This is a genomic window from Photobacterium sagamiensis, assembly GCF_050337085.1.
In the GTDB taxonomy this organism is placed as follows: domain Bacteria; phylum Pseudomonadota; class Gammaproteobacteria; order Enterobacterales; family Vibrionaceae; genus Photobacterium; species Photobacterium sagamiensis.
Window position 1 is genome coordinate 115,344 of the sequence record NZ_JAKJSP010000017.1, and the last position, 51,827, is coordinate 167,170.

Here is a 51,827-nt window from a genome sequence, read left to right on the forward strand (position 1 = left end):
CGTGAAAAATGTCGTGCCTATGCGGCAGGCCAGGTTGAAGGCCAGAAAGAAAGCTTTATCCGCCTGGGTGTACTGGGTCAGTGGGATAAGCCATACCGCACCATGGATTTTTCAACAGAAGCGAACATCATTCGCTCTCTGGGTAAAATTGCAGATAACAACCACCTGTTGAAAGGTTTCAAACCTGTTCACTGGTGTACCGATTGTGGTTCTGCATTGGCTGAAGCTGAAGTGGAATACCAAGATAAAGTCTCACCTTCTATCGACGTGAAATTCAAAGCCGCAGATGAAGCAGCAACCGTTGCTAAATTTAACTGTGCCGAAGGTCATGAAGGTCAGGGTGATGTGTCTGTCGTTATCTGGACAACAACACCGTGGACACTGCCGGCAAACCGCGCGGTAGCGGTACGTGATGATCTTGAATATGTACTTGTTCAAGTTGAAGGTGATGAACCTCAACGTCTGATCGTTGCAGCAGAGCTGGCAAAAGATGTGATGGATCGTGCGGGTATCGAGCATTTCCACAACCTTGGCTTCTGTAAAGGTGCGGATCTGGAGCTAGTGTGCTTTAACCACCCATTCTACAGCTTTGATGTGCCAGTCGTTCTTGGTGATCACGTTACAACTGAATCAGGTACAGGTTGTGTGCATACAGCACCAGGCCACGGTCAGGAAGATTTCGTAGTTGGCCAAAAATACGGCCTTGAAATAGCAAACCCAGTCGGTAGTAACGGTGTTTACCTGCCTGATACTGAATTGTTTGCCGGTCAGCACGTATTCAAAGCAAACGACGCCGTTGTTGAAACATTAAAAGAGCACGGTGCGTTATTACACCACCATGCTTACGAGCACAGCTACCCGCACTGCTGGCGCCACAAGACACCTATTATCTTCCGTGCTACCCCGCAGTGGTTCATTTCGATGGATAAGGCGGGCCTGCGTGCTAAAGCTCTGGGTGAAATCAAGAGCGTTCAGTGGTTACCTGAGTGGGGCCAAAGCCGTATCGAAGGTATGGTGGAAGGTCGCCCTGAATGGTGTATCTCGCGTCAACGTACCTGGGGCGTGCCTATTGCCCTGTTCGTACACAAAGAAACACAAGAACTTCACCCGAATACTCGCGAACTGATTGAAAAAGTTGCGCAGCTTGTTGAGCAAAAAGGTATTCAGGCGTGGTGGGATCTGGACCCTGCCGAGCTAATGGGTGAAGCGGACGCGGCAAACTACGAAAAAGTACTCGATACGCTTGATGTGTGGTTTGATTCCGGTGTAACTCACTTCTCTGTGGTTGATAGCCGCGAAGAATATAACGGTAACGAAGCGGATCTGTACCTGGAAGGTTCTGATCAACACCGTGGCTGGTTCCAGTCTTCATTGATTTCATCTGTTGCAATGAAAGGCAAAGCCCCATACAAACAAGTACTGACTCATGGTTTTGTTGTTGACGGCCAGGGCCGTAAAATGTCGAAATCAATCGGTAACGTTGTCGCGCCGAAAGATGTAACCAATAAACTGGGTGCAGATATCTTGCGTCTGTGGGTTGCATCAACGGATTACACCGGTGAAGTTGCGGTTTCTGACGAAATCCTGAAGCGCTCTGCTGATGCATACCGTCGTATTCGTAATACTGCACGTTTCTTCCTGGCTAACCTGAGCGGTTTCAATCCTGAAACTGATCTGGTTCCGGCAGAAGAAATGGTGGCTCTTGACCGCTGGGCTGTCGGTCGTGCGATGGCTGCGCAGGAAGAAATCATCAAAGCGTACGATGAGTACAACCTGCACGGTGTTACTCAGCGCCTGATGCAATTCTGCTCTGTTGAGATGGGCTCTTTCTACTTAGACGTTATTAAAGACCGTCAGTACACCGCTAAACAAGGTGGCCACGCACAACGTAGCTGTCAAACTGCGCTTTACTACATCGTAGAAGCACTGGTTCGTTGGATGGCGCCAATCATGTCGTTCACTGCCGATGAAATCTGGAACGAGATGCCAGCTTCTCAAGGTAATGGTGAGCAGCGAGGCAAGTTCGTATTCACCGGTGAGTGGTTCGAAGGTCTGTTCGGTCTTGCTGAAGACGAAAAACTGAACAACGAGTTCTGGGCTGAAATCCAGCAGGTTCGTGGTGCAGTCAACAAACTTCTTGAAGGCGCGCGTAAAGACAAAGTGATCGGTGGTTCGTTACAAGCGGAAATTACGCTGCATGCAAACGAAGCGCTGGCGGCTAAGTTAAATAACTTAGAAGATGAACTGCGTTTTGTATTGTTAACGTCTCAAGCGACGGTTGTTGTTGCCGACAGCAAGCCTGACGATGCACAGGAAACGGATGTTGAAGGTTTGTTCGTGACAGTGAAAGCCTCGGAAGCCGCGAAGTGTGACCGTTGCTGGCACCACGTTGCTGATGTGGGCACCATTGAAGGCCACGAAGAAGTGTGCGGTCGTTGTGTGACTAACATCATCGGCGAAGGTGAAGAGCGTAAGTTTGTCTAATGACTATATCTGCGCCTAAGCAAGGGCCATCACTTAAACAGTCTGGAGTTCGCTGGCTATGGCTGGCGGCTCTGGTGTTCATCCTTGATATTGGCACTAAGCTGTTGGTGATGAATACCATGGACTATGGTTGGCCTAACCGTATCGAGCTGTTGCCATTCTTTAATCTGCTTTATGTGCACAATTATGGTGCGGCATTCAGCTTTTTAAATGATGCTGGTGGTTGGCAGCGCTGGCTGTTTGCGGCGATTGCCTTGGGCGTATGCAGCTTACTGACGTTCTGGATGCGTCGAACTCCGGTAACGAACAAGCTGGCAAACAGCGCTTATGCCTTAATCATTGGTGGTGCGATTGGCAATTTGTTTGATCGCCTTTACCATGGTTATGTGGTCGATTTTCTCGATTTTTATGTGGGCAGCTACCACTGGCCGGCATTTAATATCGCAGATATTGCCATTTGCATTGGTGCAGCACTGATCATTCTTGAAGGCTTTGTTGCTGATAAAAAGAAACAGTAAGTTAGCCACTGAAAATCAGATAAATGTTATAACCCTGAGCGCTGTCCGTTGATACGGACGGCGCTTTGTTGTAAAAAGGGCGTTATAAACGCAGGTTCGAGAGGCGAGTCTCGAAGGCAAAAGCGAGAAGCCTTCGGTGGTGCTACACACTCGCCACTTGGCTTCTAGAAACTCGAGACTAGGATGTTTACATGTCGGTAATTAAGGAAAACAGTGAAGTGCTGATGCACTTTGCGATAAAACTGGAAGATGGCTCGGTAGCTGATTCAACTCAGGCTATGGGGAAACCGGCAAAATTCCGTATGGGTGATGGTAGCCTGACGGAAAATTTTGAGAAATGTTTGGTAGGATTAACCGAGGGCGAAAAAAGTGACTTCGTCCTTGAGCCAGAAGATGCTTTTGGCCACGCTAATCCGGACAATATTCATCACGTGGAGTTAAGTAAGTTTGGTGCCGATGCACCAGCTGAAGTTGGTACTATTATGGCCTTCGCTGGCCCTGATGGTCATGATATTCCAGGAATTATAACTAATGTCGCTGGTGACTCCGTGACCGTCGACTTTAATCATCCTCTTGCGGGACAACGTGTCACTTTTGACGTTGAAGTTGTCAGTATTCAGGATTAAGAGTTGTTAGAAATGAAAATCTTATTAGCAAATCCGCGTGGTTTTTGTGCCGGCGTAGATCGTGCGATCAGTATTGTAGAGCGTGCGCTTGAAATGTATCAACCGCCAATTTATGTGCGTCATGAAGTAGTGCATAACCGCTTTGTGGTTGAAGGGCTGAAACAGCGCGGTGCTATTTTTGTCGAAGAGCTCAGCGAAGTACCTGATGACAATATTGTGATTTTCTCCGCTCATGGCGTCTCTCAGGCGGTACGCAATGAAGCCAAGGCACGTCAGTTAACGGTATTTGATGCAACCTGTCCGCTGGTGACTAAAGTTCATATGGAAGTCGCGCGTGCCAGCCGTCGTAATATGGAAGTGGTGCTGATTGGCCATGCCGGTCATCCGGAGGTTGAAGGCACCATGGGCCAGTATGCGAGTGTTGCCGGCGGGATGTATTTGGTCGAAAAGCCGGAAGATGTTGAAGCGCTGCAGGTCAAAGATCCGAGCAACCTGCATTATGTCAGCCAGACGACACTATCGGTCGATGAAACTGCAGACGTGATCGAAAAATTGCGTGACGTTTTTCCTGAGATCCAGGGGCCGCGTAAAGATGATATCTGCTATGCGACCCAGAATCGTCAAGATGCGGTGCGCGAAATGGCGCAAGATGTTGATGTGATGATCGTGGTGGGTTCGAAAAACTCATCAAACTCAAACCGCCTGCGTGAGCTGGCTGAAAAGCTGGGAACACCAGGTTATCTGACTGACTGTCCTGAAGACGTTCAGCCGGTATGGTTTAATGGCAAGTCGAAAGTCGGTATTACTGCCGGGGCATCAGCGCCTGAAGATTTAGTTAATCAAATCATTGATCGTATTCAGAAGTTGATTGGTGCTGAAGTGGAAGAGCTTACAGGCCGAGAAGAAAATATGTTCTTTGAAGTGCCACGCGAGCTGCAAGTTAAAAACATCTAACCTGTTGCTGAGCAACGGCGGGAGAGTGGTGAAAACGAACCTTCAACTTGCCTTTTACTTCGTGGATTGGATCAGAATTGAAGCCCCAGCATCTAGCTGGGGCTTTTTTTATATCTGCCAACACGCTACATTGAAGCAATACCAGTCAAACAAGTTACAGAACAAGGGAGAAAATACGCAATGGTTAGAATTGCGATTGCTGGCGCGGCAGGACGCATGGGCCGTCAGCTTTTAAAAGCGACACACCTTTCAGAGCAAGCAACGGTTGGTGCTGCCACTGAACGGGCAGAATCAACATTAGTGGGTGTTGATGCCGGTGAACTGGCTGGCGTTGGCCCGATTTCCGTCAAGATTGTTGATAATTTAGTGGCTGCCGCAGATGACTTTGATGTGCTCATCGATTTCACCGCGCCTGTCGTCACACTGGCGAATATTGAATTTTGTCAGCAACATGGCAAAAAAATTGTTATCGGCACAACGGGCTTCAGTGATGAAGAGCGTACCCGGATCGATGAAGCCGCAAAAGATATTTCCATTGTCATGGCGCCTAACTACAGTGTTGGGGTTAACCTGGTGTTTAAGTTATTGGAAAAAGCCGCCAAGGTGATGGGAGATTACACGGATATTGAAATCATTGAAGCACATCACCGTCATAAGGTCGATGCACCTTCCGGTACCGCGATTGGTATGGGGGAGGCCATTGCCGGTGCGATGGGCAATAAACTGAGTGATGTTGCGGTATATGCTCGCGAAGGGATCACGGGTGAGCGTAGCCGAGATGAGATTGGTTTTGCGACAATTCGTGCCGGCGATATTGTGGGTGAACATACCGCCATGTTTGCTGATATTGGTGAACGTGTCGAGATCACGCACAAAGCGACAGATCGTATGACCTTTGCCAACGGTGCCGTTCGTGCTGCGGTATGGCTTGCTGATAATCAGCCGGGCTTCTATACCATGCAAGATGTGCTCGGGCTTGATGATCTTTAAGCTTTAGCGGGCGTGTTGCCCAATTAATGCGGATTATTCCGTGTGGGTATTTAATATTGGTTTTATGCATTACGTTTGTCGTGGTGCATAAAACCTATTTTTCATTTCTCAATTTCCCCTAATCTTCCCGTCAGCTTTAATATTGCTTACTTTTGTGCTTCTCGGCGTGTGTTGGTTGTAATTTTTCCGTCAGGCGCCTATAAATATGGGTAAACACGCCCCGTTTAATCGTTTGCCTGGGTTTTTAACTGCGGTGTATTTTTTCTCGATTGAGGCAAACGATAAAATGGTGTTTTGCATGTAAGGGAGCGCAGTGTTAGTTGTGATATCTTGTGGTTTCCATTGCTTGGTGGGCTTTTTTGTCTGAAACTGATATATTTTAAGCTTATTTCGGGTTGAATATTGACAGTTTGGTTAGCGAACTCTAGACTGCGCGGAATTTGTCAAAATTCAGCTTGACTCGCTTTTTGACTTTGTATGGAATGGGTAGTTGCAAGTTTATCTGTTTTAACTGCATTTTTATTTTTTTTGGAGGTTGTCTTGAGCAAATCTGCGCTGTTAGTCCTTGAAGATGGGACAGTGTTCCGCGGCATATCCATTGGGGCAGATGGTTCGGCCGTTGGTGAAGTTGTTTTTAATACCTCGATGACGGGATATCAGGAAATTCTCACTGACCCCTCTTATTCCCAACAGATTGTAACGCTTACCTATCCCCATATTGGCAATACCGGAACCAATTCCGAAGACGAAGAATCCTCCTCAATCCATGCGCAAGGCCTGGTAATTCGTGATCTTCCACTACTCGCTTCAAACTTCCGTAATGAACTCTCCCTTTCTGATTACCTTAAATCACAAAACATTGTCGGTATTGCTGAGATTGATACCCGTAAGCTAACGCGTATTTTGCGTGAAAAAGGTGCACAGAACGGTTGCATCATGGCAGGCGACAACCTGGATGAAGCATTGGCGTTGGCAAAAGCCAAAGAATTCCCTGGCCTGAAAGGCATGGATTTGGCAAAAGAAGTGACAACGGCTGAAACCTACCAGTGGAAGCAAGGTTCATGGACATTGCTAAACGGTTTACCTGAAGCAAAAGATGACAGCGAGCTGCCATACCATGTTGTGGCTTATGATTTCGGTGCTAAGCGTAACATTTTACGCATGTTAGTTGACCGCGGCTGTCGTCTGACGGTTGTACCGGCGCAAACCTCGGCAGATGAAGTACTGGCGATGAATCCGGATGGTGTATTCCTGTCAAATGGTCCTGGCGACCCGGAACCATGTACCTATGCGATTGAAGCGACAAAAACATTCTTAGATAAAGGCTTGCCTATCTTCGGTATCTGCCTTGGTCACCAAATTCTTGCTCTGGCAAGTGGTGCAAACACGGTGAAAATGAAGTTTGGTCACCACGGTGCCAACCATCCGGTAAAAGATATTGATCGCGATGTTGTGATGATCACCAGCCAGAACCACGGTTTTGCTGCTGATGAAGCAACATTGCCTGACAATCTGCGTGCAACGCATAAATCATTGTTTGATGGTTCACTTCAGGGAATTCATCGCACTGATAAGCCAGCCTTCAGCTTCCAGGGTCACCCTGAAGCAAGTCCGGGTCCACACGATGCAGCACCACTGTTCGATCACTTTATCGAGTTAATTAAGCTTTCTGTTAATGAAACATGCAGCGCCTAAGCCGGAGTAGTAAGAAATGCCAAAACGTACTGACATTAAAAGTGTTCTGATCCTGGGTGCTGGCCCGATTGTTATCGGTCAGGCATGTGAGTTTGACTATTCGGGTGCTCAAGCCTGTAAAGCGCTGCGTGAAGAAGGTTACCGCGTTGTTCTGGTTAACTCGAACCCTGCAACTATTATGACTGATCCGGATATGGCTGATGCCACATACATCGAGCCAATTCACTGGGAAGTTGTACGAAAAATTATTGAAAAAGAACGTCCGGATGCAGTATTGCCAACCATGGGCGGCCAGACAGCACTGAACTGTGCTCTGGATCTTGAAAAGCACGGCGTGCTGAAAGAATTCAATGTTGAAATGATTGGTGCAACGGCTGATGCAATTGATAAAGCTGAAGACCGTTCACGTTTCGACAAGGCAATGAAATCTATCGGTTTAGAGTGTCCTAATGCCGATACAGCGAAAACAATGGAAGAAGCTTACAAAGTCCAAGAGATGGTTGGCTTCCCTTGTATCATTCGTCCATCGTTTACGATGGGTGGTACAGGCGGTGGTATCGCTTATAACAAAGAAGAATTTGAAGAAATCTGTTCACGCGGTCTAGATCTTTCACCGACTAACGAATTGCTTATCGATGAATCGTTAATTGGTTGGAAAGAGTACGAGATGGAAGTCGTTCGTGATAAGAACGACAACTGCATTATCGTATGTGCGATTGAAAACTTCGATGCGATGGGTGTTCACACCGGTGACTCAATCACCGTCGCGCCGGCACAAACGCTAACAGATAAAGAATACCAATTGATGCGTAATGCATCGCTAGCAGTACTGCGCGAAATTGGTGTTGAAACTGGCGGTTCAAACGTCCAGTTTGGTATCAACCCGAAAGATGGCCGTATGGTTATCATCGAGATGAACCCGCGTGTATCGCGCTCTTCGGCACTGGCATCAAAAGCAACAGGTTTCCCGATTGCTAAAATCGCTGCGAAACTGGCGATTGGTTACACCCTTGATGAGTTAATGAACGACATCACGGGCGGTGCAACACCAGCATCATTTGAACCGACTATCGATTATGTTGTAACGAAGATCCCTCGCTTTAACTTTGAAAAGTTTGCTGGTGCTAATGACCGTCTAACGACACAGATGAAATCTGTGGGCGAAGTGATGGCGATTGGTCGTAACCAGCAGGAATCACTGCATAAAGCATTGCGTGGCTTAGAAGTTGGCGCAACAGGCTTTGATGAAATGGTTGACCTAGATGAACCAAATGCCATGAGCAAAATTCGCCATGAACTGAAAGAGCCAGGCGCAGAGCGTATTTGGTACATTGCCGATGCATTCCGTTCAGGTATGTCGGTTGATGGTGTGTTCAACTTAACGAATGTTGACCGTTGGTTCTTGGTGCAAATTGAAGACATCGTTAAAGATGAGCAAAAAGTTAAAGATAACGGCTTTGCGGGTCTAAATGCAGTTGAACTACGTAAGCTAAAGCGTAAAGGTTTCTCTGATGAGCGTTTAGCGAAATTGCTCGGTGTTGCACAGAGTGAAATCCGTAAATTACGTGACCAGCATGACATTCACCCAGTTTACAAGCGCGTTGATACCTGTGCGGCTGAATTCTCTTCTGATACGGCTTACATGTACTCGTCATACGATGAAGAGTGTGAAGCACAGCCAACAGATAAAGATAAGATCATGATTCTGGGCGGTGGTCCTAACCGTATCGGTCAAGGTATTGAATTCGATTACTGTTGTGTTCATGCATCATTAGCATTACGTGAAGATGGTTATGAAACAATCATGGTTAACTGTAACCCTGAAACGGTTTCAACTGACTACGACACATCAGATCGTTTGTACTTTGAACCAGTAACACTGGAAGATGTGCTGGCTATTGTACGTGTTGAAAAGCCCAAAGGTGTCATCGTGCAGTACGGTGGTCAAACACCACTTAAACTGGCTCGTGAACTTGAAGCCGCTGGTGTACCTATCATTGGTACAAGCCCTGATGCTATCGACCGTGCAGAAGACCGTGAACGCTTCCAGCAAGCCGTTGACCGTTTAGGTTTGTTACAGCCAGAAAATGCTACCGTTACCGCTATGGAGCAAGCGGTTGAGAAGTCGAAAGAAATTGGTTTCCCACTGGTTGTTCGTCCATCGTATGTACTTGGTGGTCGTGGGATGGAAATCGTATACGATGAAAGCGACCTGCGTCGTTACTTTAACGAAGCGGTCAGTGTTTCTAACGAATCCCCTGTTCTGCTTGACCGTTTCCTTGATGATGCGGTTGAAGTGGATGTAGATGCGATTTGCGATGGCGAGCGTGTCGTTATCGGCGGGATCATGGAGCACATTGAACAAGCGGGCGTTCACTCCGGTGACTCAGCATGTTCACTTCCTGCTTATACACTGAGCCAGGAAATCCAGGATGTGATGCGTCAACAAGTTGAGAAGCTGGCGTTTGAGCTAGGTGTTCGCGGCTTGATGAATACCCAGTTTGCGGTTAAAGATAACGAAGTTTACCTGATTGAGGTGAACCCGCGTGCAGCGCGTACTGTACCGTTCGTATCGAAAGCAACCGGCGCGCCACTGGCAAAAATTGCAGCACGTGTAATGGCGGGCCAGTCTCTTGAGTCGCAAGGCTTTACCAAAGAGATCATTCCTCCTTACTACTCGGTGAAAGAGGTGGTTCTGCCATTTAACAAGTTCCCTGGTGTTGACCCACTGTTAGGCCCGGAAATGCGCTCTACCGGTGAAGTGATGGGTGTGGGTGATACCTTCGCAGAAGCATTTGCTAAAGCTGAACTGGGTTGTGGTAAAGAATACGAAGATGGCGGCCGCGCGCTTCTGTCTGTGCGCAATAACGATAAGCAACGCGTTGTTGACCTGGCTTCCAAGCTATTGAAGCTGGGTTACCAGTTAGATGCGACTCACGGTACTGCCGTGATCTTAGGCGAAGCAGGGATTAACCCGCGTCTGGTGAACAAGGTACATGAAGGCCGTCCTCATATTCTTGACCGAATCAAGAACAATGAATACAGCTACATTATCAACACAGCGGAAGGCCGTCAGGCGATTGAAGACTCTAAAGTGCTGCGTCGTGGCGCATTGGCTGAAAAAGTGAACTACACCACAACGCTGAATGCTGCATTTGCGACGTGTATGGCTCACACAGCTGATGATCGTAACAAAGTCACTTCAGTGCAAGAGCTTCACGCTCGGATTAATAACGCGTAATGATGTTTCATAACATACTGTCTTAAGGCAAATTGTTAGAAGATTAGAGCCCACCGCAAGGTGGGTTTTTTATGCTTGGTAATAGGTTGAGAGGTATTTCGTGATAGATGGCAGTTTGTATCAACTTTAATCCAGATATACCTTGAAGTGGTAACTGAATTGCGTACAATTATCGCGTCGCAACAAGCGGCAATTTTTTGGAGATTTAAATGAACGATACCGACCATCCTCCGAGTATGAAGGTGGAAAATCAAACCCGTTAACGGTGTCGGTCTCCTATAGTTCCGATCCTGCCCGGGTTCGGAATAACTTGTCCTTATTTGTATATTTTTGTTTATACCCAATCTGACAAATCATTTCTCGATTTTCTTCCAAATTTCTCAATATAGAGTTATGTCAATTAGCTGTAAATGACAGGCTTTTTGCTGCTGTTATTACTCATATTTATTTGAGTGATAACTGAAAGTGATCAGCACGTTTGCTCTGATATGTGACTTAATTCTGATGGTCGTTACCCATGCTGCGTCCGAAGGACGGGCATTGCCAATCGGGAGATTCGCCATGGCGGTAATGAACTGTGCAGCAGAGGCTGCAACTGAAAACTATGGTCAGAGTGATATTCTGGCCGCACGGAATGCTTTTTTAAAATACACCTTTGATGAGCAAGCTAAGTTGTTGGCTGTCATGCCAATTTCTGAAGCGATTGCCGTACTTCATGAATGTCCGCTTCGTCATGTACAGAACCTGCTTGATAGGTTAGATGAAATGGATGAACAAGTGCGTATGCGTCATTTGGCGAGTGGTCTCGGCCTTATCTGTTCTGAGGCAGAGCCCGCCGGACACTACTTGCAAAATAGCGTGATGAGCCATGTGCGAGAGCGTATTGGCTGGATCGTTGGTTTAGCATTGCTGGGCATTGTTTCGGGCTTAATTATCTCTCACTATGAAGACACGTTAAGCCAGTTAGTGTTACTCGCGATCTACATGCCGGTGATTGCTGCCGCCGGTGGTAATACTGGTTCGCAAGCCGCGACCCTAGTAGTCAGGGCGCTCGCGATGGAAGAGATACGCTGTCGGGACTGGCTCGCTGTTTTATGGAAAGAGTTCCGGGTTGCTATTGTTATTGCTGCAGTATTAGCACTCGTGGTTGTCGGTCGGGTAATGATATTTAGCGACAGCACAGTACTGCCAATAGGGATGGATCTAAAACATATCGCCCTGGCGATTGGTATGGCGATATCACTTCAGGTCGTGCTTTCTACCAGTATCGGTGGTGTGCTGCCAATGATAGCGCGAGCCTGTCGGTTAGATCCGGCGGTACTGGTGAGCCCGGTCCTGGCTTCGGTTGTCGATATCACCGGGATGATGATTTATTTCACCACGGTGAACTGGATGCTGGGGTTGGCGTAGAAATAGCGGGAAAAGCGGGACTATGGCCCTGAGGTTCTATGGAGAAGCAGTGTTGAGTTCCTAGGTTCGAGTTTCGAGAAAGAGCCAAAACTTGACTTCTTTTCGAGGCTCGGAGAGGCTGCTTGCAGGACCCCAGGACCCCAGGACCCCAGGACCCAATCATTAACTCGCCCCCCGTCTCTCGCCCCTAGAAACTCTCGTACAGCGCCCGATATAACTCCCGTTCAAACGCCTCTATCGGTGGGGCGGTTTTCGGCGCATCTTCCGCTTTTTCTTCCGGGTGGTAATTAGCCACCATCTGGACAAATAGCAGCTTTTTCCCCGATTTTGTCGTCATAATGCCGGCCAGGTTATAGGTGCCGTACAGCGAGCCACTTTTGGCGGCAATATTCCCTTTCAGTGGCTGGTGGCGAATGCTCTGGCGGTAGCGCAGAGTACCACTTTGGCCACTGACTGGCAGGGTTGTAAGTAGTCCCAGTTGCTTGTCATGTTGGTAAAGGTAAGTAACCACTTCCATCATTTGAGTCGCGGTAAGGCGGTTGTTGCGCGAAAGCCCCGAGCCGTCAACCAGTACCGCCTGGCGTAAATCGATCCCCGCTTTGTCATTTAAGATGGCTTTTATTGCTGCAATACCATTATTGAAGGTGCCCGGTTGATTGAAATAACGGTGGCCGAGGGTTTTGGTCAGGTTATCGGCGATCAGGTTATCTGATTCTTTGACCATAGTGTCGATCAGTATATTTAGCGGTTCTGATGTATGGCGGGCGATGCGTTTACCGCGAGCCTGGTCATCACGCAGTATCTCACCGTTAAAGCGGATCCCGGCTCGTTTCAATTCACTGCGAATAACCGCAGCCGTGTAGTCAACGGTGTTTTGTACCGCGAAGTTAAGCGGCAGGGGCTTGTCACGCTTAGGTAAGCACCCACTTAGCTGGTAACTGTTGCTGTTGTCGGCTGTCAGGGTTAAGTCGCAGTAGCGTGCTTTTTGCTGCTCTTTGCTGACAATCAGTGCATCGCTGCTGACTTTGATTGGTTGATGGGCCGGCACATTAACCCGGGTAAGCTGCCCTTCTTCCTTATTACTGTACAGCGCGCCCTGTACGCAGTTGTGTTCAAGTGAAATGCTGCTGGATGGCGCACTGTAGCAAACCCCGAGAATATCCCATGGCCAGCCCGGGGCACGTTCGTAGCCGCTAAATACCGAACCGTTAAGGATAATATTGCCCCTGATAGGGGATTGTTGGTGTTTTTTCAACTGCGTAAGCAGCATGGCCAGTTGCTGACGGGAAAATGTCGGGTCACCGCTAAACCGTATGATGACATCCTTATCTTTCAGTTCTAAATCCGTGGTAAAGCGGAAATCAGTATCAAGATAAAGTTTGGCTGCCAGTGCGGTGACGAGCTTCTGGGTGCTGGCTGGCGGCTGAAGCTGGTTTTCCCGTTGGGCGTAGACGATGTTGCCCGTTACCGGATCGGCAACTAACAGGGCGGTATCATGACCGGTGGGTAATTGGTTAATAGCTTGCTGAGGGGAAAAGTTTGCCAGTACAGGCAGGCTGAGCAGCAAGCCGAGAAGTAAAGGTAAAAGGCGTAAAGGGAGTGCGCGAAACATCAAGTTAACGGCCATAGAAAAATAATGACTGTATTTTATAGTAAAAAGGCGCCGACCCGAAGATCTGCGCCTTTTTTAGCAAGTTGTGCTTTTAATCCAACCGGGATTAGAAGTCGTAGCGTGCACCCAGTACTAACTCATCAGAAGTCGCAGCACGAGTGATGCCAACTGTTGAATCCTGGTCTAGGTTGTTGAACTTGTAAGACGCGTAAGCGCGGAAGTTCTTGTTGAAGTAGTGAGTTGCGTCAACTGCGATAGAGTCACGTAGATCGGCGTCGTTATTCGTGTCTTCCAGGTAGTTGTATGTCGCGATGAATACAGTTTTACCCATTGTGTAGGCTGCTGCGAATTCGTAACCGCGAGACTCGTCTACGTTTAGGCCGTGTACTTCAGTGTTTTCTGAATCCTGGTATAGACCAGCAACGTAGAAGTCACCGAAGGTGTAAGAAACCGCACCGAATGCCTGCTTACCAGTTTCAGTATTTGCAGAAGCTTGACCTTCTTGCTCGCCGTAGCCAGCACCGAAGCCTAGGCCCATGTCCATTACATACATAGCTGCAACAGAGTAGCCGTCAACATCGTAAGCTTCTTTAGCAGTGTTTTCGTTTTCGCCGTTGAATACGTAGTTAGCTTTAACCGTCAGGTTGTCGCCACCTAGGTCAAAAGAACCTGTGTAGGCAAGGTTGTTGCCGGTACGGTCTGCAACAGCAAGCTTGTTACCCGCTTCGTTACCGTGAAAAGCCATGATATCAGTGAAGTCTGTTAGCATGGCCAGAGAGCCGTCAGTCTTACCGTAAACAACTTTACCGAACTCACCGCCGATACCAGCGTTTAGGTGACGATTGTTTACTTCTTCACCATCTTTGTATTCGCCTTCCCAAAAGCCGATACCGTAGATGTCTTCAGTAATATCTGTTTTACCCGCGATGTTTAGACGTGCACGACTATTGTCAGTTACTTTGTTGTCGCCAGCGTCGTCTTCTGCCATAAGCATACGAGCTTCAATACGACCGCCGATAGCTAGGCTAGATGTTTCATCTGAGTAAACTTCTGCCGCGGTTGCTGCGCCAGAAAGAGTTGCTGCTGCTACTGCTAAAGCAATTAGGTTCTTGTTCATTTGCCGAATCCCTTTTTGAATTTTTTATTGGATGCATTTCAAATCTAAATGCATGCTGTTCTTTTTACTGAACTAATTGAAAAACAGTTAGTAAAAAAAACTGAAAAATACTTTAGAGGTATAAGGCTTGCTAAATGTTGACATAATTTTTATTTTTAAATCAGCTGGTTATGCTTATTGATTAAAGTTCCTTGTCGACTGTTTGCTTTAGCTGTATTTAGACTTTGTTGATATTTTCGTGGTGAGGGAAAATTGTAATATTGAGTTGATTTGTGACTTAAAACACATCTTTACATAGCATTATTATGCTAATGAGGGTAATAGCAGTCTTTAGTAAGAATTCGTTTCTAGGGTGATCTCTTGGTCATCTTTGTTTAAAATGATCTGTAATCCTATTTCACTGCGTTGGTTCAGCTGTGGCTGAGCTGGCTTTTTTTACTCAAAAAGTGGCGAGCGCTTTTTGGGGTACTGAGGTAATAATATTTATGGAAAAGGTTCCAATGACTGTACGTGGCGAAGAAAAGCTGCGTGAAGAGCTCGAGGTATTGATGAAGCGTCGCCCTATTATTTCAAAGGCGATTGGTGAAGCACGTGAGTTGGGTGATTTAAAAGAGAATGCCGAATACCATGCCGCACGTGAAGAACAAGGCATCTGTGAAGCTCAGATCCGTGACATTGAATATAAATTGTCTGTTGCACAGGTCATTGACGTGACGAAAATGAAAAATACGGGCAAAGTCATTTTTGGTGTAACCGTCAATTTGATCGATATCGATACCGAAGAAGAAATCACTTACAACATTGTCGGTGACGATGAGGCGAATATTAAGCAAAATCGCATCTCGGTTAATTCACCCATTGCGCGTGGTTTGATTGGCAAGCTTGAAGGCGATGAAGTATCGATTGTAACGCCGGGCGGGACAAAAGAGTTTGAGATTGAACAAGTTCAATACATCTAGGAGACGTGCTGTTGATTGAATTGTTAATAAGTGTAACAATTCAGCAGTAACTTAGATGTATAAAAGTGAACAATGTCACAAGCTTTAGTGAGCAAAAGAGAAATGTAAAAAAGGCCGCATCGGCGGCCTTTTTTATTTGCGAGGTAGCTCGATTTTGCGCTCTTCGCCTGGACGGTACAGCACCAGTGTTTTACCGATAACCTGTACTTTTTCCGCTTTAGTTTCGCGAATAATTGCGTCTACGATCAATACTCTGGTTTCGCGCTCTTCCGCTGCAACCTTGACCTTGATAAGCTCGTGGTGATTTAGTGCAAGTTCAATTTCGGCTATAACTGCTTCAGTTAAGCCGTTTGCACCCATCAGGACGACAGGTTTCAGGTTGTGAGCAAGGCCTTTCAGGTATTGCTTCTGTTTGGTGCTTAGATTCATTGTGGCTCAATTTTTTATTACAAGGGTTGAAAACGTGTCATTCTAACGCCATCTAGGCTAGAAGACTAATTTGTTTAGTATGTGTGGCTATTCCGCTACAGAAGTATACTTAATAAATACGGCAACTCATTAGGTAAAGCATGAGTAGAAAGAAACAATCAGCCAGCTCTGGTCGCTGGTTGAAAGAACATTTTGATGATAAATATGTTCTGGAGGCGCAAAAAAAGGGCTATCGTTCTCGCGCTATCTTCAAAATTGAAGAAATTCAGAACAAAGATAAATTGCTTAAACCCGGCATGACTGTGGTCGACCTTGGTGCTGCACCTGGTGGTTGGTCACAATATGCGGCAGAGATTGTTGGGGATAGTGGTCAGGTTATTGCTTGTGATATTCTGACGATGGATTCACTGCCAGGGGTGAGCTTCCTGCAAGGTGATTTCCGAGAAGAAGCTGTGTTAGATGCACTGTTAGAACGTATTCAACCCGATATGGTGGATGTGGTACTTTCGGATATGGCACCTAACATGAGTGGCAATCTTGCATCAGACCAACCTAGAGCAATGTATCTTGTTGAACTAGCATTAGATATGTGTCGACAAGTACTTGCGCCGAATGGCAGCTTTGCGGTAAAAGTTTTCCAAGGGGAAGGCTTTGATCTGTACTTAGCTGAAATTCGAAGCATGTTCAAAGTGGTTAAAATCCGTAAACCAGACTCATCCCGAGATCGCTCTCGTGAGGTCTACATTGTGGCTACAGGTTACAAACTGTAGTACTCTACATTCATCTTTAAGTGATTGCGAGGCTAACACCTTGAGTGACATGGCAAAAAACTTGATTTTGTGGTTGGTTATCGCTGTGGTTCTGATGTCTGTATTTCAGAGCTTCGGTCCCAGTGATAGTGCTGGCCGTCAAGTCGATTATACGACGTTCGTCCGTGAAATCGGTCAGGATCAGATAAGGGAAGCACGATTCAATGAGCGTGAAATCACCGTATTTAAGCGTGACAACACGCGATACGTCACTTACCTACCTGTTTATAACGATCAGAAACTGTTAGACGACCTGATCAACGCTAATGTGAAAGTGTTGGGCACACCACCTGAAGAGCCAAGCATGCTTGCTTCTATCTTCATCTCTTGGTTCCCGATGCTGCTTCTAATTGGTGTCTGGATATTCTTTATGCGCCAAATGCAGGGCGGTGGTGGCAAAGGCGCCATGTCGTTCGGTAAATCGAAAGCGCGTATGATGAGTGAAGACCAGATCAAAACAACCTTCGGCGATGTTGCCGGTTGTGATGAAGCCAAAGAAGACGTTAAAGAGCTGGTTGATTATTTACGTGATCCAAGCCGTTTCCAGAAGCTAGGGGGTAAAATCCCTACCGGTATCTTGCTGGTTGGTCCTCCTGGTACGGGTAAAACGTTATTGGCAAAAGCAATTGCCGGTGAAGCGAAAGTACCGTTCTTTACTATCTCTGGTTCTGACTTTGTTGAAATGTTCGTCGGTGTGGGTGCGTCCCGTGTCCGTGACATGTTTGAGCAAGCGAAGAAATCTGCGCCTTGTATTATCTTTATTGATGAGATCGATGCGGTAGGTCGTCAACGTGGTGCTGGTGTTGGTGGTGGTCATGATGAGCGTGAGCAAACCCTGAACCAGTTGCTGGTTGAAATGGATGGTTTTGAAGGTAACGAAGGTGTCATTGTTATCGCCGCAACCAACCGTCCCGACGTATTGGATCCGGCCCTGCTTCGTCCTGGTCGTTTTGACCGTCAGGTCGTGGTTGGTCTGCCCGATGTTCGTGGTCGTGAGCAGATCCTGAAAGTTCACATGCGTAAAGTTCCATTAGAAAATGATGTAGAACCGGCTCTTATTGCGCGTGGTACTCCGGGATTCTCTGGTGCTGATTTAGCAAACTTAGTTAACGAAGCCGCACTGTTTGCAGCGCGTGGTAACAAGCGTGTAGTTTCAATGGTGGAATTTGAACTGGCGAAAGACAAAATCATGATGGGCGCAGAGCGCAAGTCGATGGTTATGACTGAAGAGCAGAAAGCAGCGACGGCATATCACGAAGCGGGTCACGCGATTATTGGTCGTTTGGTTCCGGATCATGATCCCGTCTATAAAGTATCGATTATTCCTCGTGGTCGTGCGTTGGGTGTTACCATGTACTTGCCTGAGCAAGATCGTGTTAGCCACTCACGCGAATTCCTGGAATCGATGCTTTCAAGCCTTTACGGTGGTCGTCTGGCTGAAGAGTTGATCTACGGTTCAGATAAAGTATCAACGGGTGCCTCAAATGACATTGAGCGTGCAACTGATATTGCCCGTAAAATGGTTACCCAGTGGGGCTTTTCTGAAAAGATGGGGCCGGTACTTTATGCTGAAGATGAAGGTGAAGTATTCCTGGGTCGCTCGGTAACACAGACTAAACATATGTCTGATGATACAGCTCGCGCAATTGACAATGAAGTTCGTGCTCTGATTGACCGCAACTATGAGCGTGCACGTGAAATCCTGTCTCAGAACGTGGATATCATGCATGCAATGAAAGATGCGTTGATGAAGTACGAAACGATCGATGCTGGTCAGATTGATGATCTGATGGCGCGTAAGACAGAGATCCGTGCGCCGAAAGGCTGGGGTGATACTGACGATACGTTAAAAGCATCAACTGACTCAGACGACAGCAAAGCTGACGAGACTCCAGCTGCTGCTGAGAGCACTGAATCAGAACAGCCAAAAGAAGACGATAAGCCACAAGCTTAATTGCCTTTAAAAAGATTAAAACCCTGACTAATGTCGGGGTTTTTTTTATTCAAATTATCATGGAGCAGTGATTCGTGATTTTGACTAGCAAAGAAAAAACACTCGACCTTTCTTATCCACATACCATGGGTATTTTAAATGTTACCCCTGATTCATTTTCGGATGGTGGTCAATTCAACCAATTTGATCATGCATTACGACATGTCGATGCGATGCTTGAAGCGGGTACCAGTATTATTGATATCGGTGGTGAATCGACCCGGCCGGGTGCTTCCGATGTCGTTCTAGCACAAGAACTCGAGCGCGTTGTTCCGGTGATTGAAGCCATTCGACAGCGCTTTGACTGTTGGATTTCAATTGATACCAGTAAAGCTCAAGTCATGACAGAAGCTGTGATGGCGGGCGCTGATTTGATTAATGATGTGCGAGCGTTACAAGATCCTGGTGCATTAGAGGCTGCGGCAAAGGCACATGTGCCTATTTGTTTAATGCATATGCAAGGTCAGCCGCGTACAATGCAAGCTCAGCCGCATTATGATGATCTGATCACAGATGTCAGTGAATTTCTTGCAGAACGTGTGCAAGCGTGCGAAAACGCAGGCATCCGTCGCGAGCAGTTGCTACTTGATCCAGGGTACGGTTTCGGTAAAACCCTCGAATATAATTATCAGTTGTTGGCACATCTCGATAAGTTCCATCAATTTGGCTTACCGCTATTAGTCGGTATGTCACGAAAATCGATGATATTTAAACTGCTAAACAAACAGCCTGCTGAATGTCTTGCCGGAAGCTTAGCGTGTGCCACGATTGCGGCAATGAAAGGCGCGCAGATTATTCGTGTGCACGATGCACTCGAAACGGTTGATGTACTGAAAGTGTGCAAAATGACATTGGAACAAGAAATAATATAATTGTTGCCTGAATGTGATAACAACGATTATTGCTGAAAGGTTGCATAGAAAATCACAATAAATTGCTAGGAGCTAATAATGGCTGAACGTAAGTATTTTGGTACCGATGGTATTCGTGGTTTGGTTGGCGAAGGGCCTATTACGCCGGAGTTTGTGTTGAAACTTGGCTGGGCCGCGGGTCGCGTTTTATCGAAGACAGGCACAAAAAAAGTATTGATTGGTAAAGATACCCGAATATCGGGTTATATGCTGGAATCAGCACTTGAAGCCGGGCTTGCTGCTGCAGGCTTGCAAGCGGCCTTTACCGGCCCGATGCCAACCCCGGCTGTTGCCTACCTGACGCGTACATTCCGTGCCGAAGCGGGCATCGTGATTTCGGCTTCCCATAATCCTTACTACGATAACGGTATTAAATTTTTCTCTTCAGAAGGTACCAAGTTACCTGATGAAGTGGAACTGGCCATTGAAGCTGAGATAGAAAAGCCGCTGACTTGTGTTGAGTCAGCCCAACTCGGTAAAGCGATGCGAATTGTGGATGCGGCGGGCCGTTACATTGAATTTTGTAAAAGTACCTTCCCTCATGATATGAACCTGTCTGGGCTTAATATTGTGGTCGACTGTGCCCATGGTGCCACTTATCACATTGCCCCTAAGGTGCTGCGTGAACTTGGAGCGAATGTGGTTGAAATTGGCTGTGAGCCTAATGGCACCAATATCAATGCTGAAGTAGGTGCAACGGATGTTCGGGCACTGCAAGCGAAAGTACTGGAAGAAAAAGCTGACTTCGGTATTGCGTTAGATGGCGATGGCGACCGTGTGATCATGGTCGATGGCGAAGGGAACAAGGTCGACGGTGATCAGATTGCCTATATTATTGCCCGTGACGCCCTGCGTCGTGGTGAATTGAAAGGCGGTGTGGTTGGTACCCTGATGACGAACCTGGGCATGGAAGTTGCGCTTAAGAACCTGGGTATTCCGTTTGTTCGCTCTAAAGTCGGCGATCGTTATGTGATGGAAGAGCTGAAAAAGCATAACTGGTTGATCGGTGCCGAAAATTCAGGTCATGTTATTTTACTGGATAAAATCACTACCGGTGACGGCATTGTTGCAGGCTTGCAGGTGATGGCATCGATAGTTGACAGCAAGATGACACTGAAAGAGCTGTGTGATGGCATGAAAATGTTCCCTCAGGTACTGGAAAATGTACGTTTTAAAGGGGCTGGTGATCCGTTGAAATCTGAAGCGGTTATCGCAGCGCAAAAAGCGGTTGAAGAGAAATTGGGTGATACCGGACGTGTCTTGTTGCGTAAGTCGGGCACAGAGCCATTAATTCGCGTTATGGTTGAAGGCGAAGACGGCGATTCTGTTAAAGAATATGCATTGGAAATCGCTCAGGCCGTTAAAGATAACTGTTAGTCTGTAATTATTAGATTAAATGGTTACCCTGTTGCCGGTTTTGTTTAAAACTTGTTCAAGTAATTCGCCTTATTAACTATTTGGTGAGATTTTACTTGTCACTGCAGCAAGCATTCGCTAATATTCCCCCGCTCCTAAATTGCGGGAGAACGCTGGCGCTGCTTTAGCAAAGTCGGCACAACCATATGGACATAGGTGGAACCCATGTACGAAATTCTACTTGTGATTTATCTGTTGGCTGCGCTTGGTGTTATTGGCCTGGTTCTGGTTCAGCAAGGTAAAGGCGCAGATATGGGAGCTTCATTTGGGGCTGGCGCTTCTGGAACATTGTTCGGTGCTAGCGGCTCTGGAAATTTCTTAACCCGAATGACAGCAGTTTTTGCGACGATTTTCTTTGTAATTAGTCTGGTTCTTGGCAACATAAGTGCTAAGCAAGCAGCAGAGAAAAGTGGCTGGGAAGAGCTAAGTGCCCCAGCAACGGAGCAAACTGTAGATAAAACTGAGAGCGTTTCTGAAAACAGTGACATTCCTCAGTAAATAAAGATTTAGCCGAGATGGTGAAATTGGTAGACACGCTAGCATGAGGTGCTAGTGCCGCAAGGTGTAGGGGTTCAAGTCCCCTTCTCGGCACCATTATACTGATTACTTGAAAGAGTAACGTCTGAGCGATATAATGCGCTTAGATTCGGACGCGGGGTGGAGCAGTCTGGTAGCTCGTCGGGCTCATAACCCGAAGGTCGTCGGTTCAAATCCGGCCCCCGCAACCACTTTTCCGAAAACAGACTATTCTAAATATAGGTTGTTTGTTTTCTATCACAGCGTGCTGTGATAATCAGGGTCCAGTAATAAAAAACCCCGTAATTCGGGGTTTTTTATTATCTGAAACATGACCATTCAGGTATTTACTGGGCTTTAGGCCCTTTTTTTGTTTCCGGGGGGTTGTCTTGACAGCTTTAGAGACGCAATTAACCGAACTGCTTGACGGATCTGTCAAAGCTTTAGGCTATGAACTGGTAGGTTTGGAATTCATCCGTGCGGGTGAACATTCAACATTACGTGTATTCATTGATCATGAAAATGGCATTAATGTTGATGACTGTTCCGAAGTAAGCCGCCAAATTAGTGCCGTTATGGATGTAGAAGATCCAATCACCGTGGCTTATCACCTGGAGGTGTCTTCCCCTGGTCTTGAGAGGCCACTGTTTAAAGCAGCACATTACCAACAATTTATTGGTCACGAGGTCAGCCTGGTGCTAAAAATGGCGATGGATAATCGTCGTAAGTGGAAAGGTGACATTATTGCCGTTGAAGGTGAGTTAGTCACTCTTAAAGTAGATGGCAATGACGAAACGTTTGCACTGAGCAATATTTCCAAGGCCAACCTGATTCCAAAATTCTAACCGCTAAATTGGGGCATTAGAAATGAACAAAGAAATCTTGGCTGTCGTTGAAGCGGTATCTAATGAGAAAGCTGTTCCTCGTGAGCGTATCTTTGAAGCTCTTGAGATCGCACTTGCAACAGCGACAAAGAAAAAAAGCGAAGCAGAAATTGAAGTTCGCGTTGCGATTGACCGTAAAACGGGCAATTTTGAAACTTTCCGCCGTTGGGTTGCTGTTGAAGAAGTCACACAACCTACGTTAGAAATCACACTTGAAGCAGCACAGTTTGATGATGAAACTATCGAGCTAGGTGGATTTGTAGAAGACGATATCGAATCAGTAACGTTCGACCGTATTACGACACAAACTGCCAAGCAAGTAATCGTACAAAAAGTACGTGAAGCTGAGCGCGAACAAATTGTTGAACAGTTTATTGATAACGAAGGTGAGCTAATCACTGGTATTGTCAAGAAAGTGAATCGTGACGCGGTTATTATCGATTTGGGTAATAATGCTGAAGCTGTTATTCAGCGTGACGATCAGCTACCACGTGAAAACTTCCGTTCGGGCGACCGAGTACGTGGTTTGCTGTATTCTGTTCGCCCTGAAGCGCGCGGTTTCCAGCTATTCATGACACGTTCAAAAGCAGAAATGCTAACGGAACTGTTCCGCATTGAAGTGCCAGAAATTGGCGAAGAGCTGATTGAACTTATGGGTGCGGCGCGTGACCCTGGTTCTCGTGCAAAAATCGCAGTGAAAACTAACGATAAACGTATTGACCCAGTCGGTGCGTGTGTTGGTATGCGTGGTGCGCGTGTTCAGGCCGTGTCTAATGAACTAGGCGGCGAACGTATTGATATCGTGCTTTGGGATGAGAACTCAGCTCAATACGTTATTAATGCTATGGCACCGGCAGAAGTCAGTTCAATCATCGTTGATGAAGACAACCACACGATGGACATTGCTGTTGAGCAGGATAACCTTGCTCAGGCAATTGGTCGTAATGGTCAGAACATCCGCTTGGCCTCTCAGCTAACAGGCTGGGAACTCAACGTGATGACTGTGGAAGATCTGCAGAAAAAGCACCAGAAAGAAGCCCAAGCATCGATTGAAGTGTTTACTAAACACTTGGATATTGATGAAGACTTCGCAACCGTTCTGGTTGAAGAAGGCTTCACTACGCTAGAAGAAATCGCCTACGTACCAGTAAGCGAGCTAAAGGATGTTGAGGGTCTTGATGAAGAGGCTATCGACGAACTTCGTAATCGAGCGAAAGAAGCTCTGACTACTATTGCACTTGCTCAGGAAGAGTCGTTTGAAGGTGTTGAACCTGCTGACGATCTTTTAGGCCTGGATGGTCTTGAGCGTGATATGGCGTTTAAGTTAGCCGCGAAAGGTATTAGCACGCTTGAAGATCTTGCAGATCAGGGTACTGATGACTTGCTCGATATCGAAGAGATGAATGAAGCAAGAGCGGGTGAGTTGATTATGGCCGCTCGTAACATTTGCTGGTTCAGCGACGAAGCGTAACAAAATTAAGCAAGGGAGAAGCAGTATGTCAGAAGTTACAGTTAAAGCATTGGCCGAGGAAGTGGGTACGCCTATCGATCGGTTGCTTCAACAATTTTCAGACGCTGGTATTAGCAAGAAAGCTGAAGATAGTGTAAGCCAGAGCGAGAAGCAGTCACTGTTATCCCATCTGAAAAAAGAGCATGGTGGTGACAGTACTGACGAAGTTCCATCTCGTCTTACTTTGCAGCGTAAAACGCGCAGTACACTGAGTGTTTCTGGTACGGGTGGTAAGAGCAAAAACGTACAAGTTGAGGTGCGCAAAAAGCGCACCTATGTAAAACGCTCGGCTCTTGATGAAGAGAAACGTGCCGCGGAAGAAACTGTTCAACGTGAAGCTCAGGCTCAGCAAGATGCAGAAGAAGCAGCACGTAAAGCAGAAGAGGCACGTTTGGCTGAAGAACAAGCCAAACGTGACGCAGAAGATAAGGCTAAGCGTAACGTCGAGGATAAGACGAAGCGTGAAGCAGAGAATAAGCGTAAAGCCGAAGAGAAGGCTAAGCGCGCCGCCGTTGATGAACAGGCTAAGAGTGAAACTGAGTCACTGCAACATCGCCGGGAAGAGGAAGCCAAGCGTAAAGCCGAAGAAGAAAGTCAGCGTCAGCTAGAAGAGGCCCGCAAAATGGCAGAAGTTAATGAAAAAGACTGGTCGAAAACTGATCAGAGCACAACCAATATGGAAAAATCAGATTACCACGTAACGACGTCTACTCATGCCCGTGCCGCGGAAGATGAGCAAGACCGTAAAGAAGAAGTTACTGGTACTCGTCGTAAGAAAAAACCTGCAGCTAAAAAAGCTGATGATCGTGGCCCTAAAGGTCGTGGTGGTCGTAACCAACGCGGTCGCGGTGGTAAGAAGAAACCACAGGTTAATGCGCCGACATCAATGCAACACGGTTTTGATAAATCAGCAACCGTTGCTAAGTCTGATGTTGTCATTGGCGAAACCATTGTTGTTTCTGAACTGGCAAACAAAATGTCAGTAAAAGCGACTGAAATCATCAAAGCAATGATGAAGATGGGCGCTATGGTTACCATTAATCAGGTAATTGACCAGGAAACTGCACAGCTGGTTGCTGAAGAAATGGGTCACAAAGTTATTCTTCGTAAAGAGAATGAACTAGAAGAAGCGATACTGTCTGACCGTGATGACACGACTGTCGTTGAATCTCGTGCACCTGTTGTTACTATCATGGGTCACGTTGACCACGGTAAAACGTCAACACTGGATTACATTCGTAAAGCACACGTTGCATCAGGCGAAGCCGGTGGTATTACCCAGCACATCGGTGCATACCACGTTGAAATCGGTAACGGTATGATCACTTTCCTTGATACTCCAGGACACGCAGCGTTTACTGCTATGCGTGCCCGTGGTGCTCAAGCGACAGATATCGTTGTACTTGTTGTTGCGGCAGATGATGGCGTGATGCCACAGACAGTTGAAGCTATCCAGCACGCGAAAGCGGCCGGTGTACCTCTGATTGTTGCTGTGAACAAGATCGATAAAGAAGGCGCAAACCCAGACAACGTTAAGAACGAGCTGGCTCAGTACAATATTATCCCTGAAGAGTGGGGCGGTGAGAACATGTTTGTTCACATCTCTGCTAAGCAAGGTACCAACATTGACGGCCTGCTAGAAGCTATTTTGCTTCAGTCTGAAATTCTTGAACTGAAAGCAGTGAAAGAAGGCATGGCAAGCGGTGTTGTTGTTGAATCTCGTCTTGATAAAGGCCGTGGTCCGGTTGCAACTGTTCTGGTTCAGTCTGGTACTTTACGTAAGGGCGATATCGTTCTTTGTGGCCTGGAGCATGGTCGTGTTCGTGCAATGCGCGACGAAAATGGTCAAGACATCGAGTCAGCTGGTCCTTCTATTCCTGTAGAGATCTTAGGTCTTTCTGGCGTACCGGCATCTGGTGACGAAGCGACTGTTGTTCGTGATGAGCGTAAAGCACGTGAAGTTGCACTTTACCGTCAAGGTAAATTCCGCGATGTTAAATTAGCACGCCAGCAGAAAGCGAAACTTGAAAACATGTTCTCTAACATGACTGCAGGTGACGTTGCTGAACTGAACGTAGTACTAAAAGCTGATGTACAGGGTTCTATCGAGGCGATTGCTGATTCACTAATGAAACTGTCTACTGACGAAGTTAAAGTGAACGTTGTTGGTTCTGGTGTTGGTGGTATTACTGAAACTGATGCGACATTAGCAGCAGCTTCAAACGCTATCCTCCTTGGTTTCAATGTACGTGCTGATGTACCTGCACGTCGTATGATTGATAATGAAAACCTTGACCTGCGTTACTACTCAATCATCTATCAGTTGATTGACGAAGTGAAAGCAGCAATGGGCGGCATGCTGGCACCTGAATTCCGTCAGGAAATCAGGGGTCTTGCAGCTGTACGTGAGGTATTCAAGTCACCTAAGATCGGCGCAATCGCTGGTTGTATGGTAACTGAAGGTCTGATTAAGCGTAACAACCCTATCCGTGTGCTACGTGATAACGTTGTTATTTACGAAGGTGAGCTAGAATCACTACGTCGCTTTAAAGATGATGTCGCCGAAGTTAAGAACGGCTACGAATGTGGTATCGGCGTTAAGAACTACAATGATGTTCGCGTTGGTGACCAGATCGAAGTTTATGAAATCGTTGAAATTCAACGTACCCTTGATTAATAGCCAAGGTCGTTACTTATCTAGGTAAGTAAACAAACAAACCAATGGGGAGCTTCGGCTCCCCATTCTTGCAAGAGAGCCTTTTCTTTAAGAGAGCCCTCTTCTTTAAGAGAGATAGCTAAAATGGCAAAAGAATTCAGCCGCACCCAACGTGTAGCGCAACAGCTACAAAAAGAACTTGCGGTTATCCTTCAGCGTGAGCTTAAAGACCCGCGCATTGGCATGACAACAATTTCAAGCGTCGAAGTATCACGTGATATGTGTTACGCGAAAGTGTTTGTAACATTCTTCACTATCGGCGAACAAACAGCACAAGGCAGCCTAGCTGTTTTACGTGAAATGGCACCGTATATTCGCTCACTTCTTGGTAAGCAAATTCGCCTGCGTGTAACACCTGAACTTACGTTTATCTTCGATGAATCATTAACTGAAGGTATGCGTATTTCAAACTTAGTTTCTAATGCTGTTCGTGATGACGAAGAGCGTCGTGTTGATGAAGACAACACAGAAGAAGGTGAGGATAAGTAATGGCACGTCGTCGTAAGGGTCGTCCAGTCGATGGGGTTATCCTACTCGACAAACCAACCGGACTTAGCTCGAATGATGCGCTGCAGAAAGTAAAGCGTATCTTTTTTGCGCAAAAAGCGGGCCATACTGGAGCGTTGGATCCATTGGCTACCGGTATGCTGCCAATCTGCTTTGGTGAAGCGACCAAGTTTTCTCAGTTTCTTCTAGATTCAGACAAGCGCTACCGTGTGATTGCGAAGCTGGGTGAGCGTACCGATACCTCAGATTCTGACGGCGAAGTGGTGGAAACGCGCGAAGTGAAGGTCGACCGTGGTCAGCTGGAGCGTTGCATCGCCAAGTTCCGCGGAACAACGGATCAAATTCCGTCTATGTACTCGGCACTGAAATACCAGGGCCGTAAACTCTATGAGTACGCCCGTGAAGGGATCGAGGTTCCTCGTGAGTCACGCAAGATCACGGTGTTCTCTGTTGAGCTGCTCCGGTTCGACAACAACGAAGTCGAGATGGAACTGCATGTATCGAAAGGTACCTACATCCGTACTATTGTTGATGATCTGGGGGAAATGCTAGGTTGTGGCGCGCACGTGACTTACCTCCGCCGTACCGGGGTTTCCAACTATCCAATGGAACGTGTTGTGACATTGGAGCAGTTACAGGCCTTGCTTGATCAAGCCAATGATCAGGAAATGTCGCCAAGCGAACTGCTTGATCCGCTATTGCTACCAACCGATAGCGCCGTCCAGGATTTACCTGAGGTGAATATCTTACCGGCGAGTGCGGTTTACGTACTTAACGGTAATCCGGTTAATGCGGGTCGTGTACCTGAAACTGGAACGTTAGTGCGTATTACCGTCGGTGAGCAGCGTGAGTTTATCGGTATTGGTGAAATTGACCAAGACGATATGCTGGCACCAAAGCGTGTGATGGCGAATCAGCAAGCTTAACAGCAGGTTCTAGGTTGCTGGGTCCTAGGGACTAGAAAGAGCTGCCTTGAGCTTTGCGTATTACTAGAGCAGAATATTTGACAAGAATATTCTGCTCTTTTATATCTGCCTGCAGGACCCAGGATCTATTCTCATACCTTGCCCCTAGAAACTCTCTCCTTGTTTTAATATTCCCTTGTAGTCGAGGATAGCTACCCGTATAATTCGCGGCTTGGGTGCCGGCTGAATCAGAGATTGGCGGCACAAATTAAAACATCTAGTATTAGGAAGAGTTATGTCTCTGAATGCAGAAACTAAAGCAGCAATCGTTGCTGACTACGCACAATGTGAAAACGACACTGGTTCACCTGAAGTTCAGGTTGCGCTTTTAACAGCACAAATCAACCACCTTCAAGGTCACTTTGCTGCTCACAAACACGACCACCACAGCCGTCGCGGTCTGCTACGTATGGTTTCTCGCCGTCGTAAGCTTCTAGACTACCTAAAAGGTAAGAGTCTTGACCGTTACCAAGATCTTATCAAGCGTCAAGGCCTACGTCGCTAAGATTGCTTTCGAGAAAGGAGCCTTATGGCTCCTTTCTTTTTATTACAGCCCCAACTTTTCCGAAAGTTAAACTTTACCCTGATTGAGCAGTCGTTCTCCCGACCTAAAGGTCGCGGCTAATGACAGTTTTTTACGATTAAGCCGATATTGGCTATTCAGTAGAGAATTATCATTAGTCGCGATGTGTGAAATCATCGTAAAGTGGGTTTCATCACATGACGCTTTTCCTTGTGTCAGATATACTTAACGACGCAAATAGAAAGCGGATAATATTTAAGGAAATTCACGTGAATCCTATCGTAAAGACTTTCCAGTACGGTAACCACACAGTTACCCTTGAAACTGGTGTTATGGCGCGTCAAGCGACAGCCGCTGTTATGGCTAGCATGGACGATACGTCTGTGTTCGTATCTGTAGTTGGCAAGAAAAAAGCGGTTGAAGGCCAAGACTTCTTCCCGCTAACAGTTAACTACCAAGAGCGTACTTACGCTGCAGGTAAAATCCCAGGTGGTTTCTTCAAGCGTGAAGGTCGTCCTTCTGAAGGCGAAACACTGACTGCACGTCTGATTGACCGTCCAATTCGTCCGCTATTTCCTGATGCATTCAAAAACGAAGTTCAGGTTATTGCGACAGTGGTTTCTGTAAACCCAGACGTAAACCCAGACATGATCACTATGATCGCAACGTCTGCGGCACTGGCGATTTCAGGTCTGCCATTCAATGGTCCTATCGGTGCGGCACGTGTTGGTTACATCAACGATCAGCTAGTTCTTAACCCAAGCAACACTGAGCTTCAAGAAAGCCGTCTAGACCTTGTTATTTCTGGTACTAAAGACGCTGTTCTGATGGTTGAATCAGAAGCTGATCGTCTGTCTGAAGAACAAATGCTGCAAGCTGTTGTTTATGGTCACGACCAGCAGCAAGTTGTTATCGATGCAATCAACGAATTTGCCGCTGAAGTTGCTACTCCTTCTTGGGATTGGGCTGCTCCGGTAGTTAACACCGAACTTAAAGCGCGCGTTGCTGATAAAGCTGAAACTCGCCTTTCTGATGCATACCAGATTACTGAGAAAATGGCGCGTTACGACGAAGTTGGTTCTATTAAGAACGACGTTGTTGAAGCCCTTCTTGCTGAGAGCGAAGAACTTGATGAGCGCGAAATCCGCGGCATGCTAAGTTCTCTAGAGAAGCACGTTGTACGTAGCCGCATCATTGCGGGCAACCCACGTATCGATGGCCGTGAAAAAGACATGGTTCGTGCGCTAGACGTACGTACTGGCGTTCTTCCACGTACTCACGGTTCTTCTTTGTTCACACGTGGTGAAACTCAGGCACTTGTTACTGCAACGCTTGGTACACAACGTGATGCACAAATCATCGACAGCATCATGGGTGAGAAGAAAGATCACTTCCTTCTACACTACAACTTCCCTCCATACTGTGTAGGTGAAACGGGTTTCGTTGGTTCTCCTAAGCGTCGTGAAATCGGCCACGGTAAACTGGCTAAGCGCGGTATTGCTGCAGTAATGCCTTCTGTTGAAGAGTTCCCATACACAGTACGTGTTGTATCGGAAATCACAGAATCTAACGGTTCATCTTCAATGGCTTCTGTATGTGGTACGTCTCTGGCACTTATGGATGCTGGTGTGCCAATCAAAGCGTCTGTTGCGGGTATCGCAATGGGTCTTGTTAAAGAAGGCGACGACTTTGTTGTTCTTTCTGACATCCTTGGTGACGAAGATCACCTGGGTGACATGGACTTTAAAGTTGCGGGTACTGACGACGGTATCACTGCATTGCAGATGGATATCAAAATCGAAGGTATCACTAAAGAGATCATGCAGATCGCTCTGAACCAGGCTAGAGGTGCGCGTAAGCACATCCTGAGCGTGATGGACGATGCAATCGGTACTCACCGTGATGAGATTTCTGAGTTTGCTCCTCGTATCTATACGATGAAGATCAACTCTGACAAGATCAAAGACGTTATCGGTAAAGGTGGTGCAGTTATTCGTGCACTAACTGAAGAAACTGGCACAACGATCGAAATCGAAGATGACGGTACAATCAAGATTGCCGCGACTGAAGGTACTGCAGCGAAAGAAGCAATTCGCCGCATCGAAGAAATCACTGCTGACGTTGAAGTTGGTCGCATCTATACTGGTAAAGTAATGCGTGTGGTTGACTTTGGTGCATTCGTTTCTGTTATCGGTGCCAAAGAAGGTCTGGTTCATATTTCTCAAATCTCTCAGGAGCGTGTTGAGAAAGTGTCAGATCACCTAGAGCTAGGCCAAGAAGTTAAGGTTAAAGTTCTGGAAATTGACCGTCAGGGCCGTATCCGCCTAAGCATGAAAGAAGCACAAGCTGAGCAAAATCCTGCGCCAGCTCAAGACGAGCAGCCACAAGGCTAAGTCTTTCTTCTTAAAGCATGTTATAAAGGGGCTAATAAGCCCCTTTTTTTATAGTAACAATTCAGAACACTGTAATATTACCCAATAGTTTTTATCGAACGTGCTAATTTATAACTATAAACCCCGCGCTTTCTTTTGCTCTTGAACGATATAACGGTGACTGAACAGCGACAGAAAGAGATGAACGGTTTTTGTATGTCAGGGAGAACGGCATTGATAGCAAACAGGTTAAAGCTCGCATGTTTTGCGGCGATGATGATATTAACGGGCTGTACAGCATCATCTCAATCGAATTGGACTCATCCACCGATGGCAGTGCCACTTCAGCCAACGATTCAGCAACAAATTCAGTTAGCGCGTATTGATCAGCTATTAAAGCGCAATGATCTGGATAAAGCGACCGTCGCGCAAATGTATTATGAACGTGGCTTGCTGAATGACAGTCTGGGCCTGCGTGATTTGGCTCGCCTGGATTTTAATCAGTCGTTATCACTGAAAGCGAACCAGCCGGATGTGTTCAATATTCTGGGGGTGTATTTTACGCAGAGTGCCCACTTCGATGCGGCATATGAAGCCTTTGATTCGACCCTTGAGCTCAATGTTCAGCACCCTTTTGCTCAGCGTAATCGCGGTATTGCCCTGTATTATGGGGGGCGACTGGATCTGGCGCATGAAGATCTCCTTGCTCATTACCAGCAGGATCTGAATGATCCTTATCGGGTGATCTGGTTATATATACTGGACCGGGAACGCACACCTGAAGCGGCGATTGATAAGTTAAAACTGCGTTTTGATGCGAGTGACAAAGAAAGTTGGGGCTGGCAGATTGTGAGTTTGTACCTGGGTGAAATCACCGAATCCCAATTCTTAGCGCAAATAGCCGGAGAAAGCGAAAATAATGATCAGCTGGCAGAGCGCTTAACCGAAGGTTATTTCTACCTCGCCAAGGCTTATGAGCTGCAAGGTGATTACCCTGCCGCTATCATGCTGTATAAATTAACGCTGGCAGGCAATGTTTACGAGTTTGTCGAACATCGTTTTGCCTTGCTTGAGCTTAGCCGGGTGAGGTCACTGTATGAAGCGCAAAACGGATCGCCAGAAGCAGAATAATTCCTGATCAGAAACTTGCTAAAGAAAAAGCCGCGATGTTCGCGGCTTTTGTGTCTTTATACTAATAGGTACAACTCGGTCAGTTCGGTTATTCGATGTTCAGGCCAGCCAGGTTATGCCAGTAACCATTACAATGGTGGCCATTCTCCAGCGGATGGCGGATCGTACTTCCTTCATTGCTCCGGAACGTATCGACTAGCCCTAAGGTATCGATACCGAGCGGGCTTAAACGCACCACATCAACTAGCTCTTGCATCCCTTTCAGATCATTGATCAGGTTATAGCAGTAGCCTGATTGGGTCTGAATACCATTTAGGGTGAATACTTTTTGTGTTTCCTGGCTGTTGACGGTAATACCATTAGGGTACTTAACGCAGCACGTTTCGCATTCATCTTTTGCTTTGTCTTCAGCTCGGGCTGTAAAGCAGCGGGCTGAATAGGCTAATGGCAGGTAGCCATAGCTGAACACTTCAGTCTCAAACTGGCCGCGGATCCCCAATTTTTCGCAATCAGTCATGACGTTTTGCAGCCATTCGCGAGACAATTCTACCGGCATGCACCAGCGCACCATGCCTTTTTTCAAGAACAGGTTCAGGGTCTGGGCGTTGTAACAGTTCACCGCCGGGCCAACGACAAAAGGAATACCTTTTTCGTGTGCGAGCTGAATGGCTGAAACATCGTTGGCTTCAACGATGAAGTCACCATTATCAATGTACTTTTTCATCACATTGACTTCGCTTGGTGCCTCCAGCAGCGCCATAGTCGACAACACGACTTGTTTACCGGTTGCTGATATATCTTTAGCGATTTCAAACCAGTGTGCTGGTTTCATTTCACGGCGCTTAGAGCAGACGGTTTCACCTAAATAGATGATATCGGTATTAGCATTTTTGGCTTGCTGATAAAACGCCTCGACATCTGTTTTTGGCCAGAAATAAAGCAGAGGACCCAGAGAGTATTTCATTATTGGCTCCTTTTATTGCCATTTGCGGTGATAAGCACCAAGAGTCGTTTGTTTACCTTCAGAGACATTGCCCAGGCATGCATTCCAAGCGGGATCGACGCTATAGCCTTCAGGGTTTGCCAGGTAACGGTCAATGGCGGCACGCCACGTTTTAGTCACCTGCTCTACATAAGCGGGACTACGCTGGCGACCTTCGATTTTGACTGACGCTATATTGGCTGCAAACAGTTCTGGCAATATTTCTAAGGTATTCAAGCTGGTTGGCTCTTCCAAAGCGTGATAGCGCTTACTCTCACCATCGATGCTGACATCAAAACGGCCTTTGCAGAGGGTTGGATAACCGGCATTTTCGCCTTCTTTGTAGCGGTCAATTAACACGTCATTAAGGCGTGATTCCAGCCCGTCAGAGGTTTCTAGCCAGCGAACATATTTAGCTGGCGAGCAGGCTCCCACCGTGTTCGGTGATTCACCCGTCATGTACGATGACAGGTAGCAGCGTCCTTCCGACATAATGCACAGGCTGCCAAAGGCAAACACTTCGAGTTGCATATCGGTATTACGGGCCAACTGTTTAACCTGGTGAATCGATAATACGCGCGGCAGAACCACACGTTTTACATTAAAGTTCTGCTTATAGAAATCAATGGCTGCGGTGTTGGTTGCAGACGCCTGCACAGATAAATGCAGCTCCAGATCCGGGTATTTTGTCGCGGCGTACTCCAGCACGGCAATATCGGCAACAATTAACGCATCAACACCCATTGCGGCGGCATTATCGACAGCCTGGCTCCAGCGGTTGAAACCGTCAGGGTGAGCAAAAGTATTCAGAGCAACATGCAACTTGCGGTTGTGATCTTTGACATACTGCACGGCTTTTTCGAGTTTACGGCCTGTGAAGTTAAGACCTGCAAAATGGCGGGCGTTAGTGTCATCTTTAAAGCCGATGTACACCGCATCTGCGCCGTTATCAATGGCAGTCTTCAGCGCTGGAAGGTTACCAGCGGGGCAAAGTAGCTCCATATTATTTTTATCTACCAGTGTAGGAATAAAAGTATTGGAGCAAATAGTAGGGGGCTTGTTGCCCCCTTGTTTTGACATTGGGCAGGTTTTGTTGATTTAGGATGATTTTTTTTGAAGTATATCTCATTAATCTTTTCGGCGGCTGTTCTTAACCAAAATCGCTTCCAGTTCGTTTTTCGGTAACGGACGATAGAAGTGGAAACCCTGGATATAGTCACAGTTCAGGTTCGACAATAGCGTTGCCTGCTGATGGGTTTCAACCCCTTCGGCGACAATGCTCATGTTGAGAGCCTTACCCAGATTGATGATGTTCTCTATCAGGGTGACCTGTTTCGGTACGCTATCGATATCATTGATAAAAGCACGGTCGATTTTGAGTTCATCTAACGGGAATCGAGCCAGATAAGAGAGCGAGGAATAACCGGTACCAAAATCATCAATAGAGAGTGCGAACCCGAGCTTCTTTATCCCATTGAGCATCTGGATGGTGTGCTCACCATCGCTCATTACCGCACTTTCTGTTAGCTCGAAGGTAATATCATTGGCATTGACGCCAATACTTTTTTGCAGCTTCTCAACAAAGGTAATTAAGTTAGGGTTACCAAACTGCTGTGGTGATAAGTTGATTGCGACCCGACCCGGTAAGATCCCTTGCTGTTTCCAGCGGCGTACCGTCGTAAATACCTCTCGCATAACCACCCGGCCGACCTGTTCAATCAAGCCGGAGCGTTCAGCAACCGGAATGAACTGGGCTGGGCTGATATAGCCTTCAACCGGATGCTTCCAGCGCACCAGAGCTTCCGCGCCGTCGATAGCAAAATCCCGGGCATTGACTTTCGGCTGATACCAAACCTCTAATTTATTGTTTTGTAGTGCTTTTTGTAATTCAATTTCCAGCCATAAACGCATTCGCGCTTCTTTATTCATGGCTTCGCTGAACTTGACTAAGCGGTTTCGTCCCCGGTTCTTTGCCTCATACATTGCCGTATCAGCATTTTGCAGCAAAATTCGGGCATCATTGCCATTGCCGGGAGAGGTGACCATGCCGATAGAGCAGGCAAGGTGTTTACTGAAATGGTGAAGGTCAAACGGCTGGTTAACCAACGCGATGATCTGTTCAGAAATTAAATCACCGGTACGGTCATGTTCAGGATCCGGTATTAAAACACCGAACTCATCACCGCCCAAGTGGCCGAGAATGGCATTTTCCGGTAATAAACGACGCAGGCGCTGGGAGATTTCTTGCAGCACCCGGTCACCAATGTGATGGCCTAATGAGTCATTGATATTTTTGAAGTTATCAAGATCCATATACAGCATCACCAAAGGCGTTTCATTGGCAATCAGCTGCTCTAACCGCCGGCTGAAACCATGGCGATTATAGAGACCGGTCAGTGGATCGGTATGAACCAGATGTTCGATCTGACCTTGCTGAACGACGTGTTCAGAAGCGTCTTTCAGCATGACTATAGTAGCAGGTGAGCCAAGCAAGGTGATGTCAGAGGTCGAGACCAGTAGAGGACGTTCGCTGCAGCAGCGAGGGCTGGTATGGCATTTACGCGGTTCACTTTTGGGTTGCTGGTGTAACTGTTCACCTAAAATACGCTGGCTATGGCTGTCAACCAGCAGGCGGCCGAGCTCTTCACCTAATAATTCCTTTGATGATTCAAACCCCAACAAGTTTGCTGCGGCCTCGTTAGCGGTAATAACGGTATTGCTTTCGATAATACAGATGCCATCAGAGATCAGCTCGTTAAGCTGGTACAGCTGATTTTCGAGTTCTTCTAAGGTATTGACCAGTATCTGTCGTTCAGAGGTGTCGGCTGAGTGCAGAACAATATGCTGAATATCGTCTGCGTGATTACGCAGAGGAGAAAGGCTGAAGTGCAGGCTGGTGTCATGACGGTTATCGTCTAAGACCACTTCGCCCTCGACTGACTCACCACTGAATGCGCGCTCATAGTATGGGCGTAACGAGTTATAGAAGGCCTGACCAAGGATCTCTTTATCATTGCGTCCGACCAGCTCGTCACGCCGAAGGCCGCTGACTTCACAATAGCGATTATTTACCACAAGGTAGTTATGATCTTGGTCTAGCACTGCAAACAGAAACGGACTGTTGTCTGTGAGCAGAGGGAACCAGTAATTGAGTTGCTCTGTCGGCATTGAAGCACCGTATTCCGTATGCAGGTTAAGTGTAAATATTCACCTGAACACTATTTCTTCCAATATACGCCTCGAAAGGGTTTATTTATCTTTATAAACCCGGCGCTTTCTCTTTGTTTTTGGACGAAATAGCCACAAGTTGAACAGCTATAGAATTGTGACGATTGAATTCGGTTGTTGTAATCCAGCCGTCGTGCTCTGTAATATAACCCGTGAGCAAGGCATAATTCCAAACTTTGCGTCGAGAGGAACGTTTTTTTTGACTCAAGGCATAAAATCGCCTCCCCAGCTTGCCATACAATCAGGTATTAAATGCGATGATGATAGGAAAAGACCAACAGTGATAGCCCAACTTCGAAAGCACATGGTTCAACACGGTCCAGCTTTACTGCGTATTCCAGCAAAACTGACGCCATTTACTATTCAGAAGAAAATGATGTTAGAAGGCTTAACGTTGGTTTTCAAAGAAGCACTTGAAGATGGTGATTTTGAATTTCTTGATGAGCGCTGGTTGAAAGTTGAAGTCAGAGATCTGGGGCTGCACTGGTATATCAGTTATCAGGATGACAAGCTGGTTGTATCGGATCAGGTAGAGCAGGAAGATGTAAGCTTCAGTGGTGAGTGTAATGACTTAGTGCTGATAGCTGCACGCAAAGAAGATCCGGATACTTTGTTTTTCCAACGTCGTCTTCGTGTTGAAGGAGATACCGAACTGGGACTGGAAGTGAAAAACCTGATGGATAGCATTGATCTGGATTCATTGCCGGCCCCTCTTAATTATTTATTGCAGCAATCAGCAGATTTCATCCAGAAAGGGATGCAGGACGCGAATACTGATAAAGAGGTTATTAATGCTCATTAGAACCGAAGCGCCAGCAGACATTCTTCCTATAGACCGGTTGCTTAAAGATGTATTCGATACTGAAGCCGAAGCGAAACTGGTGATGAAGCTACGGGAAAACAGCTGTCGGACTTTGTCGCTGGTGGCTTGCAGCGATGAAGGGGAAGTGATTGGTCACCTGTTCTTCAGCCCTGTAACGGTTGAAGGACAGGATGACCGCTGGCAAGGTTTGGCACCACTGGCCGTAAAATCTGAGTATCAGCGTCAGGGGATAGGTAAAGCCCTGATGGAAGAAGCGAAAGACATTCTGATTGAGTTTGATTATCCGGTTATTGTTGTACTTGGTCACAGTGATTACTACCCGCAAGTGGGATTTGAAAAAGCGGCGGATCACGGATTACGGTGTAGCTGGCCGGTACCGGAAGAGGCTTTCATGGTGCTTGAGTTGATACCTGATACATTAGCCGGTAAAGCCGGCGTCGTTGAGTATTGCCAGGAATTCTCTGAACTGTAATCTCTGAATGGTCATGCCAATACGTATAGTATATTCTCGGCAAAGACATGACTTAGAAATACCACCTGCGGGTGGTATTTTTGTACCGATGGAAAGGTAATTGGTATTAAGGTAGGATTGCCGCCCAAGGTGGTTTAATGCCAATTGGTATAACACAATTTACGACGGGAATTGAATGAAACAGCGTGATATTCAGGTATTGCAGGAAATGGGGCTAACCTATTGGCAGGTGCGAAAACCTGAGCTTTTTCCTGAGATGATAATACCGGTTATTGATCTACCCGAAAGTTGCAAATTGCTGTTCATTACCCCTGACGAACTGGATGAACACGATGGCTGGTTGTTTGGCCGCATTCTGAGCAGCATGAAGCTGACACCAGAGCAGGCCTTGACTTTACCACTTGAAGCATTGGAGCAAGTGGGAGAGCACCATTTAGTCTGGTGTTGGTTTGCTGGCTGCCAGGGTGTACACCCCGCAGGTTGCCAGGTACTGACATCTTGTTCGTTGAAAGCGATGCACTCTAACCCGGCGACTAAAAAAGCCTTATGGCAGCAGATTTGTTCATATGACACATAAAATTGTACCTCTCGAACCACAGCACCATGATGATGTCTGGCGCATTGAACAGGCGGCTCACGCCTTTCCATGGGCTGAATCGTTAATTCGTAACGCCCCCAATAAAATTGCAGCCAACTTTGTCTTGCTGGCCGATGCTAAGGTGATTGGTTATTGCTTTGGTCAGAATGTGGCAGGTGAAGCCACTTTATTGAATATTGCCATTGATCCGGCCTGTCAGGGCAAGGGTTATGGAAAGGTATTGCTAGAAGGTTTTATCGAGGCGTTACAAGCGCGTAATGCCGAAGAAATCTGGCTTGAAGTTCGCGCCAGCAATACCCGCGCCTACCAATTATATGAAGCCATCGGTTTTAATGAAATCAATCGCCGTGTTGGTTATTACCCTGCTGATAACGGGCGTGAAGATGCGCTGATCATGACTTATATGATTTTCTAAAAGACGATCTTTTGAAGTATTGTTTTCAAAAAAAGCGCCGAAAGGCGCTTTTTGTTTATGGTCTAGAATCTAGAATCTAGAATCTAGAATCTAGAGACTAGAGACTAGAGACTAGAGACTAGAGACTAGAGACTCGAATCGAGAGACTAGAACCTAAAGCTCGACACCGTCGGCTGTAAGACTAGCTATATTCCTGTTCTACCTCAGTAATATCGACGGGAGGGGCGATGAACCCCTGATATGCACAAGTGTTGAGCGTAGCGGCATAATCAACTTGTTCTCTGGTCTGAATGCCTGTCAGGATGATATTGATCTCCATCCCTCTTGCAATATTGATCAGGGCCCGGCATAACTCGTTTTTATGATGGTTATCCTTGGTTCTGGCAAAAGACTGATCGAGCTTCACATAGCTTGGGCGCAACGACTGCAGGTAGTCCATCGAGCTTAGCTGGCGGCCAAAGTGGTCGATCCCCCATTCGGCACCGGTAGCCTTGAATATTTCACTCAGGTGTTCACAAGCTTGCTGATTGGCATAAATTGCCGACTCAGGCAGCTCAAAGAGTAGTTTATTCGTATACGGTGAATCAGCGAGATAGCTGGCCAGCCAATCCCGGAAGTCAGGATCGGTAATACTGTGCGTCGTCAGGTTGATTGCTACCGGGGTCTGGCTCTGCTTTAGAATGCCATTTTGATGCAGGGACTTGATTAAACACCGATCTAAGGCCGCGCCTAGCGCCAGCATTTCAATATAGGGCATGAAGTGTCTGGCAGGTATACGTTGCTGGTCATGTTTTAGCTGGCAGAAAATTTCCTGGTGAATGATGGTGCCATCATGGTGGTAATGTACCGGTTGCCAGCGAAAGCTGAATTGCTGGTGGCTAAGTGCACTACTTAACATGTCACGCCACTGCTCTTTAGAGAAAAGCAGTTGTTGCTGATTTTCGAACCAATGGTAAACCGTGTTGCCTTGCACCGCTTGCTGTAGCGCATTATCGGCTTGAGCCAGCAGCTCAGAGGCTGAATTTTGATTGCTGCGTTCACTGATGCCAATGGCAAAACCGTGGTTTGGCTGATAACCCGCTTTACTGATTTCCTGGTTGATCGTTTGGATCAGTACATGCAGCTGTTTTTGGAGTTGCTGGTGATCCTGTTCGGTTAACAAGAAAGCAAACTCATAGTCGGCTATCCGGGCGACGACTGTATATGATTCATGGTTTAGCTTTTGTTTAAGTGTCTGTGACAACAAGTGAATGGTGTCATCTCTTATCTGGAAACCAAGCTGATTATGCAACTGATGCAACCAATCGAATTTAGCCAGTAAAATGGCCCCCGTTCCCGGTTCGTCCACCCAGCTGTTGATACGATCAATGAAGTATTGGCGGTTGGGTAGGGCTGAAACCTTATCAATAAGGTTATTTTCCCGTAAGGTGATGACCTCTTCATTGAGGATAAGAAAGTTCTGTTGGAGCTGCTTCGACATATTATTGATGCCGATAACAACGGGGCGAAGTTCCTGTATTTTTGGTACCGGTAAAGGTGCATCAAACTGATGTTGAGCAATTTGATGGGTATGAGATGCGATGGCATTGAGAGGACGCAGCAGACGGCTTAAAGTAAATCGGGCGAGTAGAGCGATCAAAATAAATAAGCCGCAGAATATGATCAGGCTATTTCTGACGATTTCCCATAGCTGAGTGTTTGCAACATCAGCTTGAGTCACCATTTTTAGTTCAGCCAGATCCATCCAACCGGAGCGGATCATGGTTGTTTCTTCAGGAGCGGAGAAGAGGTTCAAACCGATAAACCAAGCCGGGGCCTCAGCCTTTTCATCGGTGCGTTTCCAGCTTTGTTGGTGGCCGTCAACCACCCAGGTTAAAGTGATTTCCTGATAGCTGCCTTTTGTAAATAAAGCCTGGAGCAGTGTTTCAACGCGATCTGAATCCCCCGCCTCTAAGGCTGGTTCCAGGGTAACCGCTAAGGTTTGGCTGGTATTGTTAAGCTCAGAGTCCATTTGGTGCGCTAAAAGCTCTCGGATCTCTGTAAATTGTATATAGCCGATACTGGTAACAACTAACAGAAAAAGCCCCAGAAGCAGAGAGTAAAACTGTTTAAAAATAGACATATAAAACAAGGTTCCAAGTTCAGAATTGTATGCCGTATTTTTCGGATACATTCGATACCAGCATGATTAATCATAAGGCTTTGGTATTAATGACAAAAAATGGCTGTAATGGCCAAGTATGACTTTTGTCATTGGCAGGCCGCTTTATCAGCAAGCCCGCATAAGTCGACGCTTTACTGTTAAGGCTGTTGATCTACCGTATAGATATGCCATCTCATTTCTGTCGCCTTATTGCTTCCGGTGACTTCCGCAATCACTCTGCGGTTTCGCTGGTGGGCAATTTCACTGTCGCTGGGATCGATGGGGCGAGTGAACCCGTAGCCGACCGCTTTCACCCGTTCGCCATCAATATCGAATTCTGTAACAAGTGCTTCTGCAATGGCATCAGCCCGTTGCTGAGAAAGAGTCATGTTTTTCTCATGAGATCCAATCTTACTGCAGTGCCCTTCAATGGTAACCTGAGTATCCGGGTAGCTACGCATGAACTTTGCCAGTATATCGATTTGTCCGTAGAAACGAGGTGAAATATAAGATGAGTTATTGGCAAACAAAATATTCAGTTCACGGCGCTCAGCGATCGACCTGACTTTGCCGCAGCCGTCATTATTTACCTGGGCACCATGAAAGGTTTCTGCGCACATTTCTCTGGCTTTGATCACCCCGTCACGATCGAGATCTTGCAAGTCATGAACCTGCTTGGTCGAGGTATCCATCGCGATAATGTCGTTATTGGCACATCCGGCAAGCAGCAGTGCAGCGATGACTGCAAGACAGCGGTTTATTTGCTTAGCCCCGTTCATTTACGCACCCCGCCTTCATATTGATCTTCACCGAGCCAGGTATCAGGTGTGGTGATCCGAAGTGCACCGAGTAGCTGACCGGTCGCATTAAGGATCCGGTACTGGGCCGTGATTTCATCGAATTCGGCGCTAAGGTAATCTTTACGGGCTTCAAATAACTCATTTTCTGAATCAAGTAAGTCAAGCAACGTTCGTTGGCCAATCTTAAATTGTTGGGTATAAGCTTGTTGCGTTTCTTTCGCTGCAACGACATGTTCCCGGAGGTATAGCTTTTGTTCATTAACAAACGTTCGGGCATTCCAAGCCAGGGTGGTACCCTCAACAATATCTCGATAGGCACGCTGACGCAGTTCAGTGGCTTCCCCCTGTTTATAAGAGGCTTCTCTGTCTCTGGCCTGATCTTTCCCCCCTGAAAACAGGTTATATCTCAGCCTTACCATGGCCTGTAATTCATTGCTTTCACCACCGACATCTGAGGTTATGCCGCTGCCATCTACTCCATCCACGTTTTCATCCCAGTTCCCGGAGAGTTCAAGGCTGACTTGCGGGTAATAGTTCGATTTCGCCGACTTGCGCTCATATTTTGCTGCTTGAATATCACTATTAGTCGCTTTCAGGGTTGGATGATCTTCTTGCGCCCATTTAAGTGCTTCATCCAGGCTGGCTGGTATCATCTCTGCGTCCGGAACGGGCAAAATCACATCATCGGGCACACGGTTGACGACTTTCTGGTACTGGCTTCTGGTATCAAACAGGTTGTTTTTTGCAGCGACCAGGTTCGACTTCGCCCGGGCTAAGCGCCCTTTTATTTGTGAAAGATCCGCGGTTGAACCCAATCCTGATTCGGTTTTTTCTTTGATTCGTTCGTAAATTTCCTGGTGGTTAACCAGGTTTTTTTCCGACAGCTTAACAACTTCCTGAGCCTGCATGTAATTGAGGTAGACTTTGCTCACTTCTAGCGCGGTGTCTTCAGCCGTGCTGAATAACGTCCATTGCTCTGAGCTGGCTTCGTTACTATAACGGCTGACTTCACTGCTGGTAAAAAAGCCATCAAACAGAATTTGTTTCAGGCTGATACCCAATTCACGACGGTCAAGATCAATCTTGTCATCATCATCAGAGGTTTGTGCCTGGCGGCGGGTTGAAGGGCTGTCTGTCTGCTCCCAGCCATAACCTGCCGTGAGATCAACCGTTGGTAAGTAACCTGTAAATGCTTGGTTAACTTGCTCTTCACGACCTTTGAAGCGGTTAAAAGCTTGCCGAATTTCCGGGTGGGTATCTAACGTATACGCGACTGCCTGCTCCAGAGTATGAGCGAGTGCTGAAGCCGGTAACAGCACAGATGCCACGGCCAGAGCTGCCATGCTTTTTCTTAGCGACTGGCGAACATGGTGTATCATTTATTTGTCTCCATTATCATTATTATTTAGCGCTCTCTTAGCGCTGTGTCCCTAGCTCTTAATAGCGGATTGAGAATATACTCAAGCACCGTGCGTTTTCCCGTGATGATGTCGACCGAGGTTAACATGCCCGGAATAATCGGCATTGGCGTGCCATCTTTTTTGACTAAATTTGAAACTTCAGTACGAATGCGCACCAGATAAAAGCTGTTGCCTTCTTCATCTTGAGTGGTATCGGCACTAATGTGTTCGACGGTGCCGTCAAGACCGCCATAGCGGGTGAAGTCATAAGCGGTCACTTTGACCATGGCGGGTAAACCGGGGTGAAGAAATGCGATATCTTTCGGCGCAATCTTCGCTTCGATAAGCAGTTGGTCTTCGGTTGGCACTATCTCGATAATATCGACACCAGGTTGTACCACACCGCCTAACGTATTGATGTGTATGGTTTTGATCGTACCATTTACCGGTGAGGTTATCACCGCTTTATCGACTTTATCCTGAGCACCGACCTGGGCTTCTGTCAGGCGAGCCAGACGGCTATCAAGCTCATTCATTTCGGCCCGCGCTTCCTTGTTATAGGTCAATACCGCTTCTCGACGTTTCAGAATGCTTTCATCAGATGCCGCTTTGACCTTTGGCTTCATCAGGTAAAGTGATGATAACTCACCTCTTATGTCGTTGACCTGACGCTCAAGCTTGAGCAAGTCGACTTCTGAAACGATGCCTTTTTTAGCGAGCGGGCGAGTCATATCCAATTCGCGGGTGATAAGCTGCAGACTGCTTTTTAAGGTTTTTATCTTGGATGTCAGCTCCTGGCTTTCCTGTTGTTTTTGCAGGATTTGTCTGGCCAGAATTTCTAACTGGTTGATCAGGCCGTCAAGGCGTCCGGTATATTCGGCTTGCTGGCGTGCCAGTATTTTGGGTTCGCCTTTGGTGAGATCGGCCGGAAAAATCAGCGGCTGGGGGATCACCCTGACTTGCTGGCGCCACTTTGTTGCCCGTGATGAGATCTCGATACTGGCGAGTTCATGCTGAAGGCGAATGATATTGGCTCGCAAGCTATTTTCTTCCTCTTCCTGCTGGGCAAGATCGGAGCGAAAGCGGGTGTCATCGATACGTGCTAATGGTTGATCCTGGCTGACCATCATGCCTTCTTTGACATACATGGCTTGCAATATCCCGCCATCGAGGCTCTGAATGACCTGGATCTGCGAGGAGGGGATCACTTTACCGCCACCGCGGGTGACCAGATCCAGCTGGGCAAAGAATGACCAGACCAGAAATGAGACTACCATCGCCGCAATCGCTCTGATTAACAAGCGGTGGCGCAATGGCGAATCGATCATCATGGCACTGTAGACGTCATCCGTCATGTCCAGCTCAGCAGACATTAATGACTTACTCATTGCTACCTCCGGTACTCACACCGGCACTGAGCTTTTTCAGCACCTCATCCCTTTTACCATTGAGTAATATCTGTCCTCGTTCAAGAACAACAATACGATCAACCAATTTCAACAGAGACATTTTATGGGTGATCAAGATGAGGGTGCGGTCGCGGCCTGCTCTGTCCATGGCATGGATGAACTGTTTTTCGGCATAGGCATCCATACTGGCGGTCGGTTCATCCATCAGCAGGATAGGGGGATCGTTCAAAATAGCGCGAGCCAGTGCCACTGACTGACGTTGGCCCCGCGACAGGGCTTCCCCTCTCTCCCCAACCTGTTTATCAAGCCCTTCAGAATCTTGCGCGGTAAACAGCGCCACACCGGATAATTGAACCGCACGGATCAGCTGATGCTCGGTGACCTGACGGGTGCCAAACATGATGTTGTCACGAATGGTACCGTGAAACAGGGTGATATCTTGCGGCAGATAACCAATATTACGGCGCAAATCGGCAGGGTGGATCTGCTTGCTGTCGATACCATCGAAACGCAGGCTGCCCTGGCCGGGTTGATATAAGCCAGCCATCAGCTTGGCGATTGAGGTTTTACCGGAACCATTTTTGCCGATAATTGCGACCTTTTCGCCCGCCTTGAAGGTCAGTGACATCGGATACAAAACGGGTTTTTCTGTATTGGGGTAGGCAAAGTTAATATTGTCCGCCTGAATGTGACCGGTCAGTCGTTTGCGGCTGATCAGATGCCCCTTGTCGGCAAACTCATCCTCTTCATTCATGATGGTGTCGAGTTGGCGCAAAGCACTCATGGTCTGGTTACCACGGGTTAGCAGGCCGGCCAGCTGTGCCATTGGTGATACAACCCGGCTTGATAACATGACCGCGGCGATGATCCCACCCATAGAAATGGCACTGTCGGCAACCCGGTAAACCCCGAGGATCACCACCGCAATGGCGGTGAGCTGGGTAATAAAGGTTGCCAGATAAGAGACTGAATTTGAAATCTTCTTAACTTTTAGCTGCCAATTCGCCGTGTGGGAAATCATCTGTTGCCAGGTACGCTGCACAATACCTTCAGCAACGTTAGATTTGATGGCTTCCATGGCAGCCAGGCTCTCGATTAGGTGACCATGTTTGAGGCTGGCATATTTATTACTTTCTTCAACGGCGGCTTTTAACCGAGGTTGAATGAAGAGGGTATAACCGATAATGATCATTCCGGCAATAAGGGGAACGACAGCCAGATCGCCAGCAACGAGATAGATAATCGTAAGAAAGAGCAGGGCGAACGGCAGGTCGACAAGCGTTGTAATAGTGGCTGACGTGAGCATCTCGCGCACACTGTCAAATTCACTCAGCTGTTTTGCCATTGCACCAACGCTAGGGGATTTTTTCTCCAGCGGTAAGCCCATGGCTTTGGCAAATAGCCGGCTCGATACAATGATATCGATTTTTTTCCCGGCGATATCGATGAGATGGCTACGCATATGGCGCATGATAAAATCAAAAGTAAACGCGATTGCCGCACCGCTCGCCAGTACCCACAATGACTCGAATGCCAGGTTCGGCACAATTTTGTCATAGACATTCATCATGAACAGCGGTGAAACCAGCGCAAACAGGTTCACGAATACCGATGCAAGCAAAGCGTCGCGGTAGATCGGGCTGGCATCTTTAACCATCTGCCACAACCAATGGCCTTGCTGGTTGTGCTGGTGGATATCAATGCTCTGATCGCCGCGGTATTGCTGTTTGATCAAAAAGGTGTAGCCGACATAGAGCGCTTCCAGCTCTTCAAGTGCCAGCTCGCTTTCGCCACCATTCTCGGGCAATTGGATCACGGCTTTATTGTTGGCGGGATCCAGCTCTCGCAACAGGCACGCTTTCTTGTCTTTGAGCAAAAGCACACAAGGAAGCAGGATAGGGGAGATCTGCTCCAGCGGCTTACGAATAAGCTTGGCCGTTAAACCCGCCCTTGCTGCGGCCTGTGGCAATAGATCAGTGGATAACCACGCGCCAGAAAGCGGTAAGCCTGCCGTTAAAGCATCGCCAGAGCAGGGGTTGCCATAATGTTCAGTTAATAGCACCAGGCAATCGAGTAATGGGTCTTCAGTAGTCTGTACTGAAGGCGGAATACTCCACTGCGGTTTTATTTTTTCAGCGGTTGCTGTTGCTGTCACTACTACTTCTCGCTTTCATTTAAAGACGCAACAAAAGGGTGCGGTTATGTGACCGCACCCTTTCGGAGGATACCAATTACTATATATTTTCAATTTCAGGAATATCGATTGTTATCGTGTTGCCGCCGTCTGCGTATGTAATCTCACCTGAATCGATGATAAGTTGTTGTGATTCATCGTCAAATATCCCATTTGTGATGATACCTTTCATCTCATCAAAGTCGGAACCTCTAAGTACGATCTCCTGATCAAATGTATTGTCGCTGTTGGTATCAATGGATATGACAGTATCTTCACCATTATTTTCACTATGGAGTCTGATGATTGCGCCATCGTCAATCAGGTCAGAAATATCTAATCGGTCGTTGTCAGAATTCTGTCTGAAATCAGTGACTAAATCGCTGACGGCGTGGATACCTGATACTGTGCCGCTATTGCTGATATCGTCTAATGTCCACAAGAAGACATCATCACCATCACCACCAATCAGCAGATCGTTATCAGTACCACCTTCAAGGGTGTCATTACCACCTTGGCCGAACAGGATATCATCACCGGCACCGCCTTTGAGGGTATCGCTTTGATCGCCATCTCGAGATAAATCAAACTCATCAGCATGAGTGCGAATATAATCATGAATAGCAGCGGTATCAATTAAACCTGTGTTTTGACCGGTACGAGTGGCGACATATTCTTCCAGTGCTGAATAGCCTTGACCATCAATGTCATTGAATTTGATGATATCACCAAAAATAATGTCATTTCCGTCATTACCATCAACGGTGTCACTGCCTGGCAGATGACTTTCAATGTGACTCAAGATTGAGCCGGCAAGGTGGTCCACTTTTATGTCTGATTGTGGAGTGTTGTCCGAATCGAACTCTTTAAGAGAATCACTACTAATTGAATCATTGATCCCAATCGCTTCAACAGTTACGCCTGCAGCTTTAAGGGTTTCGAAGCCGATTTTTCCTTCAGTTGTATCAATAGGATTGACCGCACTTCCCCCTGTTCGGGAGACAAGTTCATATCCTCCCTGACCATCAGGACGTGCTGTGCCAAGGTTTTCTTTGTTGTGATAATAGGTATATTTTACGTTACCATTTTCGTCAATTTTAAGTGATTCGTGATCACCTAATTCAAATTTGGCTTTACCACCACTGTAATGTTCCGATAAATATTTTTCAAATGCGATCTCTTCTTGATTGTAAATTACCTTAAAATCGTCAGATTGTGATTCGTTATATGAAGTGGGTGCACCATCTGTAATAAAGTAGGCGAGGTTAGTCGCATTACTGTTGGCTTGAGCGGTATCTGATAAAAACCAATTTGCGGTGGTTTTAAATACATCTTCATAGTTTGTCGAGCCCTCATTATTGAATGCATTGAGTACACCGGTGAGTGCTGAAATGGCATTCTTACTATTGAGGTCAACGGTTACACTGGTATGAGCCGTGTTGTCAAAATCAACGAGATGGACATTCACTTTGCCGGCATTGTGTTGGTCAGCACTTGCTTTTAGTGAATTGAACACATTAAGCAGTTGTGTCTTTATACCAGTAATATCGCCATCACTTAGACTTCCGGATGTATCAATCATAAAGGCAATATTATAATTTTGTCCCGGAACCTCTACTGTGCTCTCGATATCCCCAATAATAACGTCATTGTTTTCCGTACCTTCAATATGATTATCACCCGATGCCCCGGTATTATGAGCAAATTCACGAAGAGATACAGGTACATCGACTTGTGCTTCCGCACTGCTACTATTACTGGTTTCAGTTGAGCTGGCTGTGACTTTCAGGTTGAAATCAAGTTCACCATCATATTTCTCATCAACCACTAACTTCACATCACCAATAGCACTACGCAAGATATTAAATGACTGGTTACCCTCAGCATCGGTTATTGCTGGTTTCATTAACAGCCCATCAACAACGAGTTGAATACCTTGAGGGATACCGTCGATTGAGACCGTCTCTCCCAGCTCTTCACTGCCGTCAGAGTCCTGCAGTGTCGCACTGATATTCAGTGGAATATACCGGACAGTGAGTACATCAAAGTTACCTTGATCGTCGATTTCAACGATTGCATCATTGAAGATCAGGCGGTCTATTTCGTAGAGGTGGTCACCGGAATCAAGTTCTGGTGAATTTGAGGCATTGGTATCAATACCGCGACTGTCATTGACGAGCCAATAAGGTAAGCCACCACCATGATCATTCTCAAATGCAAACCGATAATCATTGATGTTCCCACTGTAAATGACAGTATCAATTCCATCATTTGTTTTATCTGACGTTGCATCATCACCATAAATTGAGTCGTTATTTCCATCCGCGATGAAAACATCGTTCCCAGCCTTACCTAGGAAGTAGTCGTTGATATCTGTTCCTTGTATTAAGTCGTTGTTTTCACTGCCAACTACAAAGCGGCTTTCGAAGGTCCCCCCATTAATTGATAAATTAGGGATTTGACCTGAAATTATCTTATCTGCAAGATCTGGGGCACTGGTGTCGAATGAAGGTTTTGCATGTACTTTTTCAATATCCCCCACAGTGACATTTAGTACTGGTGCATCTGCGATAGCCTCAATATCGAGCGTCAATGTTGCTTCTTTGCCGGTGTTGGTGGTGTACGTTACTTCCGGCAATGCGCCAGCGTAGTGTTCTGCTGGTTCAAAGCTGTAGCTGCCGTCCGCGTTCACTTCCAGCACGCCTTGGCCAGGCAGCGTTACGCCCACCGTGCCATTGACTAGCGTGTGCTCGGTGCCATCGATTTCGATGCCGGAGATGGTCAGAACGTTATCGACATCATCGTCGTTAGCCAGCAGGCCGTTGTCAGCGTCGACGATGAGCGGGGTGTCTTCGGTGACGGTGTTGGTGTCATTTTCCAGCACGGATTCGTCATTGACGGCAATAACATTGACGGTTGTTGTCGCGGTATTACTGTTGTCGTCACCATCGTTAACGGTAACCTCGATAATGCGATCTGTGGTATCAGGGTTATCACTGCTATTACTGAAGGTAATTGCTTTAATGGCAGCTTCGTATTCTGCTAGCGTTTTATCACCACTAAATATTAGGGCAATATTACCGTCGCTATCTACAGTTCTTTCGACACTTATACCATTTAGAATATTGGTGAAATCGAATTCATCACCTAGTTGTGTATTCGTTAGTACGATTTTTGCACTGACGATATGTGTATCATCAACATCACTGATGGCTATATCTGAATCAGCAATAGCGACGCCATTACCATCTTCTGTAAACGTAGTTTCGTAATCGTTGCCAAGGTTGCTTTCTTCTATGCGAATAACCAGATCGTTGTAATCTTTATCTCCGCCGTTTGACATATCTTCAATTTTTATGGTGATCCCATCGGCCTGTTCTTGGAAATGAACGGCTCCATCAGTATTAAATTCTGAGTCGGAGAAATAAACGGTATTGCTAGATGCAACGCCATCAATTTTTAATGTTGGAAACGTCCCGCTAGTATCAAAACTTAAATTTGGATCGTTATGAATTAGATTCTTTCCATCAGCAATAAGGAAAAAACGTACATCCTTAGCAGCTAAATCCAGTGAACCTAAACGATCACCCTGGCTGTAATTACCATTACTATCCATCATGATGATCTGTGGATCGATCGGCTGACCATTTGCGTCCAGACGATAGACGCCTAATACATTGCTATTATCTGCAGATTCACTTTCAAAATAGATTTGCGTGCTATCGCCACTGAGGTCGAGAGTAGGGGCTTCGTTGACATTTTTAAGGTCAAGTGCAACAGATAGGCGATTGCTTACCGCATCATGATCATCATAAATATCAACACCAATCGACTTAGCTGCATTTAATCCAATAGGTTCATCGGCTGTATTTTCATACTGGAGGGTTTTTAGCGCTTGCTCGAATTCTGCTTTTGATAAAGGAACACCATCTTTAGGTTCAAGTATCCACAAACCAACTTCTTTACCACTAGAAGAGTCAATGTAATTCTGCTGTGTTAACGTGAAACTATCTTTTAACGATTCAGGCAAAGTTAAGAAATCATTAGTGCTGTCATATGCATTTTGACCATCACCCTCTATATCAGGAGTAATGGTAATAATTGCCTTCGACAAGTTATCACTATCTATATCGGATAGCTTAATCTCCGTAAGAAGACTTTGCTTACCAGAACCTTCTAGATACTCAGCATCTACCCAACTATTTTGATCCATACCTGGGTATGTGATAACCGGCGCATCGTTGGTGCCGTTGATGGTGATCGTGATGTCATGGGTGGTGCCGTCTGCGGTTGCCACCGTGATGGTGCGCGTCACTGGAGCGCTATTGCTGTCCAGCGCCTGCACAACTCCGTGGTTGTTGTTCAGCTCGTAGGTCCAGTTCCCCTGGTCATCGATGCTGAAGGTACCGTAGTCGCCATCGGCCACTTTGGTCTGTTCAACGAACACCGCTTCGCCTGCGTCTGGGTCAACCACGTCCAACTTGCCTGCCGCGAGTTCGGTCACGTCTTCTTGCACCGCGCCCGCGTCGGCGCCCGGTACGCTAGGTGTTACYTYCGCKCYATCGTCGCTGCCGGTGATGGTYACTGTGATTTCGTGGGTGGTGCCGTCGGCGGTTGCCACTTCGAGGGTGCGCTCGATTGGGTCGCTGTCGCTGTCCAGCGCCTGCACATCGGTGTGGTCGTTGTTCAGATTGTAGGTCCAGTTACCYTCGGCATCGATGCTGAAGGTACCCCAATCGCCGTCGGCCACGTCGGTCTGTTCAACGAACACCGCTTCGCCTGCGTCTGGGTCAACCACGTCCAACTTGCCTGCCGCGAGTTCGGTCACGTCTTCTTGCACCGCGCCCGCGTCGGCGCCCGGTACGCTAGGTGTTACTTTCGCGCCATCGTCGCTGCCGGTGATGGTCACTGTGATTTCGTGAGTGGTGCCGTCGGCGGTTGCCACTTCGAGGGTGCGCTCGATTGGGTCGCTGTCGCTGTCCAGCGCCTGCACAWCGSYGTGGTYGTTGTTCAGATTGTAGGTCCAGTTACCCTCGGCATCGATGCTGAAGGTACCCCAATCGCCGTCGGCCACGTCGGTCTGTTCAACGAACACC

38 protein-coding genes and 2 tRNA genes (1 of these 40 only partly in view) are annotated in these 51,827 nt (G+C 46.9%); 28 read left to right on the forward strand and 12 right to left on the reverse strand.

What is annotated here, in order from left to right; genetic code table 11:
- From ileS to L4D76_RS07875, 8 genes are all read left to right on the forward strand, one after another.
- Positions 1–2,484 carry the 3' portion of an isoleucine--tRNA ligase gene (ileS, locus tag L4D76_RS07840; protein WP_428440363.1) on the forward strand. Its footprint begins 366 nt before the window's first position, so 2,484 of the gene's 2,850 nt are visible here — the last part of the coding sequence; its start codon lies off the left edge, out of view; the stop codon is at positions 2,482–2,484.
- On the forward strand, positions 2,484–3,002 hold the full coding sequence (lspA, locus tag L4D76_RS07845; protein ID WP_428440364.1) for a signal peptidase II: 519 nt from the start codon (positions 2,484–2,486) through the stop codon (positions 3,000–3,002). Before ileS ends, lspA begins: the two co-directional genes overlap by 1 nt.
- A 191-nt stretch (positions 3,003–3,193) precedes the next feature.
- Positions 3,194–3,628: an FKBP-type peptidyl-prolyl cis-trans isomerase gene (fkpB, locus tag L4D76_RS07850; RefSeq protein ID WP_428440365.1), complete on the forward strand. Its 435-nt coding sequence runs from the start codon at positions 3,194–3,196 to the stop codon at positions 3,626–3,628.
- Positions 3,629–3,640: 12 nt separating this feature from the next.
- A complete protein-coding gene (gene ispH, locus L4D76_RS07855) occupies positions 3,641–4,582 on the forward strand; it encodes a 4-hydroxy-3-methylbut-2-enyl diphosphate reductase (RefSeq protein ID WP_428440366.1) in 942 nt (313 codons plus the stop codon).
- A 180-nt stretch (positions 4,583–4,762) separates the two neighbouring features.
- Positions 4,763–5,572 (forward strand): 4-hydroxy-tetrahydrodipicolinate reductase, encoded by an 810-nt coding sequence (gene dapB, locus L4D76_RS07860; protein WP_428440367.1) that lies wholly within the window; start codon positions 4,763–4,765, stop codon positions 5,570–5,572.
- 540 nt (positions 5,573–6,112) lie between these two features.
- Positions 6,113–7,267 carry a glutamine-hydrolyzing carbamoyl-phosphate synthase small subunit gene (gene carA, locus L4D76_RS07865; protein WP_428440368.1) on the forward strand — a complete coding sequence of 385 codons (1,155 nt, stop codon included), beginning with the start codon at positions 6,113–6,115 and terminating at the stop codon, positions 7,265–7,267.
- Positions 7,268–7,283: 16 nt separating this feature from the next.
- On the forward strand, positions 7,284–10,508 hold the full coding sequence (gene carB, locus L4D76_RS07870; protein ID WP_428440369.1) for a carbamoyl-phosphate synthase large subunit: 3,225 nt from the start codon (positions 7,284–7,286) through the stop codon (positions 10,506–10,508).
- A 561-nt stretch (positions 10,509–11,069) separates the two neighbouring features.
- Positions 11,070–11,918: a magnesium transporter gene (locus tag L4D76_RS07875; protein ID WP_428440370.1), complete on the forward strand. Its 849-nt coding sequence runs from the start codon at positions 11,070–11,072 to the stop codon at positions 11,916–11,918.
- A gap of 187 nt (positions 11,919–12,105) precedes the next feature.
- On the opposite strand, the gene dacB is transcribed toward L4D76_RS07875, so the two are convergent.
- Both dacB and L4D76_RS07885 read right to left on the reverse strand, forming a co-directional pair.
- Positions 12,106–13,530, reverse strand: a complete 1,425-nt coding sequence (gene dacB / locus L4D76_RS07880) for a serine-type D-Ala-D-Ala carboxypeptidase (RefSeq protein ID WP_428440371.1) — start codon at positions 13,528–13,530, stop codon at positions 12,106–12,108.
- Positions 13,531–13,636: 106 nt separating this feature from the next.
- On the reverse strand, positions 13,637–14,647 hold the full coding sequence (locus L4D76_RS07885) for a porin (protein ID WP_428440372.1): 1,011 nt from the start codon (positions 14,645–14,647) through the stop codon (positions 13,637–13,639).
- A gap of 485 nt (positions 14,648–15,132) precedes the next feature.
- Between L4D76_RS07885 and greA the strand changes: the two genes are divergently transcribed.
- Positions 15,133–15,606 carry a transcription elongation factor GreA gene (greA, locus tag L4D76_RS07890; protein ID WP_428440373.1) on the forward strand — a complete coding sequence of 158 codons (474 nt, stop codon included), beginning with the start codon at positions 15,133–15,135 and terminating at the stop codon, positions 15,604–15,606.
- Positions 15,607–15,738: 132 nt separating this feature from the next.
- Here greA and yhbY read toward each other — a convergent pair whose 3' ends face one another.
- Positions 15,739–16,035: a ribosome assembly RNA-binding protein YhbY gene (gene yhbY / locus L4D76_RS07895; protein WP_428440374.1), complete on the reverse strand. Its 297-nt coding sequence runs from the start codon at positions 16,033–16,035 to the stop codon at positions 15,739–15,741.
- A 140-nt stretch (positions 16,036–16,175) separates the two neighbouring features.
- Here yhbY and rlmE point away from each other — a divergent pair, with 140 nt between their 5' ends.
- The 15 genes from rlmE (at position 16,176) to nlpI (ending at position 32,288) form a co-directional block, all read left to right on the forward strand.
- Positions 16,176–16,805 (forward strand): 23S rRNA (uridine(2552)-2'-O)-methyltransferase RlmE, encoded by a 630-nt coding sequence (gene rlmE / locus L4D76_RS07900; RefSeq protein WP_428440375.1) that lies wholly within the window; start codon positions 16,176–16,178, stop codon positions 16,803–16,805.
- Between the two features lie 49 nt (positions 16,806–16,854).
- On the forward strand, positions 16,855–18,798 hold the full coding sequence (gene ftsH / locus L4D76_RS07905) for an ATP-dependent zinc metalloprotease FtsH (protein WP_428440376.1): 1,944 nt from the start codon (positions 16,855–16,857) through the stop codon (positions 18,796–18,798).
- A gap of 74 nt (positions 18,799–18,872) precedes the next feature.
- Positions 18,873–19,709 (forward strand): dihydropteroate synthase, encoded by an 837-nt coding sequence (folP, locus tag L4D76_RS07910; protein ID WP_428440377.1) that lies wholly within the window; start codon positions 18,873–18,875, stop codon positions 19,707–19,709.
- 78 nt (positions 19,710–19,787) lie between these two features.
- Positions 19,788–21,125 carry a phosphoglucosamine mutase gene (gene glmM, locus L4D76_RS07915; protein WP_428440378.1) on the forward strand — a complete coding sequence of 446 codons (1,338 nt, stop codon included), beginning with the start codon at positions 19,788–19,790 and terminating at the stop codon, positions 21,123–21,125.
- Between the two features lie 204 nt (positions 21,126–21,329).
- Complete coding sequence (secG, locus tag L4D76_RS07920; RefSeq protein ID WP_428440379.1) at positions 21,330–21,662, forward strand: preprotein translocase subunit SecG; 333 nt, start codon at positions 21,330–21,332, stop codon at positions 21,660–21,662.
- A gap of 11 nt (positions 21,663–21,673) precedes the next feature.
- Positions 21,674–21,758, forward strand: a tRNA-Leu gene (locus L4D76_RS07925).
- Positions 21,759–21,815: 57 nt separating this feature from the next.
- Positions 21,816–21,892: transfer RNA gene (locus L4D76_RS07930), tRNA-Met, on the forward strand.
- 177 nt (positions 21,893–22,069) lie between these two features.
- Positions 22,070–22,525, forward strand: a complete 456-nt coding sequence (rimP, locus tag L4D76_RS07935) for a ribosome maturation factor RimP (protein ID WP_428440380.1) — start codon at positions 22,070–22,072, stop codon at positions 22,523–22,525.
- A gap of 22 nt (positions 22,526–22,547) precedes the next feature.
- Positions 22,548–24,035: a transcription termination factor NusA gene (gene nusA, locus L4D76_RS07940; protein WP_428440381.1), complete on the forward strand. Its 1,488-nt coding sequence runs from the start codon at positions 22,548–22,550 to the stop codon at positions 24,033–24,035.
- Positions 24,036–24,060: 25 nt separating this feature from the next.
- Positions 24,061–26,751 carry a translation initiation factor IF-2 gene (gene infB / locus L4D76_RS07945; RefSeq protein ID WP_428440382.1) on the forward strand — a complete coding sequence of 897 codons (2,691 nt, stop codon included), beginning with the start codon at positions 24,061–24,063 and terminating at the stop codon, positions 26,749–26,751.
- 123 nt (positions 26,752–26,874) lie between these two features.
- A complete protein-coding gene (rbfA, locus tag L4D76_RS07950) occupies positions 26,875–27,279 on the forward strand; it encodes a 30S ribosome-binding factor RbfA (RefSeq protein WP_428440383.1) in 405 nt (134 codons plus the stop codon).
- Positions 27,279–28,223, forward strand: coding sequence for a tRNA pseudouridine(55) synthase TruB (gene truB, locus L4D76_RS07955; protein ID WP_428440384.1), 945 nt, complete (start codon positions 27,279–27,281; stop codon positions 28,221–28,223). Before rbfA ends, truB begins: the two co-directional genes overlap by 1 nt.
- Positions 28,224–28,497: 274 nt before the next feature.
- Positions 28,498–28,767, forward strand: coding sequence for a 30S ribosomal protein S15 (gene rpsO, locus L4D76_RS07960; RefSeq protein ID WP_428440385.1), 270 nt, complete (start codon positions 28,498–28,500; stop codon positions 28,765–28,767).
- 287 nt (positions 28,768–29,054) lie between these two features.
- Positions 29,055–31,178 (forward strand): polyribonucleotide nucleotidyltransferase, encoded by a 2,124-nt coding sequence (pnp, locus tag L4D76_RS07965; RefSeq protein ID WP_428440386.1) that lies wholly within the window; start codon positions 29,055–29,057, stop codon positions 31,176–31,178.
- Positions 31,179–31,391: 213 nt separating this feature from the next.
- A complete protein-coding gene (gene nlpI / locus L4D76_RS07970; protein WP_428440399.1) occupies positions 31,392–32,288 on the forward strand; it encodes a lipoprotein NlpI in 897 nt (298 codons plus the stop codon).
- 88 nt (positions 32,289–32,376) lie between these two features.
- Here the strand turns inward: nlpI and L4D76_RS07975 are convergent, their stop codons facing one another.
- From L4D76_RS07975 to L4D76_RS07985, 3 genes are all read right to left on the reverse strand, one after another.
- On the reverse strand, positions 32,377–33,252 hold the full coding sequence (locus L4D76_RS07975) for a U32 family peptidase (protein WP_428440387.1): 876 nt from the start codon (positions 33,250–33,252) through the stop codon (positions 32,377–32,379).
- Positions 33,253–33,264: 12 nt separating this feature from the next.
- On the reverse strand, positions 33,265–34,272 hold the full coding sequence (gene ubiU, locus L4D76_RS07980; RefSeq protein WP_428440400.1) for a ubiquinone anaerobic biosynthesis protein UbiU: 1,008 nt from the start codon (positions 34,270–34,272) through the stop codon (positions 33,265–33,267).
- Between the two features lie 126 nt (positions 34,273–34,398).
- Positions 34,399–36,438, reverse strand: coding sequence for a sensor domain-containing protein (locus L4D76_RS07985; protein WP_428440388.1), 2,040 nt, complete (start codon positions 36,436–36,438; stop codon positions 34,399–34,401).
- Positions 36,439–36,778: 340 nt separating this feature from the next.
- Between L4D76_RS07985 and ubiT the strand changes: the two genes are divergently transcribed.
- From ubiT to rimI, 4 genes are all read left to right on the forward strand, one after another.
- Positions 36,779–37,300, forward strand: coding sequence for a ubiquinone anaerobic biosynthesis accessory factor UbiT (gene ubiT, locus L4D76_RS07990; RefSeq protein ID WP_428440389.1), 522 nt, complete (start codon positions 36,779–36,781; stop codon positions 37,298–37,300).
- Positions 37,290–37,793, forward strand: coding sequence for a GNAT family N-acetyltransferase (locus tag L4D76_RS07995; RefSeq protein ID WP_428440390.1), 504 nt, complete (start codon positions 37,290–37,292; stop codon positions 37,791–37,793). Before ubiT ends, L4D76_RS07995 begins: the two co-directional genes overlap by 11 nt.
- Before the next feature lie 175 nt (positions 37,794–37,968).
- Positions 37,969–38,370, forward strand: a complete 402-nt coding sequence (locus L4D76_RS08000; RefSeq protein ID WP_428440391.1) for a DNA polymerase III subunit psi — start codon at positions 37,969–37,971, stop codon at positions 38,368–38,370.
- Complete coding sequence (rimI, locus tag L4D76_RS08005; RefSeq protein ID WP_428440392.1) at positions 38,360–38,806, forward strand: ribosomal protein S18-alanine N-acetyltransferase; 447 nt, start codon at positions 38,360–38,362, stop codon at positions 38,804–38,806. Before L4D76_RS08000 ends, rimI begins: the two co-directional genes overlap by 11 nt.
- Positions 38,807–38,987: 181 nt before the next feature.
- Here the strand turns inward: rimI and L4D76_RS08010 are convergent, their stop codons facing one another.
- From L4D76_RS08010 to L4D76_RS08035, 6 genes are all read right to left on the reverse strand, one after another.
- On the reverse strand, positions 38,988–40,928 hold the full coding sequence (locus L4D76_RS08010; RefSeq protein ID WP_428440393.1) for an EAL domain-containing protein: 1,941 nt from the start codon (positions 40,926–40,928) through the stop codon (positions 38,988–38,990).
- Between the two features lie 179 nt (positions 40,929–41,107).
- Positions 41,108–41,728: an OmpA family protein gene (locus tag L4D76_RS08015; RefSeq protein WP_428440394.1), complete on the reverse strand. Its 621-nt coding sequence runs from the start codon at positions 41,726–41,728 to the stop codon at positions 41,108–41,110.
- Entirely contained in the window at positions 41,725–43,128 is a 1,404-nt protein-coding gene (locus L4D76_RS08020; RefSeq protein ID WP_428440395.1) for a TolC family outer membrane protein, read from the reverse strand. Before L4D76_RS08020 ends, L4D76_RS08015 begins: the two co-directional genes overlap by 4 nt.
- Before the next feature lie 26 nt (positions 43,129–43,154).
- Entirely contained in the window at positions 43,155–44,537 is a 1,383-nt protein-coding gene (locus tag L4D76_RS08025) for an HlyD family type I secretion periplasmic adaptor subunit (RefSeq protein WP_428440396.1), read from the reverse strand.
- A complete protein-coding gene (locus L4D76_RS08030) occupies positions 44,530–46,713 on the reverse strand; it encodes a type I secretion system permease/ATPase (protein ID WP_428440397.1) in 2,184 nt (727 codons plus the stop codon). The genes L4D76_RS08025 and L4D76_RS08030 overlap by 8 nt, the downstream gene beginning before the upstream one ends.
- Before the next feature lie 79 nt (positions 46,714–46,792).
- Positions 46,793–51,805 carry a VCBS domain-containing protein gene (locus L4D76_RS08035; protein ID WP_428440398.1) on the reverse strand — a complete coding sequence of 1,671 codons (5,013 nt, stop codon included), beginning with the start codon at positions 51,803–51,805 and terminating at the stop codon, positions 46,793–46,795.
- Between the last annotated feature and the right edge of the window lie 22 nt (positions 51,806–51,827).

Excerpts from the sequence above, each read along its gene's own strand:
- dapB (WP_428440367.1), top strand. The coding sequence starts at position 4,763 with ATGGTTAGAATTGCGATTGCTGGCGCGGCAGGACGCATGGGCCGTCAG.
- L4D76_RS08010 (WP_428440393.1), bottom strand. The coding sequence starts at position 40,928 with ATGTCTATTTTTAAACAGTTTTACTCTCTGCTTCTGGGGCTTTTTCTG.
- ubiU (WP_428440400.1), bottom strand. The coding sequence starts at position 34,272 with ATGGAGCTACTTTGCCCCGCTGGTAACCTTCCAGCGCTGAAGACTGCC.
- truB (WP_428440384.1), top strand. The coding sequence starts at position 27,279 with ATGGCACGTCGTCGTAAGGGTCGTCCAGTCGATGGGGTTATCCTACTC.
- infB (WP_428440382.1), top strand. The coding sequence starts at position 24,061 with ATGTCAGAAGTTACAGTTAAAGCATTGGCCGAGGAAGTGGGTACGCCT.
- L4D76_RS07995 (WP_428440390.1), top strand. The coding sequence starts at position 37,290 with ATGCTCATTAGAACCGAAGCGCCAGCAGACATTCTTCCTATAGACCGG.
- secG (WP_428440379.1), top strand. The coding sequence starts at position 21,330 with ATGTACGAAATTCTACTTGTGATTTATCTGTTGGCTGCGCTTGGTGTT.
- yhbY (WP_428440374.1), bottom strand. The coding sequence starts at position 16,035 with ATGAATCTAAGCACCAAACAGAAGCAATACCTGAAAGGCCTTGCTCAC.
- rlmE (WP_428440375.1), top strand. The coding sequence starts at position 16,176 with ATGAGTAGAAAGAAACAATCAGCCAGCTCTGGTCGCTGGTTGAAAGAA.
- rbfA (WP_428440383.1), top strand. The coding sequence starts at position 26,875 with ATGGCAAAAGAATTCAGCCGCACCCAACGTGTAGCGCAACAGCTACAA.
- L4D76_RS08025 (WP_428440396.1), bottom strand. The coding sequence starts at position 44,537 with ATGAGTAAGTCATTAATGTCTGCTGAGCTGGACATGACGGATGACGTC.
- L4D76_RS08020 (WP_428440395.1), bottom strand. The coding sequence starts at position 43,128 with ATGATACACCATGTTCGCCAGTCGCTAAGAAAAAGCATGGCAGCTCTG.
- rimI (WP_428440392.1), top strand. The coding sequence starts at position 38,360 with ATGACACATAAAATTGTACCTCTCGAACCACAGCACCATGATGATGTC.
- L4D76_RS07885 (WP_428440372.1), bottom strand. The coding sequence starts at position 14,647 with ATGAACAAGAACCTAATTGCTTTAGCAGTAGCAGCAGCAACTCTTTCT.
- greA (WP_428440373.1), top strand. The coding sequence starts at position 15,133 with ATGGAAAAGGTTCCAATGACTGTACGTGGCGAAGAAAAGCTGCGTGAA.
- L4D76_RS08015 (WP_428440394.1), bottom strand. The coding sequence starts at position 41,728 with ATGAACGGGGCTAAGCAAATAAACCGCTGTCTTGCAGTCATCGCTGCA.
- nusA (WP_428440381.1), top strand. The coding sequence starts at position 22,548 with ATGAACAAAGAAATCTTGGCTGTCGTTGAAGCGGTATCTAATGAGAAA.
- carB (WP_428440369.1), top strand. The coding sequence starts at position 7,284 with ATGCCAAAACGTACTGACATTAAAAGTGTTCTGATCCTGGGTGCTGGC.
- L4D76_RS07875 (WP_428440370.1), top strand. The coding sequence starts at position 11,070 with ATGGCGGTAATGAACTGTGCAGCAGAGGCTGCAACTGAAAACTATGGT.
- L4D76_RS08000 (WP_428440391.1), top strand. The coding sequence starts at position 37,969 with ATGAAACAGCGTGATATTCAGGTATTGCAGGAAATGGGGCTAACCTAT.
- ftsH (WP_428440376.1), top strand. The coding sequence starts at position 16,855 with ATGGCAAAAAACTTGATTTTGTGGTTGGTTATCGCTGTGGTTCTGATG.
- dacB (WP_428440371.1), bottom strand. The coding sequence starts at position 13,530 with ATGTTTCGCGCACTCCCTTTACGCCTTTTACCTTTACTTCTCGGCTTG.
- lspA (WP_428440364.1), top strand. The coding sequence starts at position 2,484 with ATGACTATATCTGCGCCTAAGCAAGGGCCATCACTTAAACAGTCTGGA.
- rpsO (WP_428440385.1), top strand. The coding sequence starts at position 28,498 with ATGTCTCTGAATGCAGAAACTAAAGCAGCAATCGTTGCTGACTACGCA.
- L4D76_RS07985 (WP_428440388.1), bottom strand. The coding sequence starts at position 36,438 with ATGCCGACAGAGCAACTCAATTACTGGTTCCCTCTGCTCACAGACAAC.
- fkpB (WP_428440365.1), top strand. The coding sequence starts at position 3,194 with ATGTCGGTAATTAAGGAAAACAGTGAAGTGCTGATGCACTTTGCGATA.
- glmM (WP_428440378.1), top strand. The coding sequence starts at position 19,788 with ATGGCTGAACGTAAGTATTTTGGTACCGATGGTATTCGTGGTTTGGTT.
- L4D76_RS07975 (WP_428440387.1), bottom strand. The coding sequence starts at position 33,252 with ATGAAATACTCTCTGGGTCCTCTGCTTTATTTCTGGCCAAAAACAGAT.
- ispH (WP_428440366.1), top strand. The coding sequence starts at position 3,641 with ATGAAAATCTTATTAGCAAATCCGCGTGGTTTTTGTGCCGGCGTAGAT.